The sequence below is a fragment of the Candidatus Vicinibacter affinis genome (assembly GCA_016714365.1).
GTDB lineage: Bacteria > Bacteroidota > Bacteroidia > Chitinophagales > Saprospiraceae > Vicinibacter > Vicinibacter affinis.
This window is the reverse complement of the sequence record JADJNH010000005.1, coordinates 1,935,926-1,993,596: the sequence shown is the minus strand read 5'-3', so window position 1 is coordinate 1,993,596 and position 57,671 is coordinate 1,935,926. Positions and strand designations below refer to the sequence as shown.

The window sequence follows — 57,671 nt, the reverse complement described above, 5'->3', positions numbered from 1 at the left end:
ATTTGTTCAAGTCGATCCTGGCTCAAATCCATTTCCAGTTCTCTGCATAACTGCATTCCGGATGCTGAAAAATTAAGAGGGGCTTCCAATAACAAATCAACGTTTAATAATTTTCCATCGTAAATGAAATCTTGAAAATTAGAAACATTGCCTTTGGGGTTGGTTCGAATCTCCAAACTGTAATCCAATTGATCAGGTAATAAGCTGACGAATTCATTTAGATTCGAATTGGACTTATTGAGATAGAAATTATGAACGCTTGGAACTACAGGAGGAAAACCATTATTATCTTTTGCACGGTCAATACTCAGTGGTCTATTTAAAATATCTCCAGTCAAATCCAGACTTGTTTGATTTCGTGAATTGACAGCTTTAATTTGGGACAAATAAAATTCTGCATCCGCACCAATATTATTTTCCAGACCTACACTCATTTTTACATCCTCAAACTTTATTACACCATTCAAATCATTAAACACATCTGTAGTGATGGTAGATGGCCCAATTTTAAAAGTATCCATGTTCAGATAACCTCTGGCATAGGAAGGTTTTATGCCAACAAAACCCAACTCCAATCTGAAATTGTCCGACTTAGAAAATGTTTTTTTAACTCCTGAATAATCAATCTTCATCAGGTAGGTGTTAAATATTGCATTGAACGAATCTTTTGTTTGACCCGTAAAATCAACATGATATCCACTGAAGTCAAAATCATTCTGATACTCGGAAGCACCTCCGGGCGGGGCAGGAGGCAACACCTGATAAATCTCAAACGGAACACCATTCTTGGTTCCCCCTGGTATTGTATAAGTTAGTTTCACGCTGTCTTGAATGGTACTGAACATCCTCAATCGGATCTTTCCTGATTTTATAATGGCTTCTTTAAGTTGAACATCCAAACCCCTCAAGTAAAAATTCTGTTGTTGATTTACCAGATTTTGTTCAGGCCACACAGCCGTAGCTGTGTTTGGGAACAAATCATAAACTTTAAGTTCAGCGACTATCGCATTGCTGGTATCAATTAATACAGGAACATTATTAGAACCCGGAGAAGAAAAACTGATCAACTGAGCTTTAAGTTTTCCCTCAAGTGTCTTGCCGTCTAGCAGAAAGGTTTGTTTCTCTGAAGTTTTTGATTTAATCAAAGGGAAATTGCCACTGACGATCAGTGCATTGTCCGATTGATTTCTGAGTTCAAACTTTACATCTGTAATATCAATAGGAAGTTCATTCTTAAATCCTACGTCAATTTTTCCCTGATCCAAAGTCATGGATGTAAATAAAGAATCTGCATTAATTTCAAATGCAGGCGTATTGAAAGATGGAATGGCCGGTATGGCAATTGAACTTCCATTTTGGGAAATGATGATGGCGCCTATAAAACCAGCCTGCAGGCAAATCGCACCAAGCGTTATCGGATAAGTGGCAGTTGCATTGTACAAGGAGAGACTGTCAATGGTAAAAGTTCTGGCCCGTACTGTATCATTTATCTGAAATAAGGAATCGACTGCAATATTGTACAACGATTGACGATACACAAATTGTAAAACATTGTTGCTGTCTGTCAAAAGACTACTGTCCTGAACAAGATCTGAAACATTGAGCTCAGATTTTAGTAATGGAGTCAGTATCTCGGCATCCCATTTTGGCTCGACTTTGCGACAAGAAACCCCCAGTAAAATGAGTAGATTGAATAAGAACATTACTGGTAATCCACCGGCCTTTCCTGAATAATGGGAAATGACATTCTGCATAAATACTGATTTCATAATTTAAGGGCTAAAATAGTCATTTTTATTTTGGGGGGCACATTCATATTCACTTGCTTAAGTATTAGCATATCTTTTAATAAGTTTATTTAGTGCCCTTAATGACTGGTTTATTCATAACTTGGCCGCCCATTTTCTATGAAAACCAAGGAAAAAGCAATAGTTGGTGTGGTGGGTGCCGGTAGCTTTGGCACGACCATTGCGACGCTTTTGGCCCATAATGCGGATGTTTTGCTTTTTTCCAGAAGGAAACAAATCGTTGACAACATAAATGAACATAATACCCACATAAATCTTACACTTTCCAAAAGAATCAGAGCTACCGATCAAATTGAAGAAATTACTCAATCTTGTAGTTTAATTTTTCCGGTGGTTCCATCCGCAAGCTTTAGAGATACCATCAAATCAATGAGCCCATTTCTTACACCAGGCCATATTCTGATTCACGGAACCAAAGGTCTTGACCTTTCTGATTTGCCTCTTAACGAAATAAGGCATATAAAAATTTCCCGTAAGCAAATTCATACCATGAGCGAGGTCATCCGCCAGGAAACTCCCGTGCTCAGGATTGGTTGTTTGGCAGGACCAAATTTGTACCGGGAAATTCTGGATGGCCAGCCCACAGCATGTGTGATAGCCAGTGAATATGATGAAGTGATCAAAGCTGGTTCTGAATATTTAGCCAGCAAAATATTTTATGTTTTTGGGTCTTATGATTTAGTCGGTGCAGAAATGGCAGGCGCGCTAAAGAATATCATCGCGCTTGCTTCTGGAATGTTGGCGGGCAAAGGCATGGGAAAAAACATCCAGGCCATGTTGATTACCCGAGGGTTGAGGGAAATGATAGAAATAGGAAGAGCCGTCGGAGCCACACACAGATCATTTCTCGGCACTGCAGGAATAGGTGACCTTATAGCAACGGCTACCAGCGAAAAAAGCCGAAACTTCACCTTCGGATTTAGGTTTAGCCAAGGGGAATCTATGCAGGAAATTATAAGTTCAATGGATGAAATTGTTGAAGGTGTAAGAACTGTTCAAATTGCACATCAATTGGCCAAATATTACCAGATTCGGGTCCCCATTATTCAAATGATCTACAGCGTCTTGTTTGACCAAATGGAACTTGAGAAAGCCATCCAATATCTAATGCGCTACCCCTACCTGCCGGATGTGGACTTTCTATAAAACCCTTTGCATGGTAAAGGTTATAATCTATCAAACATTCATTTTAGGTGGTTATTCTCCATACCATATTCGCCTTTCAACCCTCTTTTATCGTCTAGTTTAGCTTTTTAGTAGAAATTTTAAGATTGGTCTCATTAGCCTTCTTACCTTTCCGTATTATTTAAAAGCTCCTATACAATGCTTGAACAAATGTTTAACTTGGAGACAGAAGGAATCGATCTGCCAAGTGCCAAATTGATCAGTGAAGAAATTAGCCGTAACAACAGTCAAAAATTTGATTACATCAAATACAGACAGGCCGTAAAAAGTCTCAAATCCATGAATATGGATGAAAACACTGCCATACAATCCACACTTACTACCGCATCCACCATGGGGGTAAGTGTAGATGATATTCTTGCCTCTGCCGAAAGTTTTAAAAATATCGTACAAAATGAAGAAGCCAAATTCATTCAGGCGATGCACGCACAATACAAAACAAGGGTAGAAGATAAAAAGCATGAACTACATGAGAAGGAGGAGCTCATTAAAATCAACAACCAAAAAATAAAAGAATTACAGGAAGAAAACGAGTTGTTGAAATCAAAATTGGATGGAATTCAAGAGGAAATCAAATTGAATGACCAAAAAATCCAAAACAAAAAATCTGTTTTCGAAAAAACCATTTTAAAGATACAGGAATGGATTAGCCTTGATCTGTCCCAATTAAAATCACTAAAGAAATAATTTCTTTTAATTTTGTAAAAACTTATAATTATGGCTACAATCAATCCAGGATCCGGAATGGAAAAACCAAAAACTTTCTGGTCTAAACCTGAAGGCATTACCGGAACTATAGTACTTGGAGGACTGCTGATTGGCGCAGGAGCCGTACTCTATAAATTTCTCCCCTATTTGATTTCGCTCACAAGCAACCTCATTTATCTTTCAGGAATGCTCTTGGTCCTGGGCGCAATAATTTACATGGTAATTGATCCCAGAATGAGAAATCTGATTGGCTACATGTATAAAAGCATCATGCGTTGGGTCACAGGAATCTTTGTTACCATAGATCCTATTGGCATTCTCAAAAATTACATTGAAGATCTTCAGAACAATTTGTCTAAAATGAGTGAACAAATTGGTGTGCTCAAAGGTCAAATCAGAAAGCTGCAAACCAATGTTTCTGAAAACTCTAAAGAAATTGAAACAAATCTCAGGATGGCCCAGGTGGCGAAAAATCAGGGATTAGAACCTCAAATGGTTTTGGCAACAAGGAAAGCCGCCAGGTTGCAGGAAACCAATGAAAAATACAATCACCTTTTAAGCAAAATGGATATTCTGAGCAAGGTGCTCTCAAAAATGTATCAGAATTCAGAAATACTGCTGGAGGACACTAAAGATCAGGTAAAACTAAAAGAAGAAGAAAGAAAAGCAATCCGTGCCTCCCACAGTGCCATGAAATCAGCTATGAATGTCATTACCGGAAACGCTGATCAGAGATTAATCTTTGATCAGGCTTTGGAACACATTGCGGATGACGTAGCTAATAAAGTTGGCGAAATGGAAAGATTTATGGAGCTATCTGAGAATTTTATGAATTCAGTCGATCTTCAAAATGGAGTATTTGAGGAAGAGGGCTTGAAAATGCTCCAGTCTTATGAAGAAAAAAGTAAACTTTTATTAATGGGACCTGTCAAGACTGAAAGCAAATTCAAACTTGATGCCGCTCGCCCTGAAAGAGATGAAATCGAAAAAGGGAAATCAGATAACCAATATGATAACTTGTTTAATTCTTAACAAGCGTTTCAAACCCAAACTAAACAACAACGGGCCAATAGCTGGTTAAATAATTTAAAAAAAATCTAAATCACTGTAGATGTTTCGTTAAACATGTGCGATTGTGTTGCGCGGAATTTCAATTACTTCCATATTTTTAATATCCTTACCTTCTATACTAAATCTAATCAGGGTTCTGACCACATGAAATCCATGTACCCCATACGCACCCGGGTTGATGTGTAAGAGTTGGTATTTTTTATCAAAGCCTACTTTGAGAATATGAGAATGACCACACACCAATATATCAGGTTTGTGTTCAGTGATAAGTTTTCTTAATTCAGGGGTATAACTGCCCATTTTACCGGCAATATGTATGATGAGCACCTTTGTTTGTTCACAATTGAAAACAAGCACCTCAGGAACACTGGCGCGAATTAAATGATTGTCAATATTCCCAAAAACAATGCGACTTATTTTTTTGGAGGACAGCTGGTCCACAATTCCAAGGTCTCCTATATCTCCGGCATGCCACACTTCATCACAGGAATCCAAATAATAAAAAAGTTTATCGTCTATATAACCATGAGTGTCCGATATAATTGCAACTCTTGTCATGGAGCTATCCCTAATACAATTTTACCAAATTGTTTGCCACTCGACATTCTATTAAATGCCTCATTGACTTCATCAAAAGGAAATATTTGATCTATTACCGGATGTATTTGGTGTTTTTCTACCATGGTCAACATATTTTTGAAATCAGTTTCTGAGCCCATTGTGGACCCTAAAATAGAAATTTGCTTCCAAAATATCTGTTGGGGAATCAGCTGAGTGATCATGCCATTAGTGCCACCATAAATAACGATCCTGGCTGCGGGATTGCAAATTTTAACCAGTTTGCCAAATCCATCTCCTGCCGCACCATCAATGACTAAATCCACTCCGCCAAAATTTTTGACAAAATCTTTTTCCCATTCCTCATTTTTATAATTAACTCCGGCCTTAGCGCCGAGGGAAACTGCTTTTTGAATTTTATTTTCATCTGAAGAACTCACATATACCTCCAGGCCTAACGCCAATGCAAATTGCATGGCAAAAAGTGCTACACCACCTCCAATTCCGGTTATCAAAACTTTTTCTCCTTTAACAGCCTGCCCCCTGCTAATTAATGCCCTGTAAGCAGTAAGACCGGCCAGTGGCAGAGACGCTCCTTCTTCAGGCTTGAGATGCTCAGGTAAAGGATGAATGGAAGATTCAGGCACTTTCACCTTTTCGGCAAGTGCTCCGTACTTGGGTAATCCAAGAATTTCAAAATGATTGGATTGGTGAGTCTGGATGTTCCCCCAATTAAATGCAGGATTAACAATAACCTTCTTCCCAAGGTAGGTTCCAGCCAAATCAGAACCAACCACCATTGGATACTGAATACCGGCATATTGCCCCTTTAGAATCCAGACATCTCGATGATTCAAACCCGCAAATTGTACATCAACCACCACTTCTTTCAAAGAGGGCTCAGGGTTGGCAATTTGTTCAATTACAATCGGGGTGTTTTTCTCTTTGATAATGGCTGCTTTCATAAATGAGTTATGCTTAAATACCAATTATATTCAAATGCAAAAATGAGATAAAATAATTCCGGCACTCACTGCTACATTTAGTGATTCTGAACCCAGACTTTTAGAGGGTATAGTCACAACTTCCTGACAAAGCTCGAAAATATCTTTAGACAATCCATGAGATTCATTTCCCAAACATATAATAGCAGGTTTTTTCAATTGAAGCTGTGTATATGGCTTTCCATTCATTGCTGTGCCTATCAGTGTCCCAAATCCAACAAATTCTTTCAAAAAATTAATATCTACCTCACTGACCTTCACCCTTGCAATGCTGGACATGGAAGCTTGAATTGTTTTGGAGTTGTAGGTATCCGTAGATCCTGGCGCAAGGAATATTTCTTTGACTCCAAACCAATCTGCCGTCCGAATAATGGTGCCAAGGTTGCCGGGATCACGAACTTCATCCAGGTAAAGACTCACAGGCATATCCTGGAGAATGATTTCATTAAATACAGGGAAACGAAAGACTCCCAGCACTTCGTCAGTTGATTTCAAGCTGGCTATTCTTCCAAGGTCATCAGCTCCTATTTCTTTGAATTGTTCAGAAAATTCTCTTAGCTTTGTAGCGTGCTTCGAAGCCCAAAGACTGGTGCCTGTCACCAATACAACGTCTTCAGGTTTTGTTTGCATCAAATCAAGCACCAACCTGGATCCTTCGGCAAGATACAAGCCCTCCTCATGCCTGTATTTTTTGTCGTGAAGTTGTCTAATCCATTTTATTTCATTTTTTGAAATCATAATGAATTTTATTGCTAATTGTTGCTATCCTCATATCCGGACCAAAATTAATCTTTTCTTCTTACTGTGCGTCAGTGGATTTATTTTCTCGTGCAATACGACCAAAAACTTGAAGTCCGGTGAAACGCTCTTGACTCAGAATAAAATTGAGCTGCTTGATATTAGCACCTTAAATGAAAAAATTTTATTTAAACAGGAATTAGGTACTCTATTCAAACAAAAACCTAACCGGACATATCTTTTTTTTTTTAAGCGTCATGCCATTTACAATTATCTCGAAGCAAGAAAAAATAAAAAGGTTTGGTTTAGAAAATCTCTCAGCAAACAATCTGAACCTCCTGCCATTCTGGATACTTTTTTAGTAAAAGCAACCATGAGCAATATGTACAATTACATGTACAATAAAGGTTATTTCTCAGTTATTGTAGCACCTGAAATTGTTAGAAAAAAAAATAAGACTTCCACAGTAAAATATTTGATCAGCGCCAATAAGAGGACATTTGTCGAGTCGATTGAATTTCAGGCAGAAGACACTTCTATAGATCAATTACTTCATTTAAATCAATCCGGCTCAATGTTAAAGCCAGGATCTCCTTTGGACAATGCCTTGTTCCAAAGTGAGAAAGCACGCATTACTGATCTTATGCTGAACAATGGTTACGCTGAATTCAATCCTGTTTATATTCAAAATTTAGATGCAGACACCACTGGCACAAAAGCTAAGGTCAAAGTAACAGTTGCCAATCCTGATCAAAGGTCCAGCCATACCAGATATACCGTTGGAAGCGTCCGGATCCTGGGTGATTACAACCCTCTCGTTAAGAATATATTCAGCCAAACTAAATTGGATTCAATTTCATTTTTCAACTCAAATAAAATTAGCTTTATTAAGGATGATGTTTTGCTCAGAAATATCGAGCTGAGGCCAGGGCGTCTTTACAATAAATCTAATATTGATCTAACGTATCTAAATCTAGCCAATCTAGAATATTATAAATTCATCAACATTGAAACTAAATTGGACAGCAACCAATCTGACAAACTTAATCACACAATTTTTCTCACCCCTTATAAAAAATGGGTAACCGATTACGGAACCGACCTGAACTATACAACCCTGAGAACTACAGGAAGAAACTTGTTTGGTGTTTCAGGGTATATAAATTTAAAAAATAGAAATCTTTTCCATGGTGCTGAGAATTTTGACACTAAAGTGGAGGTAGGAGCTGAGCTCAATTTTGTGGACACCTTTGGCTTAAATACAATCAATATATCTTACAGCAATACCCTAACGCTGCCTGACTTTTATGACATCACCGGTACATACCAATTAAGCCGTCTAATGCTGAGGCCATTCATTAAACTCAGAAAGGAATTGAAGTCCAAAACTGCCTTTTCTCTTGGGTTTGATTATGTAAATCTGGCTGCATTGTTCAGTTACAATTCCTTTAATGCTAAAATCGCGTATGATTACTATTTAAATCGGCGCAATAGAATCATTCTAACTACATTGGAAGTCAGCTATTATAAGCCTACCGTTTTTCCAGCCTTCCAAAATATTTTGGCAACTAACCAGGCTCTGGAGCAAAGCTTCATTGGTAAACGGCTCTTCACTGCTTTCTTTTTAAGCAGTCTGAAATATTATTACCAAAGTAAAAAATCAAGCTTTATTGACCGGGCATTTATTGTCTCATTAGAAACCAGTGGTTTGGAAGCCAGTCTGGTAAATTCTGTCGGCAAATTGATTAACAGTAATTCAACCGGTATTGGAAACAATACCTTGGAATTGGCAAAATTCATAAAGATTGATGCAGATCACCGTTGGTACTATTATGTAAATTCCCAAAATACCATAGCTTTAAGAGGAGCTGCCGGTTTGGCAGTTCCCTTCGGCGGGAGTAAAACAATACCCTACATCAAACAATTCTTTCTTGGTGGCCCACAAAGTTTAAGAGCTTGGGGAATACGAGAACCCGGACCAGGAGGCGACCCAGTTTCCAGCACGCTTGGCGAGAGAGGAAATTACTACTCTGCTGGAGATATCAAGCTTGAAGCCAATGCAGAGTGGCGATTTGACATTATATGGATTTTTAAAGGAGCAATATTCCTCGATGCAGGCAATGTATGGCGCTTGCCCCAGTCTGGTGCTGAAAATAATCTGGGGAATTTTTCTAAAAAGTTTTACGAACAAATCGCATTCGGAACTGGTTTTGGCCTCCGAATGGATCTATCCTATTTTCTGTTCAGGGTTGACCTTGGATTCAAACTACGAAACCCTTACCTAAATGAGACAAATAGGTATTGGATATACAGCAAAAAGGACCCCGTAAACTGGTCCTCCCTGTTCAAAAATTCAAACATTCATCTCGCACTCAACTACCCTTTTTAGAAAGGAAGAATGCAAGATTAGAAACTATTGATGATAGTTCTGGTTGTGCGTAAGTGTAGTACCGCATTTGGCACAAGCAACCGCTTCCCCTGCACCGCCTTCACATCCTTTAGGACAAGTAAAGTGCCACACACCCTTCGCATTTTGAGGAGTAGATGGAGGAGGCCCCTGTGAAGGAGTAAAATTCGAAGGAACCTGTGAAGAAGGTGCGGCTTGAGCCGGTTGTGAATTGGTAGTAGCCGGTGCAGACTGAGTTTCCTCGGCTTTTTTGCTATCACCTTTACATGATACAAACAAAGCTACCACTAACAAGAAACTCATTCGGAGAATTAATTTTGCCATATTTTGATTTTTATTTATTTAAAATTGATTCAAAAATACGGAACTTATTTAATTCTGGTGCAATAAATACTTTACACTCGTAATAACATTCATTGAAGACAACCAGACAGGATACCCCTTTCAAATATAAATTTATATATTATAATTTTTTATTATATTTGCCTTCGATTACTGCACAACTAACTCCCAAAATCAGCTTTTTATTTATTAATTCTTAAATCATTTTTTAATGAAAACTGCGATTCAAGGTCTCTTGAGCCTTAGCTGTGCTGTATTGTTTTTTGCCTTTAACTCCCCAAATACCACAGCGGCTCCAATCAGTGTATGGCTAGAATGCCCACACGATGTTACCGTCAATTGTACAGACGATCTGTCCAATCTTGACAAATGGGGAAAGGCCTGGCTCTGGGAAAATTATGTTAAAAGAGATGCCCCTCCTCCCAAAGTCACTAAGAATACAAATTCCTGTGGAATAGGTACCATTACAAGAACCTGGGAATATGAAGACAAGAATTGGCATTTTCACAGCTGCAGCCAAACCATTACAATTTTAGGCGGCGGTACTCCTTTTGGATATGCTGACATTATTTGGCCAAAATCATTGGAAATTGAAGGGTGTAATCCAAATGCCGATCCCGGAAGTTTGCCGAAAGGTTTTAATTATCCGACATTCAACAAAAGAAGTTGCAGCCAACCCATGTACACGTATAAGGACATGAAGTTTACTGTAGCAGATGGATGTATGAAAATATTAAGAGACTGGAAAGTCATCGACTGGTGTCAATACATTCCGAACGCGAAGTACCCAACGGGTATATGGACTTACACCCAGGTCATCAAATTAGTTTTGAAAGATTCAACCGCTTATTTAAAATGCCCTAAAGACACTGTGGTCCAGGCTTCATTGGATTGCAAAGGCACTTTTGTAAAACTTGATTCTGCCAAAGGATTTACTAAATGTGGCTACTTGTTAAAAATCAGAAACACCTCCCCCTATGCAAAGAGCGGTGGCCCCGACGCGAGTGGCGATTATCCCTTGGGCACCACAAAATTTTACTTTATTGCTGAATATGGATGCGGCGTAGAATTGAAGTGCGAAGTAAAAGTAACGGTGGTAAACAAAATTCCACCTACTCCGTATTGCCTGACCGGTATAATTGTAGCATTAATGCCGGTTGACAGCAATAGGGATGGAACAGTTGATGCAGGTATGATTGAGGTGTGGGCTAAAGATCTGGACCATGGATCTTATCATAAATGCGGATATAAAAATTTGAGGTTTTCATTTTCTTCTGATGTAAGAGAAATGAATCGAATTTTTACCTGCGACCAATTGGGTAAAAACGAAGTGGAGATGTGGGTGACGGATTCTGCAGGAAACCAATCGTTCTGTAAAACCATCATCGAAATTCAAAATAATAATGCTCGGATTCCTGACTGCAAAAGAAAAGACAGTTTGACAACCCGTCCCCCTACTCTTTCCATCAACGGACAAGTTTTATTGGAAAATAAGTCAGGTCAGAAAGAAGTTAAACTTTCACTATTGGATATGACCTCATTCAAAATCAGCATAACCAAAGATACGATTCCGTTTATCCGTTACGATACCATCAGAGCATCCAGCGGCACCATTTATTATATTCAAAAAAGAGACACAATCTTTAAAGAAAAACGAGATACAGTATTTGGTGTAATGGCTGAAGAAAAGATGAACAGAGAAGATGGCAATTTTGCATTTATTGATGTCAAAAAAGACAAAGATTACATGGTTGTTCCAAAATCTACCAAAGAGGATCTTGAAGGAATAGATGTGTACGATGCGATTGTTTTACTCAGACACGTACTTGGGTCCCAAAAAATAACTTCTCCTTATAAAATTTTGGCTGCTGATGTAAACAACGATGGACAAATCACTCATGCTGATTTTGATTTGCTTTATTCAATTATTAATGGTACCAAATCTCTCAATCAGATTCCTCGAAAATGGCGTTTTGTTCCGACTGCGTATAATTTTCAATCTCCAACTAATCCACTTGCGGAAAATATTCCGGAATACATTATTTACAAATCCTTAAAATCATCCAGGGAACATTCCGATTTTATAGCCATCAAAATTGGAGAACTGGATGACAGCAAAACCACCTTGACAGCCAAGGAGCTTTCAACTCGAGAAAATGATTTTATTGAAACAAATAAAACACTTAGTCTATCTGCACTTTCAATAAATAACTTATTTCCAAATCCATTGTCACAAGGTCCATTTCAAATGGATATTTTTGTTCCAAAACCTTCAAAGCTTAGTTTAACTTTATTTAATGTGGAAGGAAAATCGCTTCAACAGTTTACTCAAACTTTTGAAAGTGGAAATCAACAATGGATTTTAGAACCCGAAAGGAAACTCCCGAATGGTGTGATATTCTATAATTTAACCGATGGGAAAGTCCATTTGTACGGAAAAATTCAAATTTCAAAATAATAAATACAAAATGATGGCAAGCCGGGAACTGTGTTCAGTTTCCGGCTTTTTTTTTTGGATTTAAAACCAACCAAACTTAAAATGAGGGATTTAACACTGGGGCAATTTAAAAATCTAACAAACACGCCCCATCCCTAGGTGCAGAAAGTTTTAATCCCTATTATTCTTCAACTTCTCATCCTTTGACAAAACCTGTTCCGACATTTGTTTTTTAAATTCTTGCAATTTAAACGCCAGAGTGGTGTCGAAAATTGACAATATTTCTACTGCCAGAATCCCCGCGTTCTTTGCAGCATTCAAGGCAACAGTTGCCACCGGAACCCCGTTTGGCATTTGGAGGATGGATAAAATGGAATCCCATCCGTCTATCGAATTGGATGATTTTACAGGAACCCCTATAACAGGCAAAGTGGTCACTGAAGCCACCATTCCGGGCAGATGTGCAGCGCCTCCCGCCCCGGCGATAATGATTTTTATCCCTCTGTCTCTGGCAGTTCGTGCATAATCCATCATGTGTTCCGGAGTACGGTGTGCGGAAACAATGCGGGTTTCAAAATTAACTCCAAAAGAATCTAAAAGGTCAGCAGCCTCCTTCATAACAGGTAGATCACTGTCTGAACCCATAATGATCCCCACTACTTTGTCGTTGTTCAAGCTTTTACTTTTAAGGTTTGTTGCACGAAATTAGCCTTTTCCCGGCAGCTTGCCAAATTCTTGTCGGTAATGGTAACATGACCCATTTTTCGATGTGGTCTGGTTTCTTCTTTTCCGTAAAGATGTATATGGACGCCAGGAATAGCCAAACAATCTTCAAGTCCTTCGTAAGCTGCCGGACCAGAAAAGTTTTCAGCCCCCAATAAGTTAACCATAATCGACCACGGCTCTCCTTCTGTTGGTCCCAATGGTAAATCTAAAATAGCTCTCAGGTGATTTTCAAATTGAGAGGTTGCGCCATTGTCCAGAGTGTGATGTCCGCTATTATGAGGTCTTGGAGCCATTTCATTAATCCAAATGTGCCCATCTTTTAGTACAAACATTTCTATAGCCAACAATCCTACAATGCTCAATTGCTCTGTTAACTCCAATGCAAGTCTATTGGCATGTACCAACACTTGTTCGGGTATTTCTGCAGGACATAAAAGATATTCTACCAGATTTGCAGATGGATGAAACAACATTTCGACGGCCGGGTAATTTCTGATTTCACCATGTTCATTTCTTACAGTTATAATGCTTATTTCCTTCACTATATCTGCCATTTCTTCCACCAGACTTGGCCCTTCCATTAGTTTGGGAAAATCTTCAAACGAACGGATGATTTCAACTCCTTTGCCATCATAGCCTCCTTTTCGGAGTTTTTGGACAAATGGAAATTTGATCATGCCGGTCTGAACCATTGACACAATGGAATCTGTCGAATCAAAAAGTGTAAAGGGTGCAGTGGGAATTCCATGAGTTAACAAAAACTGTTTTTGCAATCCTTTGTCTTGTATTAAACGAATGATCTCCGGCTGAGGAAAAACCTTAACACCCTCCAATTGCAATTGGCCCAAGGCTTCGGTATTCACCTGTTCAATCTCAATGGACAATACATCTACTGATCTTCCAAAATTTAATACATCATGGTATTTGTTAAAATCTCCCTCTGTAAGAAATCGGCTAACCTTACCGGCAGGATAATCTTTACTTTTGTCCAGGAAATGAAGTTCAAGATCTAATTTAGAGGCTTCCTGTGCCAGCATTTTTCCCAATTGACCTGCACCCAGGAAACCGATTTTCTTTTCTGATGGTTTATATGACATTAGAATATTTACCTGCAAAGATTGAAAAAACAATAATAAAGGGGCTATGAAAAATCACAAACTCTTTAAAAATGCCACCCTGGTTAACGAAGGAAGATCTTTTGAATCAGACCTTTTGCTGAAGGACGGCCGCATCCAGCGTATTGACAAGGATATTAGCCATCCTGAAGCTGAAATTATTGACGTAAATGGGAAATTACTCATTCCCGGTTGCATTGATGATCAGGTGCATTTTAGGGATCCTGGGCTCACACACAAGGCTGACATCCACACAGAAAGTTCAGCCGCTCTGGCTGGAGGGGTTACGAGCTTTATGGACATGCCCAATACCATACCCAATGCACTGACCCCTGAAATTCTAGAAGAAAAATACAAGATCGCGAGCCAAAAATCCATGGCAAACTTTTCCTTTTACATGGGGGTATCCAACGACAACCTTGAGCATGTACTCCGTGTAAATTATGAGAAAGTCTGCGGAATTAAAGTCTTTATGGGATCGAGCACCGGAGGAATGTTGGTTGACGAACCAAATACCCTGGAGGCATTGTTTTCAAGGGCGCCTGTTCTGATTGCCACACATTGCGAAGATGAACCCACTATTAGAAGGAACATGGAAGCCGCTAAACTTAAATATGGGTCAAAAATTCCTGCCTGGGAGCACCCCTTGATTCGGAATCATGAGGCTTGCAAACTCTCCTCCAGTTTAGCTATTTCACTTGCCCAAAAACATCAAACCAGATTGCATGTCCTGCATCTTACTACCGCGCAGGAGTTAGATTTGTTTAACAATAACCAGCCATTGGGAAATAAAAGAATTACCAGTGAAGTTTGCGTCCACCATCTGTTTTTTGACGACCGGGATTATGAGCAACTGGGCAATTTAATAAAATGCAATCCTGCTATTAAAACAGAAAATGATAAACTTGCATTGTGTCAGGCATTGATGGATGGAAAAATGGATGTAGTGGCTACAGACCACGCTCCTCATACCATGGAAGAAAAATCAAGGGACTATGCGGATGCTCCCTCAGGACTTCCACTTGTTCAGCACCCACTGAACCTCATGCTTACTTTAGGTAAGCAGCATGGTTGGGGCATAGAGTTTATCGTTGAAAAAATGGCACACAATCCGGCCGTATGCTTTGAGATTGAAAACAGAGGATTTCTAAGAGAAGGTTACTTCGCGGATTTAGTAATTCTGGATCCAGAAGCAACCCTCGAGGTAAAAAAACACGATTTATTATATAAGTGTGGGTGGTCCCCACTTGAAGGGAAGAGCCTGGCGGGAAAAATACTTAGCACCTTTGTCAACGGACATTTGGCCTATGACGGCCACCAAGTTTTACCCGTTCCTCAAGGTGCCCGATTGACCTTCAATCGAAATTAAAACTTAAATAACATAGTTTTTGATATTCATATATAATATTTTTATATATATTTGTATCTAAAATTTAACACCAAAAATGGGTCAGGACTCTTTCATTTACTTATATCCTATGCCGGATGATGTAGCTCAATCTATGTTGATCTCAGAAACTGAGTCCAATATTCACATCAGACCTTTGAACCAAAACGCTCGTAAATTATGGATCTGCAATAAAATTATCCGAAATTTACTTACCAAAAGAAAAACCCTGATTTTAATAGATCAGCCTGAGCATGTCCGTCTTTTAGAGGAAATCATACATGAATTTCAGTTACAACCCTTGAGTTTTCTATTTACACATTCCAGATCTGAAATTGAACAAAAATTATTACAATTTAATCCGGTCACTGTCCCGGGAAAATTAAATCTGGAACAATTTGAAACGCTGAATAAAGCTTTAAAAATTGTACACAACAATCTCAAGGAAACATACGATTCTTTATATCAAACTAAATCCGGACTTCAAGAAAATTTTGTAAGCTCAATATCAAAAGCCATTTCTCTGGAACAAGTCAAAAAAAATGAATTTTTTCGAATAAGCCCATTACATGAGCCCCTCATGCAAAGAGAATACCAGAGCATGATAAATTTGTTGGAATCTTTTAAAACTTGTAAAGGCGGAAAGCTTCATGAATCTCATCCTCTAAATCAATTGAATGACAAGTTATTTGAACTTTTTCTTCGGGATGAAGCATGGACTTACCTATCACACTTTCTAACTCATTGGAAAAAAACCGGCAGTCAAATACTAAACGAACTGAATGAATATCTTGACTATTGGTTCATCTCTGAAAACAAACGCATTTGTCATCAATTTTCAAAATATATTTCCGAATTAAAATGGCTGCAATCCAATCAAACCGATCAGTCGGATTGGATGCTTAAACATCAACTTGCAGTTGAAAAATTTGAAAAATATAGAAATTTCCTTAAGCCGTCAGACACTTCAGAAATTATTACTTTTAATTACCGGAACGAAATACCTTCCATATCCGATTTAAAACCAGAAATAAACAATTGTCTTAACCACACCTTAAAGTCATTAAAATTATCGGAAATAAGGGATAGAGATATTGTTTTGAGTTTAAAAAGCATCCTCGAACGAGCCATTAAATGGCAAAATGATATCAATTCTTCCGGAATTATCCATCAAACCATTCAACTGCAATCTGATACACTTCCTGAACTGATTCATTCCATAGAAAAACATATCAAATTTGCGGATACCATTTTAGATTGCTCGTCCTCATTTGCACCGTTTTTTGATTGGAAAATTCAATACAATTTGCTTACTGACCGTCAAAAAAACATTTTGGATCTTTTGCAATCTGCGCATCCTGACAGTTGGGAAATGGAATTAAAAAGACACTACCAGGACAGCATTTTAAAACAAACTTTTGACTACAATGCAGAATTTATTCCAGACTGGATTAAGGAATTCAAAACCAGTGTTGCTCAGATAAAATCACAATGGACGTCCTACCTGCTTTCAAAATATGAACAAAAACAGCACCAATCACTTCAAAAGTTGAGTGAAAAGGATTCCGGCCTTTATGAAAGCTTAAAAAATAACCAAAAAAATGAACACACACTTTCAGAATACTATCAATTAATTCCACTGCTGACTGATGTATTTCCTATTATTATACTTGAAAATTCTCACCGCGAATATTTTCCGACACTGAGCCAACCAGTTTGGGATGAAGTGTGGAATCTTTGTCCTGCTGATGAAGATCAACAGTTGGCAAAATTTGGAAAATCTGCCCATCATTATATCAGTATACACGAAGAATTATCTTCTCATGCAGAATTCAATATCGCACTCAATCAGGCTCCCCCATCCAGATTGAAAAATATACTGCACGATCTTCATCCAACCGAAGTAACCACCCACATCAATGGACTTGCTAATTTCATTTTATCAAATTTTCCGAAATTAAAAGTTTTAGTTAATTCGAAAAAACTGGCACTGAGTTTTCTGCCAAAGGAATTAGAGCAATTGTTTATTCAACTCAGTGGTGTTGAATGGAATCTGATCCAGTTGGAAGAACAAGATGGAGCTGAAAGATTAAGTGAGTTGCTGATGCATAAATCAACACAGAAAAAAATATGGTTGGCTGATCAACTTTTTTCCACTGCTTCCCTAAACATTCAACAATTGGAATGGCAATGGCATTTTTTAAAATGCATGGAAGTAGCCGGATTTGAGATTGAAAATGTGGAATCAAATCAGTTGTTTCAATTGAAAAGTTTCTGGCCATCCAATGAGCGAAATTTATTTACACCCATTAAAAACATAGACCTGCACGCTGTCTGATGGAAAATGAATTTTCATTGGAAAAATATTTTAACCAGATCAAACGAAATTCAAAAAATCAAATCTATGATCCGGTCAGAAAAAAATGGATAACTTCTACCCCTGAGGAAATTGTAAGGCAGCTATTCATCGTGCATCTTCATTCTGAACTCCATTACAGTCTGTCTAACATGTCCGTTGAAAAACAATTAGTTTTTGGGGGATTTAAGCGAAGATTTGATTTGGTAGTTTACGATCCATCGGGAGCCCCTCTTGTAATTGTTGAGTGTAAGTCCTATGAAACTGCAATTTCACAGCGTGTATTGGATCAAGCTGCCAATTATAATTTTATTTTAAAAGCTCCTTATTTGGCAGTTACAAATGGCAGATCAACCTTGATTGCAAAAATTGACCATGCACTAAAAAGCTATCAATTTATCGAACAACTCCCATTCCATACCTGAATAGAAGCAGTTATTTTACAATTATCCTTCCATTTCAGAAAGCACAATGTCATGCTCATAACTTCTAAAATCAACTGCAGTGACATTCGAAACGCCCATTTCTTCCATGTAAACCCCATACAAGACGTCTACTTCTGCCATGGTCAGTTTGTTGTGCGTGATGATCACAAATTGTGAATCTTTGCTGAACTTCCTGATGATGTGGTTAAATTTATCAATATTAATATCGTCCAGTGGTGCGTCAACTTCATCAAAAATACAGAAAGGTGCCGGTTTCAGTAAATAAAGTGAGAATAACAATGCAATGGCTGTTAAGGTCTTCTCTCCTCCACTTAACTGATGAATAGATTTTGGTCGCTTCCCTTTGGGTTTTGCAATGATATCAATATCACACTCCAATGGATCCATTTCATCCATCAAGACTAAATCACAATCATCATCTCCGGTAAATAGTGAACGGAAAACATCCTGAAAGTGAACACGCACCTGATTAAAGGCATTCATAAAGCTGGCCGTAGCCGTTTCCTCTATTTCCTTTATGGTCTGAAGCAAGCTGTCCTGAGCTTTAAGGATATCCTCTTTTTGCAATTGAATTCGCTCATATCTTCCTTTCATTTCCTCATAGGCTTCTAATGCCATTGGATTAATTTCTCCATAATTATCGAGCCTAACTTTATAATACATCACTCGATCCCTCAATGCATCTTCATCCATTTGCTCTACTTCCTCTTCGGGAACATATTTATCCAAAGGTGTATTGAATTCAAGTTCAGCCCTCTCCACTGTAGACTGTATCTTATAATTACTCTCAGAACGTTGATCTTTCAAGGTATTTATGGAAGATTGGTATTCCAGTATTGACTTCTGATATCCCCGAATTTGGGTTTCCTGCACAGTGATGGTATTCCGTATCTCGTAATAATCCTGCTCCAAATGCGTTAAATCAGATTCAATTGTTTTACGGTATTCGAATCTTTCAATTAGTTGATTTTTATCTTCAGCCAACCCTTTATCTAATTCCTCCAATTCATGTTGGTATTCTTCTAAGCGCTTTGAGTTGTGCTCAAGTTGTATTTTAGTTTCATCATGCTGTCTTTGACGATATTCAAGATCCTTTTTGATATTGTCCAACTTATTCTCCCATTTGAGCACTTCAAGTCTTGACTGGTTGTACAAACCGGCAGCTGTTGTCAATTCTGTTGAGATGTTATTAAATACCAGGTCAGTTTGGGTGATGCTGTTTAAAAGTTGACCCAATTCTGACTTAAGCGCTTCCACTTTAATCTGATTCGTTTCTCTGTCGTGCTGTATTTCCTTATATTTTAGATCATTACCAGCTATGCGCTCTTCAAATTGTTTTTTCAAGTCATTGAAATGTTGAACCTTGGTTGACATTTGTGCCAGAGATTGAAGCAAGGTACTTTCTTCTTTTCTTGAAATATTCAATTCTCCTTCCTTGTTAATCAATTCAATTTGTTTGTAATCTTGTTTAAGTTGTGACAACGTTCTGTCCAACTCTAAAACCTCCAGCTCAATGGTCTTAAGATCAGATTCAAGTTTTTCCAGATGTTTCTTGCGACCAAGTTTTTTGCCTTCAAACAATCCAACCGAACCACCTGAAATCGAATTTCTTTGCCTGATTATAGACCCACTCAAACTAATTACTGAAACATCCTCCGGAAAATCCATGACATCTTCAAGATAAGACTCAGCGTCTTTTACATAAACATTATTCAACAAAGAGTACAACAAAGGCTGGTAGAGTGCATCGGTTTCAATAAGGGATATGGCAGATTTAAATCCAACAATTTCTGCCGGAACAATTTTCTCACTTTTAAATTTACTAAGAATAAAAAAATTAGCCTTGCCTTTGGCGTTGCCATGGAGAAGTCTGATCGCCTGAATGGCCTCCTCTTCATTACTCACTACGTGATAATTAAGATAGGGCTCTAAGAAAGACTCAATTGCAGAACGATATTTCTCTTCAGTATAAATAAGATCCGTTAATACGGGAACGTCTTTTCTCCAATTCTGATGCAGGAATTTGATGGACTCCGGAAAACCTTCAAGTTTTTCAACCATAGATTTTAAGAGATCAAATTCATTCTTCCGGGCATCTTTTTTCCGATTGGCGGCTGCTACATTTTGGGTGTGTGTTTCAATCTCTGTCTTTAGAATAGAAAGCCTTGCTTTTCTTTCCTCCTCTTCCTTAGTCACCAAGGCAATTTTCTCCTGAACAATCCGAAGATTGGTCTCAAGGTCTTCAATATCTTTATTGAAATGTGAATATTCCTCTGTCCTGAACGCAAGTTCATCTGCGTTTCTTTTTGAATCTGCCTGGAGATTTTCCAGTTGGTTTCTTTTGATCGCCAGATCCTTTTCTAATTCGAAGACACTTTTTTCTATGGTATCTTTTTGAGTTTGAAACTGATCCACACCAGATTTTAGCTCATCAAACTTCAATTGCTTAGTTTCATAATCTAACTGTAACTCAGCAGTCTGAACATGTAGTTTACTGAATTCTTCCTGAGTTTTTCCGATTTCAGAATGCAGCAATAAAATATCCTGAGAAATTACTTCCAATTTAGTACCTGCATCCGTATTGCTCTGCCTCAAAGCTTCCTGCTGTGTTACATTAAAAAACTTCTTTTGTTCTTTAACTTGAATCTCTGTCTCAATATTTCTGATCTGATCCAAAAGTTCGTTCACTTTCTTCTGATATTCACTGAGACTTTTCTCCTTATCTAGGTGAGATTTTTTGAATTGCTCAAGCTCTGCTTCAGATTGGTGCAGTTTAACCTCCTGCTCTTGCAATTTTATTATTTCTTCGTCGATAATTTGGGAGGTCTTTTGAATCTTTTCCTTCAGACTTACTACGGACAAAAATGCGAGCCTCAATCCGGAATTTCTATACTTATCCCGCATTTCAAAAAACTTTTTGGCCCGCTTTGCCTGCTTTTCCAATTCAACGAGATTGTTATTGATCTCAAATAATAGATCTTCAATTCGAGCTAAATCCTCGGTGGTCGCTTTTAATTTATTTATGGATTCACGCTTTCTGGACTTGTATTTTGAAATTCCTGCGGCCTGCTCAAACATTTTCCGCCGTGCAGATTCCTTGTTGGACAATATGTCCTCCACCATTCCCAGAGCTATAATGGCGTAGGAGTCAGATCCGATTCCGGTATCCATAAACAGTGAAGTGATGTCTTTTAACCTACAGGTAACATTGTTCAGACGATATTCACTTTCTCCACTTCTGTATAAAAACCTTGAAATATTTACTGTATGATATTCAACAGGCAATAGATTTTTGGTGTTTTCGAAGGTAAGGCTTACGTGCGCCAGAGGTGCCTCCTTTCGCTTTTTGGTACCATTGAAAATAACGTCAGACATTTGTTCCAAACGCAATTCTCTTCCTTTTTGCTCTCCCAGCACCCACCTGATGGCATCCACAATATTTGATTTCCCTGAACCATTGGGACCAACAATACCGGTCACTGCCTCATTAAAGTGGATGACCGTTTCATCAGCAAAGCTTTTAAAACCTTTGACTTCTATTTTTTTAAGTCTCATAAGGCTGCAAAAATATAGAAAAGATTTATATAAGTTTTCTCAATATAAATAACAACACTTTAAATAAAGCGCTCATTATCAATCATATATAAATATTTTAACTATTTTAGAATAGCTGGATCAAGCTATTACAAAAGGAAAAAAAATAACAATAAACTTAAAATTTAATAAAGTACCACTTGCCGGATTTAAGAACCCACCAGGACAAGAGACATTGACTCAGCCAATAGACAATTTCTCCGTACCATGCCCACTTCAAACCCAGTGAATCCGGGTAAAGAATAGCTATCCAGGTAATCCCCAAGTAAAGAAATGATCCCAGTATTTGTATGTTTAACCCCTTGGAAGTCTCTCCCGCACCACTGACCCCATTAAAAAAAATGTTTGAAAAAGATGCAACCACCAAAATGGCGAAGAGAATTTTAAAGTATGGCAGGGATTCCTGAAACAAGGCAGTGTCTCCTCCCCCCAAAAATGGATACAGGAGGGTCTGGGCAAAAATTAAAAATGGAAAGGATACCAGGGTTGTTACGGTAAGAGAAATTAAAGAGGAATGATATACTTGGTTGAGTACTCTTTGCTCTCTTTTTCGTCCTATAGTTTTGCTTACCATGGTATTGATGGCCGCTGCAAAGCCCCAACAAGGAATGGTAAAGATCAGGTAAACCACGCGCAACAAATTGGAAATTGCCAAAGCTCTCTCTCCCAGTTTTTCTATAAAACTGAAAAAGATGAACCAGCTTGCAATCCCAATGACTGATTGCATAAGTATCGGAAGGCTTAGTTTGTAAATATTTCTTAATTCGGATGGCTCAATGTGGGGTATGGTAAACAGATCAAAAGGCCTCAGATCCTTGTCTAGCAATATATAAATCAGAAAGAACACAAAAGCTGCAATTTCAGCAAGCGAACTTGCCAATCCTGCTCCTGCAATTCCCATCTCTGGAAATCCGCCTTTCCCATAGACTAAGAGATAGCACAAAAGAATATTACTCAATCCCAAAAAAACAGTATCAATCAGAATAATTTTAGGTCTGCCTAAACCCATATACAACGACAAAAAGGCAAGTCCGACATAGGCAAAAACTAAACCATAGATACGGTATTCGAGAAATTCAAGAGATTTTTGGAGAATTACTTCAGATTTGACAAACAATGAAAGGATTTCAGCTGAGAAGAATTTAAGTACAATAAAAATCAAAAGTCCTACTACCAATTCAAAAAAGAGAATGGCATAAAAGTACTTTTTGACCGCAAGCGGAGACCTTTCCCCATATTTTCGGGCAATAATGATCTGACCACCTTTTGAAAACCCGTAGGCAATAGAGGAAATTACAAGATAAAAAACGCTTACAAATCCTACAGCTGCGAAGTCATTTTCATCATAACGATAAAGAAACAAGCTGTCGGTTAATGCAATGACATTTTGTCCGGCAGATCCCAACATGATAGGAATGGCCAGGAAAAGCAGTCTTTTAGCGTTGTGTATGAATTCTTTCATCTAATAGATGCCTAAAGATAAATCACATCGTCAATACGAGACAATAGTTTATGATTTCTTATTATATCCCCAAACTTTGTTTCTTTTGCAACAGAATACAAATCATATGAATTTACCCAGGATTCCTGCTCCAAAAGCAAAACTTAACCCTAAAGAACTTAGCCATCATGGAGACCTAAGAGTGGACCCATATTTCTGGATGAATGAAAGAGACCATCCGGATGTCCTGGCGTACCTCGAAGAGGAAAACAATTATGGCCAGCAGATGTGTGCTGTTTTTAAAGAATTGGAGGACAAATTATTTGAAGAAATCACCCAGCGAATAGTTCAAAACGATGAATCTGCACCCTATTACGTAAACGGATATTGGTACAAAACCAAATTTGAAGAGCAAAAAGAATATCCGATCTATGTGAGATATCAAAGTACTTTGGAGAGCAGGGAAGAAGTCATTCTAGATGTAAACAAACTTGCGGATGGTCAAAAATATTACCACATAGGGAGCATGGCCATTAGTCCCAACAATCAATTTTTGGCTTATACAGAAGATTTACAAAGCAGAAGAATCTATTCAATTTGTTTTAAAAATCTGGTTACCGGAGAAACTTTTAAACAAAAAATTCCCAATGCCGGCACATGTCTCGTCTGGACCAATGATTCCAAAAATGTGTATTACGTGACCAAAGATGATACACTCAGAGAATTCAGAGTGATGCTGCATGAATTTGAAACTGATTTTAAAAAAGACAAATTAATCTTTGAAGAATCAGACGAGACGTTTTATGTATCAGTTGGGAAAACAAAGGACAAAAAATATATTTTGATTAATTCTGCCTCCTCTCTGGAATCAGAATATCGATACATCGATGCACAACATTGCAGTGATCAGGTTTTTCTATTTCAAAGCCGTGTGGAGAATCTTGAATATTACATTGACCACAAGGATCAGGAGTGGTTTATACGTACCAATAAAATCGGGCCCAATTTTGGAATGATGCGTTGTCCAGATCAACATACCGAAATGGACTATTGGAAAAACATTATTCCTTACAACGAAAGTATTTTGGTAGAGGATTTTGAGTTATTCAAAGACTATCTGGTTCTATCAGAAAGAAGTGAAGGAATTCTAAAAATTCATGTTCATCCAAAAAATTCAAATCCCTATTACATTACCTTTGACGAAGAAGTATACACAGCGGTCTTTTCAGTTAATCCTGAACTAGATTCTATCAACTTAAGAATTCATTTTTCTTCACTCAAAACTCCGCCTACTATTTATGAGTATCATCTCGAAGATCATAAGCTCAGTATATTGCGAGTACAAAAAATTGAAGGAGGCTTTGACACCAATGAATACCATACAGAGAGAATATATGCCACCGCTTCTGACCAAACTTTGATTCCAATTTCAATTGTCTATCACAAAACTTTTAAGAAGGATGGTGCCCATCCATTATTATTATACGGTTATGGCTCCTATGGAATTTCTATTGATCCGACCTTCAGTATTTCGAGAAAAAGTCTGTTGGATAGAAATTTTGCGTTTGCCATTGCTCACATCCGAGGTGGGCAGGAATTAGGTCGTGCCTGGTATGAAAGCGGGAAGTTTTTAGAAAAGAAAAATACATTTACAGATTTCATTCATTGTGCAGAATTTTTAATAGCTGAAAAATACACCCAATCCGATAGGCTTTTTGCATATGGAGGTTCAGCAGGAGGATTACTGATGGGAGCCATTGCAAACATGCGACCTGATTTATGGAAAGGAATTCTGGCTGTGGTGCCGTTTGTGGATGTTGTAACAACCATGTTGGATGAGGACATTCCACTCACAACCGGTGAATATGACGAATGGGGAAATCCGGCAAACGAAGAGTATTATCATTATTTAAAATCTTACTCCCCTTATGATAACGTGATGCCCCAAAACTATCCTGCTATGTTTGTTCGCACAGGTTATCACGATTCACAAGTCCAATATTGGGAACCTGCAAAATGGGTAGCAAAAATCAGAACTCATAAGACCAATGACACTCCCCTGATTTTTATGTGTGATATGAATACAGGACACAGTGGGGCTTCCGGTAGATTTAAGCAATACCGAGAAACGGCCAGGGAATATGCTTTTATGCTGTCCTTATTGGATTGAGCCTGGGTATTGGCCCACTAATCTTTATTCAAATTATTGAAGAGAACCGGTTTTTTGGCCGTCCAATACTGAAAAACACTGAATGTTTAATTAAGCCCTTCAAATATTCTCTATTTTTAGTAACTTTATGCTGGTATTTTGGTCAGTTCAGGCAACAGTTTTTACCTGATTCAGGTCATATACTCAAATCAGTCTGTCCTAATATGAAAAAGATCAAATTTTTATCCATTGTTTTCTGTTCGTTTTTCTCTCTATCAGCCTTTTCTGCCATCAGCAGCAAATCAATCTTAGGTAGTGAGTTAAATTCGAAAAGTAGTCTAGAGGATTGCATGCTAAGTGACCTTGAGCTTGAAAAATCAGATTGCACTAAGGAAGGGGAATTCTATGTCACCCTAACTTTTAACGTACAGAATGCATCTGAGTGCTTCCGAGTCAAAGGAAATGGTCACAATTATGGTGAATTTCCATACACAAGCCTTCCTCTAAAACTAGGACCATTCAAAGGCGATTGTAAGACGGAGTATGAATTTGTGGTAATTGACTGTGTAAATGAATTATGCAATATCCGTAAATCTCTAGGTACTGTCTGTTGTGAAGTAAAAGGGGACTGCATGCTGTCTGAATTGCAATTAAAAAAATCTGATTGCTCGGTCGACAAGGAGTTTTACATGACGATTGATTTTAAACATAAAAACACCTCTGACAGCTTTAAAGTGCAAGGCAACGGTGTTAAATATGGGACCTTTAATTACAAAAACCTCCCAATTAAACTTGGACCACTAAAGGGAAATTGTGAAACTTCTTATGAATTTGTCATTTTTGATTCTCAAAATGAAAGATGCAGAATAGACAGTGTTTATGGAAAAGTTTGCTGTGAGGCACAGGGAGATTGTGAAATTGGTGAAATCAAATGGGAAAGGTCAGATTGTAAAGAAGGTCAATTTTATCTGGTATTTAATTTTAATCATAAAAACACTTCAGAGTGTTTCAGGGTAAAAGGCAACGGACAAGATTATGGTACATTCCCTTATTCTCCCCTTCCTATTAAACTTGGACCATTCAAAGGTGATTGCACAACCAACTATGGGTTTGCATTTATAGATTGCAAAAACGAACATTGCGCCCGAGAAGTAAATGTTGGAAAAGTGTGCTGTGAGGCTCAGGGAGATTGTGAAATTGGTGAAATCAAATGGGAAAAAACTGCTTGCAAAGAGGGCCAGTTTTATTTGACTTTTAATTTTAATCGCAAAAACACTTCCGATTGTTTCAGGGTAAAAGGAAATGGTCAAGATTACGGAACCTTTACCTATGCTCAATTACCAATTAAATTAGGTCCATTCAAAGGTGACTGCACAACCAATTATGGCTTTGCATTTATAGACTGTAAAAACGAACGTTGTGCCCGTGAAGTAAATGTTGGTAAAGTTTGTTGTGAAGCTCAGGGCAATTGTGAAATTGGTGAAATCAAGTGGGAAAAAACTGCTTGCAAAGAAGGCCAGTTTTATTTGACTTTCAAATTTCCATACGCCAATACTTCTGAATGTTTCAGGGTGAAAGGCAATGGACATGATTACGGAACCTTCCCTTACACTCCACAACCTATTCAAATAGGCCCACTCAAAGGTGATTGTACCACCAATTATGAGTTCGTATTTATTGATTGCAAAAACGAACGTTGTGCTCGTGAATTAAATGTGGGAAAAGTGTGCTGTGAGGCTCAGGGAGATTGTGAAATTGGTGAAATCAAATGGGAAAAAACTGCTTGCAAAGAGGGCCAGTTTTATTTGACTTTCAATTTTAATCGCAAAAACACTTCCGATTGTTTCAGGGTAAAAGGAAATGGCCAGGATTACGGGACCTTCACATATGCTCAATTACCAATTAAATTAGGACCATTCAAAGGTGACTGCACAACCAATTATGGCTTTGCATTTATAGACTGTAAAAACGAACGTTGTGCCCGTGAAGTAAATGTGGGTAAAGTTTGTTGTGAAGCTCAGGGCAACTGTGAGATTGGAGAAATCAAGTGGGAAAAAACTGCTTATAAAGAAGGCCAGTTTTATTTGACTTTCAAATTCCCGTATGCCAACACCTCTGAATGTTTCAGGATAAAAGGCAATGGACATGATTATGGAACTTTCCCTTACACGAAGCAACCTATTCAACTAGGACCATTCAAAGGTGATTGCACCACTAATTATGAGTTCGTTTTTATTGATTGCAAAAACGAACGATGTGCCCGTGAAGTAAATGTTGGTAAAGTGTGCTGTGAGGTTCAGGGAGATTGTGAAATTGGAGAAATCAAATGGGAAAAAACTGCTTGCAAGGAGGGTCAGTTTTATTTGACTTTCAATTTTAACCGCAAAAACACTTCTGATTGTTTCAGGGTAAAAGGAAATGGACAGGATTACGGAACCTTTACATATGCTCAATTACCAATTAAATTAGGCCCATTCAAAGGTGACTGCACAACCAACTATGGCTTTGCATTTATAGACTGTAAAAACGAACGTTGTGCCCGTGAAGTAAATGTGGGTAAAGTTTGTTGTGAAGCTCAGGGTAACTGTGAGATTGGTGAGATCAAGTGGGAAAGAACCGACTGTAAAGAAGGTCAGTTTTATTTGACATTTAAGTTTCCGTATTCCAACACCTCTGAATGTTTCAGAATAAAAGGCAATGGACATGATTATGGCACTTTCCCTTATACTCCTCAACCTATTAAAATCGGACCATTCAAAGGTGATTGCACCACCAATTATGAGTTTGTATTTACTGATTGTAAAAATGAACGTTGTACTCGTGCATTGAATGTTGGAAAGGTTTGCTGTGAAACTCAGGGCAATTGTGAAATTGGTCAGATCAAATATGAAAAAACTCAATGCAAAGAAGGGGAGTTTTACATTACCTTCAACTTTGACAGACACAATACATCAGAGTGTTTTACCCTCAAAGGCAACGGTAAGGATTATGGTAAATTTAATTATGGTAGCCTGCCAATTAAAATCGGCCCTTTAAAAGGAGATTGTTCTACAAAATACGAGTTTATTTTCAGGGATTGTGCCAATGAAAAATGTGCACGGGAATTGAACCTGGGTACCGTGTGCTGTGAACAGAAAGGTGAGTCTTGTGAAATTTATAATCTTGAAGTTACTCCACTTGATTGTACCGGACCGAACCAATACTCCGTGCGAGTTAACTTCCAGCACAAAGGAACAAAAGGAGTAGGTTTTGATGTATTTGACAGAAAAGGCTCTATTGGATTTTATTCCTATAACGATTTACCTATCACCATCAAAGATTTTAAGAAGAGTGGGTTGACCTATGACTTTTTAAAAATTTGTGAAAACGACAATGAAAAATGTTGCAAAGCCGCTGAGTTTAAACCACTCAACTGCTTTGGTAGTGGAAAAGGATTCTTCAATTTAGAAGACCTTCAAGTATATGCATCAACATCAGGATTGGTGGTTGAATCAATATTCCCATTCCCTGCAGGATTTGAATTAGAGGTTTATGATTTGGGTGGACGCAGACTGCAGACCCATCTTTTAGAGAAAACATCAAACAGCATGTTGCTCAGAATCAATCATTATCTTCCTGGTATGTACGTACTGAAAACAAGATATAGCTACGACACGAGACCTTTTAAGTTTTTAAGATAAAATATTACTACTTGAATTAAAACACATTATACATTTGCGAATGTATAATGTGTTTTTGTTTTAGAACTGATGGTCTATAAAACTCATAATCCGTATATTTGACTCATTGTTAAACTAATATTAATCAACAAATGAAAAGAAATTTACTAATTATCTGCTTCTGCTTTTCACTTTTAAGTCTTGGCGCTCAGAATACCTTTTCTGATAACGTTGAGTCATATAAGGTGGGCGACTATGTTGCAAAAAGCTCCACGTACTGGACTGTTTGGTCCGGCGCTGTCGGTGAAGGCACTCAGGAAGACGCCCTTATCACTGATGAGAATGCAAAACCGGGACCAAGTCCATTCGTTTAGAAGCCGCTACAGCAGCCGGAGGTCCAACTGACCTGGTATTGCCTTTTGGTGGTGAGAAGAACATTGGAAAATTGACTTACGAAATGTGGATTTATGTGCTTTCCGATCAGGCGGCCTATTTTAATTTTCAAGCTAAAGCCACCATCGGAACTACCTGGGCACTGGACAATTATTTTGATGGAGATGGTAAGTTCCGTGCTACATTAGGTAGCTCTGCTAATGGCTATTTATGCGAAATTGATTACACTCCTGAAACATGGGTGAAATACACGCTAATAGCAGATCTTACCGACAACAATTGGGAAGTAAAATTGAACGATGTGACGGTAGCAAAATTTGCGAATCCAAACAACACCATTGCATCTATAGATATTTATCCTAATTATGTAACCGGCACTGAAACACGTGGTAATGGTTCTACTTTTTACATTGATGACATCAGTTACGATTATGTACCATTCGTAAAACCAAATCTGGATGCCACGCTCCTATTGATTGGTTACAAACCACAATTTCTAGCAGACTTAAGCGCTGCCGGAACAATGCAAGTAAGAAACCTTGGAAATACTGCCATCACTTCTTTGGAGGTCAGTTATAAATTAGGTAATGGGGCAACTCAGGTGGCTTCATTTAACAACTTGAATATTGCTTCTCTTGGATTTCAGACCATTGATTTGCCAGCAGTCAAATATCTTGCAGGTCAAAACGAACTATCTGTTGAAATCACAAAAGTAAATGGAGTAGCAGATGATAACACGGCTAATAATATAAAAAAGAGCAACCTATCGGGAGTTGTTCCAGCCGAATTTAAAAAGGTAGTTTCCGAAGAGGCTACCGGAACCTGGTGCCAATGGTGCCCAAGAGGTGCTGTTTACATGGATTCCATGGCCAGAACCTATCCCAAACATTTTATTGGTATTGCGGTTCACAACCAAGATACCATGACGGTGCCTGTGTATGACAGAGGCTTGACCAGTTTTCCAGGATTCCCTGGCTTTCCAAGTGTCGTAAATAACCGTAAAACCATTTCAGATCCATTGGAACTTGAATCAGAATTTTATAGCTCCATCGTAGAAAAAACACCTGTAAAACTTACCAATGGTGCAACCTGGAATCCAACTACAGGAGACTTGAATATCTCTGTAAGAGCAGACTTTTTAGACAACCTAAATGGAGATTACAGATTTAATCTGGTCATTACAGAAAATGGTGTGAAAGGAACCGGTGCTAAATTCAATCAGGCCAATACATATTCTGGTGGGGCTCGTGGTCCAATGGGAGGATTTGAAAAATTACCAAATCCTGTTCCGGCCTCCAGAATGACCTACAATCATGTGGCCAGAGCTATCCTGGACGGTTATGATGGAATTGCAGGTTTCTTACCTACCAAGATCAATGCAGGATCTACTTATTTTATTACTTATTCCTTAAATGTTCCAATTACCTGGAAAGAACCCAATCTTGAATTAGTTGGACTACTTTTAGGCCCTGATGGAGAAATCGTAAATGCTACCCAAACTACCATTTCAGAAGCAGTTGCAAACGGCCTCTATACTTCTGTAGAGAATCCGGTTCCAGCTCCTTTCACTGTCAAATTAGCACCTAATCCGGCAGCTGATTATGCAAACATTGATCTGAATCTTACCGATCCTACGCAAGTCAGCATCGAAGTGGTCGACATGTTGGGTCATTTGGTACAAAGTAGAAATTATGGTATTTTAAGTGGGGAGATGATGATTCCTGTAAATACAGAAGCATTTGAAAACGGCTCTTACCTGATTAAACTTAAAATAGGTCAAACGTTGCAAACAAGAAAATTAGTCATCAGTCATTAATCTTTGGCTAAAAAAATATGAGGGAAGTATCCATTCACTTGGGTACTTCCTTTTTTATTTAGACCTTTGAGGTACCAATGAATAAGTTTAAAATTTCATCAAGAGTCGCCGCCATGAATGAGTCTGCGACACTCAGGATGGCACAAAGGGCCAGAGAAATGGCTTCCAAAGGGTTTGACATCATCAATCTAAGTCTTGGTGAACCAGACTTTGACACACCGGTTCACATAAAAGAGAAAGCCAAGGAGTCAATAGATCTGGGATATACTAAATACACTCCAGTTGCGGGGACGTTGGAAATAAGGAACGCCATTTCTGATAAATTCCGTGAGCAAAACAATTTAATTTACAATCCGGATGAAATCCTGGTATCAAATGGTGCAAAGCAAAGTTTTGCCAATCTTTGTTTTGCCTTATTGAATGAAGGGGACGAAGTCATTTTATTTTCTCCTTATTGGGTATCTTATTTTGAAATTATAAAAATGGCAGGTGGCACCCCTATATTATTGGAGTCTACCGTTGAAGCAGATTACAAACCGGATTTGGAATTATTGAGAAAAGCCATAGGCCCCAAATCCCGCATGGTGGTTTTTTCATCTCCCTGTAATCCTACGGGAACAGTATTTGAGGTAGAATACTTGGAAAAAATTGCCGGTATTCTGAGAGCGTTTCCAGACATACTCGTCGTCTCCGATGAAATTTACGAACACATCATTTTTAATGAAAAACATGTTAGCATAGGGTCATTGGAAGGAATGAACTCAAGGACTGCCACAATAAATGGATTTTCAAAAGGATTTTCCATGACTGGATGGAGATTGGGATACATGGGTGCCCCAAAGGAAGTTATCCAGGCTTGCACAAAGGTACAGGGTCAATTCACCAGCGGAGCAGCCTCCTTCACACAAAGAGCCGGAGCATTTGCTTTAAATGCAGACCTTGAAAGCACCTACGCAATGAGACAGGCTTTTCATAAAAGACGGGACCTCTTATTGGATTTGATCAAAGAAATTCCTGAATGGAAAGTCAATCAACCAAAGGGAGCCTTTTACATTCTTCCCCAGGTAAATTATTATTTTGGCAAATCATTTAATGGAGCCCTTATCAAGGATGCGGAAGATTTGGCTTTATTTCTGCTCTCAGAAGCACACGTTGCAGTAGTAGGAGGAGATGCATTTGGAGCCCCAAATTGCCTCAGAATCTCCTATTCACTTTCAGAAGAAAAGATAATTGAAGCAATTAAAAGAATTAAATCTGCATTGTTGAAATTGAAATAAGGAAATATTTTAAGGTCTTGTCTAATTTAATTACCTAAGTAGACATGGTCTGTTAAAAGCAATAAGCTTAAAGATGTTCCTTCCCCTGAAAATTGTTTCTAATTTCTGCTAACTTTACAAATCATCAAATATTACAGCATCGCCATCTGATGATGGTTACTATGCTTCAAATAGTGGCTGCATGAATTTATTGCGCTCATTTTATTGCAAACTTCTCAAATCAATCGAACTGTGGAATTATTGATTATATTCGGTTTAATCGTGCTCAATGGCATATTTTCCATGGCAGAAATGTCCATGGTTGCTTCAAAAAAATTTAAGCTGGACAATGCCAAGGCAAAAGGAAGCAAAGGTGCGGAAACAGCTCTGGAGCTTGCTGAACATCCTACTAAATTATTGTCAACTGTTCAAATTGGCATAACACTTATTGGGATTCTGTTAGGTATATACAGTGGTGAAAATCTGACCCATGACCTTGAATATTTTTTATCAGATTTTGAATTTATAAAAATCTATTCGCATCAATTTGCAGTTGGAATAATCGTGTTGATGATTACCTTTTTGTCCATTCTTTTTGGTGAGTTATTACCAAAAAGGATAGGCCTTAGTTTTCCTGAACCGGTGGCGATAGCATTATCACGACCTATGAAATGGATATCAATAGCCACTTCCCCATTCGTTGCACTTTTAACTGCTTCTAATGATGTAATTTTGAATATTCTCGGAATTAAAAAAAGTCTAGACAGCAGTGTAACAGAAGAGGAAATCAAATCCATCATTAAGGAAAGTGCCGAGGTGGGTGAAATCGAAGAAATAGAGCAGGATATTGTGCAGCGAGTATTTATTCTGGGCGACCGAAAAATTTCATCCTTAATGACCCATCGAAATGAAATGGTATTTCTATCTGTCGACGAAAATGCAAATCACTTACGGGATATCATCAATAAAGACATGCACTCAATTTATCCTGTGTTTGATGATCAGGAAACAGATATCGTAGGAATTGTAAGTTTCAAAAGTATTTTCAAACACATCAATGATGATAATTTCAAATTGGCAGATTTGATCCATTCTCCTCAATATTTACCGGAAAGTCAATCTGCTTATGAAACATTGAAGCAATTTAAAAAAACAAATATTCACTATGGTTTAGTGGTGGATGAATACGGTCAGGTACAGGGCATCTTGACCTTGAATGATTTACTAAAAGCTTTGGTGGGGGATGTCTCAGAGTTTTATGAAGAAGAATTTTCCTATATAGTCCGGGATGACAAAAGTTTATTAATCGATGGTCAATACCCACTTCATGAACTGTTTCGCAAACTTGAACTGCCCCATCTTACCAATACTTATCAGGTAGATACATTAAGCGGATTAATTTTAGAGGAGCTTCGGTCAATGCCTGTTACAGGACAAAAAATTCAATGGCGTGATTTTGAATTTGAAATTGTTGATATGGATCAAGCCAGAATTGATAAGGTAATCATCAGGAAAAATAAATTAGAAACCAAGCCATAGACCATCCCTTTGAGATTTTATGATGGCTCATATCTTTTTAATCAATTACCCTGAACTTATTATTCCTTAGTTCAACGATTTTAACAAAAGCATTTTCAAAATAATCGATATCGTCACTCACCTCTGGAGTTATGCCCGATTTAGATACAGGCTTAATCTGGAAACTTGTCTCCAAACATGGAATGGTTTTGTTGAGGTTTTTGAATTGAAAATCCGGACCCACTGTGTTCAACGACTGGATTGAGTATTTCATAATATCATACCCTTCTAAAACATCTTCCGAAGGAAACTCTCTATAACGATCAAAATATCTACGCTTAAAAGTTTTAATTTCATGTTGATCATTGTCAATATAATTACTTAAACTAATTCTTATTTTTTGAACATTAAGATATTCAATAATGTCGTTCTTCATTTCAAGCCACTTATACATACCATAAACAATCACCTCCTTCTTATCTTTCTCACTGGAGACCCGTCTAAGAAAATGGTAAATAAAATTTTCGTCCTTGTTGCTTGACATGGGCAAAATAAAAACAGTGGGCCCATTTTCTTTTAGCATCGATCCAACAATCATTTCATTGGAAGATGCCAGATCTGATTCCTTAATAATTTTTTCTTCAATTTTTTGAGAATAGAGGGTGCTGTCATTAAATATCCAATCCTTTGAATCTTCCGTTGATTTAGAAATAAGAAAAATATTTTCAACTGGAAAATTCTTCCTCACATGTGTGTTGATCAAATTATAATGAGCATTCAGTCCCGCCTTAGCCTGAATATAATATGGGTTTTTATCTGTAATGCTGGAACTACTGACCCAAGGACTTATAATGCTGGTTTCATGATTTTTGGCCCATTCTGCAGCATATTTTACTGCATCAGATTTTTGTGGTCCAATGATTAAATGTGGAGGTCTCAATTCATATCTATTGAGATTGGACTTTACTTCCTCAATGGAAGGGGCGTCATGGACATCCACCACAATTTTTTGACCAACGTTGTTTTCCATTTCCTGAATGGCCATTTGCATGCCTGCATAAAAATGAACATACCTCAATGAGGCAGCATTCAACTTTGTTGAATTGGTATCATTTTCATTTGTTTTAAAAGGTAACAAAGCAACAATTCGAAGTAAGGATTCTTCTTTAGTGATTTTCTTGCTGGTTTTTTTTTCAATTTCGGAGGTAGAAACTTTTCCGGAACCTGACTTATCTCCCACTTTGTCCGGTTGACTTTTCTTATCCTTGTTCTCTTTCCATACTACGGTATCAATCTTGGGCGGCAAGTCAGTATTCTTTTGTTTAGTGACTTCCTTATCCGCTGGCTTTGGAATCGGTTTGTTTACAATTTTCCTTGTAGCACATGAAGTTACTGTTATTAAAAGGCAAAGCAGAAGAATGCCTAAACTATTCCCACTCAATGGTAGCGGGTGGCTTTGAACTGATGTCATAGACTACACGATTTATACCTTTAACTTTATTAATAATCTCGTTGGAAATTTTAGCCAGGACTTCGTGAGGAATTCTGCTCCACTCTGCTGTCATACCATCGATGGAGTTGACTGCTCGTAAAGCCAATACATTTTCATAGGTTCTTTCATCCCCCATAACGCCCACAGATTTGACTGGTAATAGTACGGAGCCTGCTTGCCAGATCTCATGATACAAATTGCTTTCCTTAAGATTGCGAATGTATATTTCATCTGCCTTTTGGAGGATCGCCACTTTTGCCGGTGTAACATCCCCAATTATTCTGATGGCCAGCCCTGGGCCAGGGAAAGGATGGCGACCCAGAATTTCTTCTTTAAGACCTAGATTTTTGCCCACCTTTCTAACTTCGTCTTTAAAAAGCAAGCGCAAAGGTTCTATAATCTTTAAATGCAATTTCTCCGGTAATCCTCCAACATTATGATGTGATTTAATGGTTGCAGACGGACCGTACACTGAAACCGACTCGATAACGTCCGGATAAATAGTGCCTTGACAAAGCCATTTCACCCCAGGATATGCCTTCGCCTCTTGTTCAAATATTTCTATAAAGGATTTTCCGATGGCTTTTCTTTTCAACTCCGGATCCTCCAATCCTGACAAGGCTTCATAAAAATGAGTTTTGGCATCAATTCCCTTTACATTCAAACCCATTTCATGGTAACTCTCCAGAACCTGATCAAATTCATTTGCCCGCAATAGTCCATTGTCAATAAAAAAACAATGTAATCGAGTCCCTATTGCCTTCTGCATTAAAAGCGCTGCAACAGAGGAATCTACCCCACCGGATAAAGCCAACAAAACTTCCTCATCCCCTACTCTACTCCTGATATCTTCCACTGTGCGGTGGATAAATGAATCCGGTGTCCAGTCCGCTGAAATTTGACAAGCATCAATTAAAAAGTTTTTCAACAGTTGCGAACCAAACAAACTGTGCACCACCTCCGGGTGAAATTGAACGAAGTAAGCAGGATGATTTTTGTCAACAGATTTAAAAGCAGCTATGGGAATGCTTTCTGTGGAAGCGATGACTTCAAACCCTTCGCCAAGTGATACAATGGTATCACTGTGAGACATCCATATCTGCGATGCCTGCGGAATCTCATTCCAAATTGGATCTTGAATTAATTGGTTCAATTGGGCAAAACCATATTCCCGATGATCAGATGCCTGGACTTGACCTCCGGTAAGCTGGGCTGTTAATTGAGCTCCATAACATATTCCTAAGGTAGGATAATTTTGGAGTATTTCTTTAATATCAACTTTGGGACTTTCTTCATGTCGCACAGAAGCGGGACTTCCGGAAAGAATTACAGCAGCAATATCTGGATTCGGAACAGGTGAAAAACTATGGAACGGCACAATTTCACTGTAAATGTTCAGTTCTCTTATCCTTCTGGCAATCAACTGGGTCAATTGCGAACCAAAATCCAATATCACTATCTTTTTTGACATAAATCCAGATTTAGAGCTTATGCAAGATACCAAAAAGGCTTATTCCATCAGGCCCCTGCCCTCTTTCACTATTTGGCCTCGCTCCATTAATTCTTTCAGTATTTTATCAAGCAATCCATTGACAAATTCTTTAGACTTATCGGTGCTGTATTGTTTAGATAATTCTACGTATTCATTCAAAGTCACCTTGGCGGGGATTGTTTTGATATTCAGCATTTCAATAATTCCCATTTTTATCAAAATCATATCTATTAAGGCAACTCTTTCGGAATCCCAATTTTCCAGAACTGGTTTAATCATATCCTCCAGGACTGCATCCTCTTCATATGTTTTGGTCAACAAGAAAAGTCCAAAATCCTTTACCGTCTCTTCATCCGGCTGATGTTCCTCATAAAATGATCCTTCGGCAGGAAGGGCCTTCAATGTCTTTTTAAGTGCCCCAATGACAAGGGATTTATCATCTGACCAACCGAAAAATCGGTCATCCATTATTTCATTAAACAATTCATTGCGTCGGCAGGTCCTGTACAATTCCAGAAGAATTTCAATGGTATCTTCATTAGTTGAATCTGCCAACAAATACTTAATGTAAGGCTCTTCCTTTGCGAACTCTTTATAAATCTTCCTGAAGAGATCCTCATCCAAGCCTTCATCAAATCTTTCCTTTTTAAATCTTGCTTGAAGCACTTTATTATTTACCAAACTGGAAATCAGCGGATTATTATAAAGTTTGGGGGTAAACTTAATGTCATCTTCAGATTTAAGATGCTTTTTAAGCCGGGTTTGTCCATCCTCTTCGGCAAAGGAACAGACCCTGGTGATGCAATATAAATTGAGTAAATAAAGTAGAAAAGTGTCCTGTACAGACTGCAGGTAAGCTCTTTTGGCCCCTGCAAGACTCAGTTCTTTGTCCTGTGCTAAACTATACAATTGTTGCATCACTTTGACGCGAACATTCCTCCTACTAAGCATGAATATCCTTTACTGAATAAGTTGGCAAATGTAAGCACTATTTGGCAAACAATACAGATATATTTTATTTATAATTAATGTATCAAAGGAGCCTGCCAATCAAGAAAATCTCTTCTCATTTCATTAGGAGTCGGTAAATGGCCATGGTGCCATTTATGAATGATCTTGCCATTTCTCCAAAGTATCAGACCCGGATTTGACCTCATGATTGTTTTTAAAAGTATATCATCACTTGTATAAACCGGAATATCCAATTTAAGACTGGCTTTAAGATCAGCCAATGCTTCTTCACTGGCACCCCCGGCGACCAGAAACCCTTGTATGTTATCTGATTTTAAGCTATCGAGCAGTGGAAGAATCTTTTCTTTTAAAGGTATCAGGTAATTTTCATCCCAGGTATATACATTTTTCTTTTCTTCAACCGTCTTGATTTCCAAAACTGTAGAGTTAAGATTAAAACTATCCTTTTTCAAACCAAACCAAATCGTGTCAACTTTATAAACAGTATCTTGTCTGGAGACCATTGCAGATTTAGAGCTAAAATAAAGTTTTGGACAATTGATCATCAAGCGGCTCTTAGGTTCATTTAAGATCTCTTCTGTAATATCAGACCCCTCTAAGTCAAATAAGGCAAAATCTGAAATTTTAGTTTGAGGAATCGCGGGTTCACTTTTAACCTGGTCTAAAACTTCCCATTCAGTCTTTGGAAAATTCTTCAAATTCGCCATATACTCCTCATCCGGTACATTTTTCAACTCATTGGATAGCTTATTCCTGAGCTTCCAGGCAATAATTTTAACGTCGCCCATTGCCTTCTGCTCGGTTTCTTTAGTGGTTTTAACATCAGTCCCATTTTTGAAAGGTCTAAAATCCACAATAGGCTCATTCCAAATATAATTACTAAAACAAAATAAAGTCAATCCTATTACACTCATAAGGGTCAATGCGGTACGAATGGAAGCACTGAAAATCTCATGCATTTTTGACCATCTCAATAAAAACCAAATTGCAGGAATCATCAGGAACAAATCCTTTATAAAGGAAGTTCGTGGATCCAATTTTATGAAATCACCAAAACAACCGCAGTTTTTAACACGCATAAATTCCTTATCAAAACTGGTCCATTTGCCAAACTCAAAGAAATTGATATCCTTTGGCACATAACCGGTCAAAAAGGTATAGCCGGTGAGGATTGTAAAGAAAATCATGATCAGAAAAAATAACCAAGCCCCAAGTTTTCTATATGCTCCAATGATCAGCATTACACCTATTACGATTTCCAAAACAATCATAAAAACAGAAAACCCAACTGAAAATTTAAGTAGAAATGGAAACAAGTCTGCTGAAAAACTCAAAAATGATCCTCTTGCAGTAAGCTCAAATTCTTTAAAATATTCTTCCATCTTAAAAGCAGTTCCCATAGGGTCTACTGCTTTTACCAGACCAGAAAATATAAACAAACCACCGCAAAAATTTTGTAAAAAACTATCCGGTAAGGATTTTACAGTCCCCTTAATTCTTGACATTAAGAAGGTCAGAATTAATGCAGCCACGGCAATGTATAAACAAAGGCTAATAATAGTCATAACTTAAATTCCTTATTGGTTTTCAATAAATAAATATAGATAAAGCGCCCTGAACACCCTACAACCCCGAATCAACACTCAGACGAGCAGGAAGTTCAGCAAAATCAGCTTTTCAACTTTAGACAAACAAAAATCAAAGATAATTTATAAAAAGCGGTTAAATGAAAGCAAAACTTAATCAATAAATTGTTAATACCTTAGCCCTGTCTATGAATTATACAATAGCATGTATTTTGTCAACCGTAGTGTTGGGCTTTCTCTTCAAGCAATTTGCGGGCAAAAACATGAGCATTTCCAAAATTGTGCTGATCAATTATCTGGTTTGTTCTTTGATTGGAATTATCCAGGTAGGTTTTGATGTTTTTAATTTTACGAAATTCGGTTCAGGACTCTCAGCTGCCTTAATTGGAGTTTTGTTTGTAGCCGGATTTAATTCTTTCGGAAATGCTGTGGCTTTAAATGGACTATCGCTTGCCACCATTGTACAGAAAATGTCCGTTGGATTAACGGTAATTTTGGCAATCTTAATTGGAGAGAAATTAAATAATTTCCAATGGGCCGGATTTCTATTAAGTCTTTTAGCAATCCTCGTCATTTTTTATAAAAGAGATGCAAAAGAAAACATTCTGAAACATGAGTATGGCAGAGTTTTTCTGCTTGCGACTTTGATTTTGTCAACAATAATTGAGTTTGGCTTCTTGCTTATCCATAAAAAAGAGGTTTATGACATTGAATTTGAATGGGTCTTTACCGCCAGGGTATTTATTTCTGCAAGCCTAACTTCCATTATTTATATTCTTGTGAGCGCTTCAAATAAAAAAATTAATTCGGAAGAATTAAGTGCCGGAATTTTGCTCGGCATTCCTAATTTTTTTTCCATATTATTTTTGAACAAAGCTTTGGGATCCGGCATTCAAGGAAGCGTATTCTACCCATTGCTAAATTGTTCAGTAATTCTACTTTCCAGCTTGATGGGCGCATGGTTCTACCGAGAACATTTTACGAACCAAAAAATAATAGGACTCTTGTTGGCAATTGCATCCATTTTGCTTATTGGGTTGTTCAGTTAAAGATATGAGTAACCAAATGCACAGTCATCTGACTTTAGAGCTGCCTTCTGAAGGCAACTATTCAGAAAAGGGAAGTCGGTTTATTGCATTTGCCATTCCATTTAAGGAAGTTGATTTGCTGAAAGTTCAGAGTAAATATTTCAAAACACTGCACCCTAAATCCCGCCACGTTTGTGCTGCAGTGCGTACAGGTACAAATGGGGAATTCTTTAGATTGGATGATGATGGAGAACCAAGTGGAACGGCAGCAAAACCAATGTTGGGTCAAATTGACAGCTTTCGTTTGACCGATGTGGGTGTTTTTTGTGTCCGATATTTTGGTGGAATCCAGTTGGGTACTTCAGGACTAATCAAAGCCTATAAAACAGCAGCCTTTGATGCATTGAACAAGGCCAGTATTATTGAAATCAAACACATGATCCGTTACCGGATAAATGCAGAACCTGAAAAAATTCAAATCTTATTAGGCATATGCAAACAATTAGGAGTGGTCAAATGCAATTGGGATCCCATAAATTTCAATCAACTGAACATTGAATTTCCTATTGAACAAAAGCTTGAAATAATTGCCAAAATTAAGACAAGATTTGACCGGACCAATCTTGATAAAATCAATGATAACTTCGAACTCAGGTCGTGTATAATTACGGAAGTTTAATAAAGATATTATGATAACAATAGGACTTACAGGCGGAATTGGCAGCGGCAAAAGTACGGTGGCCGGTATTTTTAATAGTTTGGGAATTCCTGTCTACAACTCAGATATTCAGGCACGACTTCTCATGGAACAAGATCCAACTTTGGTAAATAAAATTAAAGATTTATTAGGGGATGAAGCATACACACCTGAAGGCAAGTTAAACAGAAAATGGGTTGCCTCAAAAGTTTTTGCAGACAAGATGTTACTTAATCAACTCAATCATCTGGTCCATCCGGCAGTTCTGGATGATTATAACAAATGGATGGTCTTGCAAAACGCTCCCTATGTAATTAAAGAATCAGCCCTGCTACCTGAAACGCTCAGTGCTCAACCAGTTGATTTTGTCATTGCCGTGAGTGCTCCAATTAAATTACGCATTGAAAGAGTCATGGAAAGAGACCAACTTTCGTCGTCAGAAGTTGAGGCCAGGATGAAAAATCAAAATACTTCAAAGTCCTTCAATGATTGTGCTGATTTTATAGTGTATAATGACGGCAAAAGACCCTGCATTCCACAAGTTCTGAGGATTCATAAAAGAATTCTTAATTTTGTACAGCGTTAAAATTAAATAAAATGTTGCCAGAAACTTTAATTGATCAAAATACCTCTTTTATTCAGCTGGAAGATCGGTATGGAGCTCATAATTATCACCCTCTTCCGGTGGTGCTCTCCAGAGGAGAAGGGGTGTTTGTTTATGATACATCGGGCAAACGTTATTTTGATTTTCTATCTGCCTATTCTGCAGTAAATCAAGGTCATTGTCATCCAAGAATCGTCAATGCTTTAATCCAACAAGCCTCCAGGCTTACCTTGAGTTCCAGGGCTTTTTTCAATGATCAGCTCGGACCTTACGAAGAATTTATGAACAGCCTATTTGGATATGATAAACTGCTTCCAATGAATACCGGTGCTGAGGGGGTTGAAACAGCAATTAAACTTTGTCGCAAGTGGGGTTATTTGAAAAAAGGCATTCCAGATACGCAAGCGAAAATAATTGTATTTGAAGGAAATTTTCATGGCCGCACCATGAGTGCAGTTTCCATGTCCACAGATCCTTCCAGTTATCTGGGTTTTGGCCCCTATTTACCAGGCTTTGTAAAAATTCCTTACAACGATATTCAGGCACTCAAAGAGGTAATTGTTGATCCTAACATTGCCGGTATGCTGATTGAGCCCATTCAGGGTGAAGCAGGAGTTGTAGTACCTGCAGATCATTTTCTTAAAGAAGCATTCGAACTATGCAAAGAAAACAATGTTCTGTTCATTGCCGATGAAATACAAACCGGTATTGCGCGAACAGGTCGCATGCTGGCCTGTGATCACCTTGACATCAGACCGGATATTCTCATTCTCGGCAAGGCTTTATCAGGTGGTATCCTTCCTGTATCAGCTGTCCTGGCTGATGATGAAATCATGCTCTGTATTAAACCCGGGGAACATGGCTCTACTTTCGGTGGAAACCCACTTGCCTGTGCAGTTGCCATGGAAGCTATGCAGGTGGTACAAGATGAAAACCTTGCTGAAAATGCAAAATTACAGGGAGCATACTTGAGAGAATTGTTGAACCTTCTTGCCAACAAGCACAGTTTAATTACCACCGTAAGAGGAAAGGGATTATTGAATGCCATTGTAATTGACGATCATCAGGAGAGTAGTCTTGCCTGGAACCTATGTCTTAAAATGGCCGAATTTGGGTTATTGGCAAAACCCACCCATGGCAATATCATCAGGTTTGCCCCTCCATTAACCATTACTCGTGATCAAACCGAAGAGGCCGCAGGCATCATAGAAAAGTCCTTAAAATCCCTGTAAATCAATTTAAAATTCTAAAATCAGCGATAGCTATTCTTTTCAGAAATCGCAAATTATTTTGGATATTTTCAAGATTTAAGAGCTTTAATGAATTTTTAATCTAAAAATATTAGGTCATATTAAATTTCTATCTATATTTAACCTTCGGTAATCCACCTTTTTCACATTTTATAATCCATTAAACAATTTGTTTTATATGAAATTCCTTATTTCACTCCCCTTGCTTTTCTGTCTGACCTTGGTTGAGGCACAGACTATCCAACTTCAATTTTGTGGAAAAACCGGAACGGTATCCCCTAGCATTGACCCGGTAACCGGAAATGACCAAAGGGAGAAGGCGTCCATCAGGTTAGATTGGGTAAAGATTGGGTTGATCAATAATTCGAAAACGAATCCTATTTTTAGTTTGGGAGATTCACAAACTGGCGGTATAGCTTTCGCTAACAAAATCATCGCCGATAAATGTGAGAACAACACTGATCCGGTTTATTGCAGCCAATGCATTAACTGCAATGCGGTTGCAGCATCCAATAATGCCCCGTTGGGTTTTTGCTCCGGAAAATTAACCGGTAATGTTGCCGTAATTACTAAAAACAATGATCTCTATATGATGAGTACCAATGTCAATAATGTGGTATGCTATGAAACCCACAAAATTGATGTTTCCTCCCTAAAAGGTAAAAAAATAGATTTGTCTATCAAATACGAAGGCATTTCACAGGGATGGCCGGTTCACAACATCAGCTTAAATTACCGATATAACAATGATGCCTATTTCAGAACCCCATTTTTCTTTAATAAGAACAGCAACAATGTAGGCTTATTTGAAGAGACTTATTCTATTGTGGCCTCAGTGCCAGTGGCTGTTGAAGACCTAAGTAAAAAGCTGGAATTCAGTCTAAGTCCAAATCCTGTAAAAGATGAATTAAATCTGAAGCTGGAAACATTTGAGAGTTTTGATGGACAGATCAGCGTCCTGGATGCAACTTCTAAAGAAGTATATAGTCAATCTTACAGTTTCATCACGGGAAATGGTCAGACTAAAATCAATACTACAAAGCTACCAGAAGGAATATACATTCTTAAAATCTCAGACAAAGAAGGCAGAAGTTCTACATTAAAATTCAATAAGTTTTAAGATCTAAATTTTCTGCTAAAATAAGCTGAATAAAAAGGATTCTAAAAGCATACCCAGACTTGGGGTGTGTGCTCTTTTAGTCCATCAAAGGTAAGATTGAATCATTATCAGTTCACTAGGCTTATCTATTAAAAGATGTAAATTGATCCGTAGCCAACAAATCTCACTTTGTTTCTTTTTGATCATTATTTCATTACAGGTAGGCTTGTATGATTATTTGGACACAATTAAATTTTCAGCGAAAATTTAATTATCTTCATCCAGCGTTTCATGTTCATTAGGGCTCTTATTTAAGTCAATTATAATTTTTATGAAGAAATTTGCTAGTTATTTTATGGTCTTCCTTTGTCAGCTGACCCTCCAAAATGGTCACACTCAGTCATACCCACCGGCTGATGATTGTCTTGGTGGACCATTATTTCCAAGTCTGAATGCTTTAATCGGATCCCTAAGTCCTACCACTTATTCAAACCCTAATGGGCCTAATCCTCTTTGCCCGGGCAGTGGGGTTCCTGTGAATACCGGATGGTATTCCTTCATTGCGCAAGGAGGACAAGTTAACTTCGTATTGACTTTTTCGAATTGTAATGTGAATGGATCCGGAGTTCAGTTTGGTATTTATCGAAATTGTGATTTTACAAATGCCCTGGTATGCCCAACCCAATGTTACAGCAACGGCACTTATAGTTTTGGGCTTGACCTAGATTATTGCGAGGTGTATAACTTGTTTATCAACGGGTGTAACGGCGATGTTTGTAATGTACAATTAAGTGCATCAGGAGCAACCGGCACATGCTATCCAAGTTTTAACGAACCTATTAATTATGATCCGGACCGTAATCTTGAGACATGTGTAGATTCTGAAAAAGAATATTTTGTAGATGGAGGATCTAAAAAAGATAAATTCGAATGGACAATTGATAATGTTGTGGTTGGGGGGGATAAACATAAAATGAAGTATACCTTTACACAAGAGGGAGATTTTGAAATCTGTGTTTTCTCCTATAAAGTAAGTGCAGGTGGAATCCGCTATGGAGCATCAAACACAGAGTGCTCAACCATACATGTTTTAGCTTCTGTTGACCGGTATGGTGCCACTGACCGTTATTTATGTTATGATCAAACCTATCCTAAGCCTTATGTCTGGCACGGAGTCAATATTTCAACAGAAGGTATCTACAGAGCTTCTTTCACAACTACTTGGGGTTGTAAATACGATAGTGTTGTGAAGTTTGTTGTTCTACCTAAGCCAGAGCCGAAAAAGATTTACCACATTGGCACCACACCTAACAATTATTATGTGAATCCTCAAGGAATATCGATAAAGGATTGTACAAAACCCTATGAATATGGGTACATTGTACCCGGTGCCTGCAAGCAATTTCTTGAAGTCCATCAATTCATTCCTAACTTTAAGGGAAGGTTGGAACCGATCTGTTTAAACGACAATAAATTGTATTACCAACCTTTGATTGAAAATATCTCCTGTCATGGAGACGAGGAAGCTTTTCTCGTATACACTTATTATTTGAAAGATCTTTTAAATCCAAAGGCCCCAATTATAAAATCAGATGAATTCCTTGAGGTTAAAGGAAAATCCACTTATAGTTTCTATATGGATGTGGATGTTTATTTTGGACCTGAATTTAAAAGGATACGTTACGAATTGGGCATAGATTCCATTGACGAGTCTCGATACTTACCAGACGGTGGTAAAGACATTCAAACTAAAAACTTATTTGTAAATCTCAATGCGTCGACCGCATCACCTGGTTCGTGGAGGTTTAAATCCGGACCGGGAATGCTTGATTTTGATCAAATAAACGATCCCAAAACGAGGATTACTGTGAATAAAAGGGGAATCTATTATGTGGAATGGATTACCCAATTTCAAAATTGCAGTTATGCGGATGAAGTAAAGGTTAATGTTGGGTCATTTTTTGCAGAACCGGGCCAAAAGAAAGCCAGATCTTCAAATGAAGAGGAAAGTAGCTCTTACATCATCAGTCCAGATACCGAAATCGGATTTCTGAATTTGAAGACCGGGTCAGGGAATATCAGATATACCTGGATAGACTTGTCCGGAAAGCTTTTAGATCAGAACTCGGTTGTCAATCAAAATACAATAGTCAGCCCATCGCATCCGGGTATGTATTTCCTTCGACTGGAGCAAAATGAATCGGTAAAAATTATCCGTATTTTGGTTGCAAAATAATTGGAATCAATCCAGTTTCTCTTTGATTGGTGCTTTGATTCTTGAATGACGAAATACCAAATTAAGAAGCAGGATTTGGAATCTGGTATTTGGCTAAATGTCCTTGAGGCTTTGATTATTTTCAAAGAATCTCAGACTTATCAAAGTTTACCAAATTAATAGTCAGCTTAAGTCAGTAGTTTTTCGCAAGTCTCTATTGCGAACAATTCTGAATCCAGATTCGGGATATTAGGGATGGTAGATAATTTTTATTTTTCAAAAACAAGTTGTTATCCTAAGACCACCTAAAATTACTTGGTATCTTCATCCAGCGTTTCATGTTAATTGAGGCTCTTATTAATGTAAATTGTATTTTTTATGAAGAAACTAGCTGGTTATTTATTGATTTTCCTTTTTCAGTTGACCATCCAAATCGGTCACACTCAATCATACCCACCAGCCGATGACTGTCTTGGTGGGCCAATTTATCCAAGTTTAGCTTCTTTAATCGGATCTCTAAGTCCTACCACTTATTCAAACCCCAATGGCCCTAATCCTTTATGCCCGGGAAGTGGGGTTCCTGTGAATACCGGATGGTACTCTTTCGCTGCGCAAGGAGGACAGGTTAACTTTGTTTTGACTTTTTCGAACTGCAATGTAAATGGTTCCGGAGTTCAAATTGGGATATATCGGAATTGTGATTTTTCAAATCCCTTGATTTGTCCCACCCAATGTTACAGTAATGGAACAATCAGTTTTGGATTATCCCTTGATTTTTGCGAAGTATATAATTTATTCATCAATGGATGCAATGGAGATGTTTGTGACGTGCAATTGAGTGCTACAGGGGCAATAGGAAGTTGTAGTATAATCTATTTTGAACCCATTAATTATGACCTTGATCATAATCTTGAAACCTGTATTAATTCTGACAGTGAATTTTTTGTAGATGGTGGATATAAAAAAGATAAATTTGAATGGACGATTGACAATGTAATTATTCCAGGAGATAAGCACCAGATAAAATACAATTTCTCACAGATCGGTGACTATGAAATCTGCGTATCTAGATATAGGATTAGCGCTGGAGGAATTCGGTATGCACAATCCAATAGGGATTGTTCTAATGTACATGTTTTCTTTATTGAGGACAAAACAGGGCCAGACCGCACATTATGTTATGAGCAAACCTATCCAAAACCATTTATATGGCATGGCAACATTATATCTGAGGATGGAGAATACAGGGCGTCCATTATTACACCAGCTGGATGTAAATATGACAGTATTGTGAGATTCATTGTGCTGCCAAAGCCAGAGCCGAAAAAGATTTACCACATTGGCACTACACCAAACAATTATTATGTGAATCCTCAAGGAATATCGATAAAGGATTGTACAAAACCCTATGAATATGGGTACATTGTACCCGGTGCCTGCAAGCAATTTCTTGAAGTCCATCAATTCATTCCCAACTTTAAGGGAAGGTTGGAACCGATCTGTTTAAATGACAATAAATTGTATTACCAACCTTTGATTGAAAATAATTCCTGTCATGGTGACGAGGAAGCATTTCTCGTTTACACTTATTATCTGAAAGATCTTTTAAATCCAAAGGCCCCAATTATAAAATCAGATGAATTCCTTGAGGTTAAAGGAAAATCCACTTATAGTTTCTATATGGATGTGGATGTTTATTTTGGACCTGAATTTAAAAGGATACGTTACGAATTGGGCATAGATTCCATTGACGAGTCTCGGTATTTACCTGACGGTGGAAAAGACATCCAAACTAAAAACTTATTTGTAAATCTCAATGCATCGACCACATCACCTGGTTCCTGGAAGTTTAAATCCGGGCCGGGAATGCTGGATTTTGATCAGATAAACGATCCCAAAACGAGGATAACTGTGAATAAAAGGGGAATCTATTATGTGGAATGGATTACCCAATTTCAAAATTGCAGTTATGCGGATGAAGTAAAGGTTAATGTTGGGTCATTTTTTGCAGAACCGGGCCAAAAGAAATCCAGATCTTCAAATGAAGAGGAAAGTAGCTCTTACATCATCAGTCCAGATACCGAAATCGGATTTCTGAATTTGAAGACCGGGTCAGGGAATATCAGATATACCTGGATAGACTTGTCCGGAAAGCTTTTAGATCAGAACACGGTTATCAATCAAAATACAATAGTCAGCCCATCGCATCCGGGTATGTATTTCCTTCGACTGGAGCAAAATGAATCGGTAAAAATCATTCGTGTTTTGGTTGCAAATTAATGGATCGATTAAAATGATAATTGGCGACTTCTCCATTTTTATAAATTATTAGACTTTATGAATATGGTAATCTTTGCAGCCAAATTAGAATCTAGATAATTTTAAAGGTTTGATTACTTTTTAATTACCCAAGCATTTTCAAGGGCTAGCAAATAAATAATCAACCATATCTGTAAGCCTTTGCAATTATTTATTCAAGAAATTCTAAATTTATAATTGGGCTATTTTGGATGTCAGATGTTTTTTTATTCCAAGATTGAGTTGATTTCCTTAGGTCCAGAAATAATTACTACCTATCTTGAACCAGCGTTTCGTGTTCAAGAGGGCTCTTATTAAAGCAAATTGTAATTCTTATGAAGAAACTAGACTTTTATTTGCTGTTCATCTTTTGTCATTTGACCATCCAAATCGGCCAAACACAGTCATACCCACCAGCTGATGATTGTCTTGGCGGTCCAATATATCCAAGCTTAGCATCTTTGCTCGGCTCCCTTAGTCCTACCTCTTATTCAAACCCTAATGGGCCTAATCCTCTTTGTCCGGGTAATGGGGTTCCAATCAATACCGGATGGTACTCCTTCGTCGCCTATGGTGGGCAGGTTGACTTTGTCCTAACTTTTTCCAATTGTAATGTAAATGGTTCCGGCGTTCAATTTGGGGTTTACAAAAACTGTGATTTTACCAATGCTTTGGTTTGTAGCAATCAATGTTACAATAGTGGCTCTTACAGTTTTAGCTTATATCTTGAGCAATGTGCAGTATACAATTTATTTATAAACGGATGCAATGGTGATTTTTGTAATGTGCAGTTAAGTGCATACGGAGAAAAGGAGGATTGCAATTTGAATGGGTTTGCTCCTATAAATTTTGATAAAGATCGAAATTTAGAAACGTGTTTAAATTTAGAAACAGAATTCTTTGTTGATGGAGGACATAAACAAGATAAATTTGAATGGACCATTGATGACGTTGTGGTAGGTGATGATAAGCATAAAATCAAATATAAATTTTTACAAGGAGGAACTTTTGAAATCTGCGTTACCAAGTATCTGGTAAGTGCAGGTGGAATTCGTTATGCCCAATCGGCGAGAGAATGTTCAACAGTTCATGTAATTTCATTTGAAGATCGAATTGGAGAAGACCGCACATTGTGTTACGAACAAACCTATCCAAGGCCTTTTATCTGGTATGGCAACGTTATCTCTGAGGATGGTGTCTATAGGGCATCCATTACTACGCAAGCAGGATGTAAATACGACAGCGTAGTGAGATTCATTGTTCATCCAAAACCAGATCCAAAAAGGATTTATCATATAGGTGCCGCACCAAACAATTATTATGTCAATCCACAAGGTATACTGATAAAAGATTGTACAAAACCTTATGAATATGTATACACCATACCAGGTGCATGCAAACAATACCTTGAAGTCCATCAATTTCTCCCATCATTCAAAGGCTTATTGGAACCGGTCTGCAAGAATGACAATAAATTGTATTACCAGCCAAAAATTGAAAATAACTCCTGTCAGAGTGAAGAAGCCTACCTGGTCTACACCTATTACTTAAAGGATCTTTTACACCCTAATGCACCCATCATTAAATCAGATAAATTACTTGAAGTAAGGGAAAAATCCACTTATAGTTTCTTTATGGACGTGGACGTCTATTTTGGGCCTGAAGTTAAAAAGATACGGTATGAATTTGGTGTGGATTCTATTGATGAGTCACTATATATACCTGACGGTGGTAAAGATATTCAAACTAAAAACTTATTCCTCAATCTCAATGCTTCGACCACAACTCCTGGTTCCTGGAGATTTAAATCCGGACCGGGAATGCTTGACTTTGATCAAATAAACGATCCCAAAACGAGGATAACTGTGAATAAAAGAGGAATCTATTATGTGGAATGGATTACCCAATTTCAAAATTGCAGTTATGCGGATGAAGTAAAGGTTAATGTTGGGTCATTTTTTGCTGAACCGGGCCAAAAGAAAGCCAGATCTTCAAATGAAGAGGAAAGTAGCTCTTACATCATCAGTCCAGATACCGAAATCGGATTTCTGAATTTGAAGACCGGGTCAGGGAATATCAGATATACCTGGATAGACTTGTCCGGAAAGCTTTTAGATCAGAACACGGTTATCAATCAAAATACCATAACCAGCCCTTCGCAACCGGGTTTATATTTCCTTCGGCTGGAGCAAAATGAATCGGTAAAAATCATTCGTGTTTTGGTTGCACATTAATGGATCGATTAAAATGATAATTGGCGACTTCTTCATTTTTATAAATTATTAGACTTTATGAATATGGTAATCTTTGCAGCCAAATTAGAATCTAGATAATTTTAAAGGTTAGATTACTTTTTAATTACCCAAGCATTTTCAAGGGTTAGCAAATAAATAATCAACCATATCTGTAAGCCTTTGCAATTATTTATTCAAGAAATTCTAAATTTATAATCGGGCTATTTTGGATGTCAGATGTTTTTTTATTCCAAGATTGAGTTGATTTCCTTAGGTCCAGAAATAATTACTACCTATCTTGAACCAGCGTTTCGTGTTCAAGAGGGCTCTTATTGAAGCAAATTGTAATTCTTATGAAGAAACTAGACTTTTATTTGCTGTTCATCTTTTGTCATTTGACCATCCAAATCGGCCAAACACAGTCATACCCACCAGCAGATGATTGTCTTGGCGGTCCAATATATCCAAGCTTAGCATCTTTGCTCGGCACCCTTGGTCCAACCACATATTCAAATCCAAATGGCCCTAGTCCTTTGTGCCCAGGAAGTGGTGTTCCTTTGAATACCGGATGGTATTCATTCGCGGCGCAAGGTGGAACAGTTAATTTCGTATTGACTTTTTCCAATTGCAATGTAAATAGTTCTGGAGTTCAATTTGGAATTTATCAGGATTGTGATTTTTCAAATCCCTTGATTTGTCCTACCCAATGCTACAGTAGTGGAACCTATAGTTTTGGATTGGGATTAGAAAAATGTAGGGTATATAATTTATTTATTAATGGATGCAACAGCGATGTTTGCAATGTTCAATTGAGTGCAACTGGTCCGATTGGACCTTGCAATTTAGAAATTTACGAATTCATAAATTATGATAATGATCATAATTTAGAAGCTTGTGTTGGTGTCGAGAAAGATTTTTTTGTTGCACCAGGATCAGGTGAAAAATTCGAATGGACTATTGATGGTGTGATTGTGGGTGGAGATCAGCATAAAATGAAACATAAATTTTTACAATCAGGCAATTTTGAAATTTGTGTTTCGGTATATAGATTAAGCGCAGGAGGAATCCGATATGGAACACCAGATAAAGAGTGTTCAATAGTTCATGTGTTTACTCCAGAAGATCAAGCAGGTGCTGATCGCTTTTTGTGCTATGAACAGACTTATCCTAAACCATATAATTGGCATGGCGTCAGCATAACGACAAACGGTGTTTACAGAGCTTCATTTACTGCACCATGGGGGTGCAAATATGACAGTGTTGTTAGATTTATTGTCCTGGATAAACCGGAGCCAAAAAAGATTTACCACATTGGGACTACACCAAACAATTATTATGTGAATCCAAAGGGAATATTGATAAAAGATTGCAATAAAGCCTATGAGTATGAGTATTTGATTCCTGGTGCATGCAAACAATACCTTGAAGTCCATCAATTTCTACCATCATTCAAAGGCATATTGGAACCAGTCTGCAAGAATGACAATAAATTGTATTACCAGCCAAAAATTGAAAACAACTCCTGTCAGAGTGAAGAAGCCTACCTGGTCTACACCTATTACTTAAAGGATCTTTTACACCCTAATGCACCCATCATTAAATCAGATAAATTACTTGAAGTAAGGGAAAAATCCACTTATAGTTTCTTTATGGACGTGGACGTCTATTTTGGGCCTGAAGTTAAAAAGATACGGTATGAATTTGGTGTGGATTCTATTGATGAGTCACTATATATACCTGACGGTGGTAAAGATATTCAAACTAAAAACTTATTCCTCAATCTCAATGCTTCGACCACAACTCCTGGTTCCTGGAGATTTAAATCCGGACCGGGAATGCTTGACTTTGATCAAATAAACGATCCCAAAACGAGGATAACTGTGAATAAAAGAGGAATCTATTATGTGGAATGGATTACCCAATTTCAAAATTGCAGTTATGCGGATGAAGTAAAGGTTAATGTTGGGTCATTTTTTGCTGAACCGGGCCAAAAGAAAGCCAGATCTTCAAATGAAGAGGAAAGTAGCTCTTACATCATCAGTCCAGATACCGAAATCGGATTTCTGAATTTGAAGACCGGGTCAGGGAATATCAGATATACCTGGATAGACTTGTCCGGAAAGCTTTTAGATCAGAACACGGTTATCAATCAAAATACCATAACCAGCCCTTCGCAACCGGGTTTATATTTCCTTCGGCTGGAGCAAAATGAGTCAGTTAAAATTATCCGCGTTTTGGTTGCAAAATAATTGGAATCGATGCCACTTCTTTTTTGATGATGTATTGATTTTAGATTTTGCCAATAACCAAGCAATTTTTCTTAATAAATGGTATCAGCTGAGGACATCTCTGATCTTTTGCAGTTAGACAAGAAGTTTAATTTCATCTCATAAAAAATGAACTCCTTCCAAAAAATTCAAGCACAATCAACAGATGATATTACTGTTTCTTTGAAACAAAGAAATGTATCCAAATAGATCTGGAAATTTTATACAAATAGGCATAAAGCGCTATAAGGACTACAGCGAGCACACCAATAGCAATCTCCCAGTTAACCTTAAAAAATAATATCAGGGTCCCGACTACAAACAAGCTGAAAAATCCGGAAAGTATGTATGAAATGAACATCGCACCAAAATAAAATCCGGGTTCCCTGACCAAATTTTCATTACAATGTGGGCATCGCTGATGCATGTCAAAATTAAATGAAAGTGGATTACCCTCTTTCACAAATAGATTTCCTTGCCAGCAGGCGGGGCATTTTAATTTCAATATTGCAGATAATTTTGTCATGATGCCTGGTGCGCGAATTTTGGATTGACTTCAAGTTCCTGTCCATGACCTTTGTGAAGATAGAATCCAGCTCCGGTTTTTACACCCAACTGACCTGCATTGACCATGTTAACCAACAAAGGGCAAGGAGAATATTTTGGATTGCCAAATCCTTCATGAATCACTTTTAGGATGGAAAGACAAACATCCAAACCAATAAAATCTGCCAGTTGGAGCGGACCCATCGGATGAGCCATACCCCACTTCATGATTCCATCAATTTCAGCAACACTTCCTACCCCTTCATAAAGTGTGAAGATGGCTTCATTGATCATGGTCATCAAGATTCTATTGGAAACAAATCCTGGATAATCATTTACCTCTACCGGAGTTTTATCCAATTTTCTAGACAATTCCATTATCGTATGGCATACTTCATCTGAAGTTGAAAACCCTCTGATTACTTCCACCAACTTCATCATTGGCACCGGATTCATAAAATGCATTCCAATGACTTGCGATGGCCTGCTGGTGACCCCGGCAATTTTTGTAATGGAAATGGAAGAAGTATTGGTGGCCAGCAATGCATGAGAAGGACTGTGCTGATCGATTTTTCTAAATATGTTCAGCTTCAATTCGATATTTTCTGTTGCAGCTTCCACCACGAGATCAGCCTCTCTTACAGCCTCTGCTATTAAAGTATTGGTGGTCAGATTTGCAAGAGCCGCTTCTTTTGCTTCCTGAGTAATTTTTTGCTTCTCAATCATCCGGTTCATGTTCCGTTCGATGGTCGCCAGGGCTTTTTCCAAAGCGACCGGTGAAATATCACACAACACGACACGAAACCCACCCAAAGCAAAGACATGGGCAATTCCATTCCCCATGGTTCCTGCGCCAATCACTGTTACGTTTTTCATTTCCTTATTTCGCGCAAAATTAAGCCAAGACCCAGCATTTTCATGTTTTATAAGATAAACCACAAATATTTTTTTTCTTTGTAACCATGATTAAGATTCTGGTAGATTCAGGTTCGTCAAAATCCGATTGGTTAGTTTTAGAAGAGAACGTGGCTTCTGTACATTTTGAATTGCCCGGATTAAACCCCATGACTCAAAGTAAATCTAGCTTGCTCAGCCAATTGGAAATTGCTAAAAATAAACTCCAATCCATTCATCCTGAATCTATTATGTTTTATGGAGCCGGCTGCAAAGATCTTGCAGCCCAAATCATTGAAACATTGTTAAAAGATTTATTCCCTTCAAGTATAGTTCAGGTACATTCAGATTTATTGGCCGCTGCCCGAGCAAATTGTGCAGGAAAAGAGGGAATCGTCTGCATTATGGGAACGGGAAGTCATTCATGTTTGTCAGATGGACACCAAATCATTCATGAAAAGCCGTCGCTGGGATATTTATTGGGTGATGAGGGAAGCGGAAATCACTTTGGACGTCTGCTTTTACGAGCCTACTTCTACAAGGACTTTAATCCCGAAGTTTGCCAAATTTTTGAACAGTCCTTTCCTCAGATTTCTGATCATTACTTGGGACAATTGTATTCAAGCAACAGGGTTTCGGCAGAACTGGCATCATTTTTTCCATTTATAATAAATCATGTTGAAGTTCCAGCTGTACAAAAAATTATTGAGGAAGGCATTGAATCCTTTTACAATTTCAGGGTGAAACAATATAAAACTCAAGCTGAGCTTCCCATTTATTTTACCGGGTCAGTAGCTTTTGCACTTCAGCATCAACTTGAAACTTATTTTGCACAAAAAGGTTTCCATAATGTATTTTTCAATCAAAAACCGCTATTAAAATTGGCAGAATACCATATAAAATATGACAGAAATTAAGAGAATTGGCGTTTTTACCTCAGGTGGAGATGCTCCGGGAATGAATGCTGCCATCAGAGCAGTTATGAGAACGGCCAGTATTTATGATTTACACGTTTACGGAATTCAGAGAGGTTATGACGGCATGATTGATGGAGAAATCAATCGACTTGAAGCAGACGATGTGCGCAATATTCTGCAGCGCGGTGGAACCATCTTAAAAACTGCCAGAAGTTCCAGATTCTTAACTCCGGAAGGAAGAAAGATCGCCTATGAAAATTTAGTTGCCAACGATATTGATGCACTGGTTGCCATTGGAGGGAACGGGACATTTACAGGGAGCATGGTTTTCAATAGTGAATTCAAAATGCCCACTATAGGATTACCGGGAACGATAGACAATGACTTATATGGAACTGATTATACCATTGGTTTTGACACGGCGGTAAATACTGCCATTCAGGCAGTGGATAAAATCAGAGATACCGCTGATTCGCACAACAGGATTTTCCTGATCGAAGTAATGGGGAGAAATTCAGGTTATATTGCCTTGCATACAGCCATTGGTTCCGGTGCCAGTGCATTTATTATTCCTGAAGTAGAAAGCACCATTGAGACTTTGATAGATGATTTAAAAAAAGCATTGAGACGTAAAAAACTTTTCGGACTGGTTATTTCTGCTGAAGGCAATAAGATTGGAAACGCATTTGAAATCAGCAGCAAATTGAAAGAATTAGTGCCGGAATACGATGTAAAGGTCACCATCATCGGTCATTTGCAAAGAGGTGGATCCCCCACTGCGCAAGACAGAATTTTGGCCAGTCGTTTAGGATATGAAGCAGTTGAAGCTTTGATAAAAGGAAAACACAATGTTATGGCTGGAATCATTAATGACAAAGTTGTATTCACCCCTTTTGTCGATGCCATTTCTAAAAATAAAACTCCTGATATTTCAATGATTAAAATGGCCAACATACTGGGTATGTAAACATTCCTCTCTTTGCCGCTTTATTTTTAAATGAAAAAAAAGTAATTAAATATTTGTCATTAACCAAAATGTTTAGAGGCAATCATTCATACATCAGGTTGCATCCTCTCAAATCCTCTCCGGTAATTCGACCCAACACCTGAAATTTACCATCCGGCATTAATATTCCGGCATCTCCGGTTTGAATAAAACTGCATGTGTCAATATTTGCAAGATCTATGATGTTGATTCTTCCACGGTGACCAGGCGTTAAAAAACAAAAAGGATCCGTCATGTCACTCACCAAAACTTTCATGGTTTCTGCGCATGTATAGTTAACTCCATCCATTGCATAGGCCTGTGACAATAATTCCGTCATGCCGTATTCGGAAACTATTTCAGAGGCGCCAAAACCTTTTCTCAAAAATTGAAGAATCTCTTCCTTTAAATAAGTTCTTCCTGAAGTTTTCATTCCTCCTGTCTCCATTACAACCAACCGGTTGTTAAATATGGGAAACTGAAGACAGAAATCCATTAGCGCAAAACTTACCCCAAGTAAAAAAACCTTTCGTCCTTTTGACAAGGACAACAGAATTTCCTGATGAAGCCCTTCAAAATCTTCCCTATGTAATTGTTGCTTTTCATTAAACATTGAATGCAATTCCAAATACCTAAACATTTGAATCAAGGAAGAGTGCATATTTTCAGCATATCCGGGTAATAATGCAAAAAAATCATATTCTCTAAAATCAGGAAAAAACGATTCAAAATTTCTGACTACATTTAATTGATACCAATCTAAATCCTTTATAAAATGAACCGACCTTTGTTGACCGGCTGTTCCAGATGACAAAAAGGATGTCTGAGGATTCCAGTCATCCGTTTTAATATCATGATGTTTAAAAGCCTCTATGGGCATGAAGGGGATTTCAGAAAGTCTATTAACCTTTCCAATTTCGATGCCCAAATGAGTGATAAAATTGTGATAAACCTGATTATGCATTGCCTGATAATAAAAAC

Annotated in this window: 40 protein-coding genes (2 of these 40 running past the window's edge); 24 read left to right on the top strand and 16 right to left on the bottom strand. The window is 37.9% G+C overall.

From position 1 onward, the window contains the following. Nucleotides 1-1,769, bottom strand: partial view of a hypothetical protein gene (locus tag IPJ53_07855; GenBank protein ID MBK7799011.1) — the 5' portion only. The gene continues 346 nt to the left of window position 1, outside the view; 1,769 of the gene's 2,115 nt are visible here — the first part of the coding sequence; its start codon is at nucleotides 1,767-1,769; the stop codon falls past the left edge of the window. Between the two features lie 138 nt (nucleotides 1,770-1,907). Here IPJ53_07855 and IPJ53_07850 point away from each other — a divergent pair, with 138 nt between their 5' ends. The 3 genes from IPJ53_07850 (at nucleotide 1,908) to IPJ53_07840 (ending at nucleotide 4,733) form a co-directional block, all read left to right on the top strand. Further along, complete coding sequence (locus tag IPJ53_07850; GenBank protein MBK7799010.1) at nucleotides 1,908-2,954, top strand: NAD(P)-dependent glycerol-3-phosphate dehydrogenase; 1,047 nt, start codon at nucleotides 1,908-1,910, stop codon at nucleotides 2,952-2,954. A 177-nt stretch (nucleotides 2,955-3,131) separates the two neighbouring features. Then, nucleotides 3,132-3,680 (top strand): hypothetical protein, encoded by a 549-nt coding sequence (locus IPJ53_07845; GenBank protein MBK7799009.1) that lies wholly within the window; start codon nucleotides 3,132-3,134, stop codon nucleotides 3,678-3,680. Between the two features lie 30 nt (nucleotides 3,681-3,710). Next, entirely contained in the window at nucleotides 3,711-4,733 is a 1,023-nt protein-coding gene (locus tag IPJ53_07840) for a hypothetical protein (GenBank protein MBK7799008.1), read from the top strand. Nucleotides 4,734-4,820: 87 nt separating this feature from the next. Here the strand turns inward: IPJ53_07840 and IPJ53_07835 are convergent, their stop codons facing one another. From IPJ53_07835 to IPJ53_07825, 3 genes are read right to left on the bottom strand one after another with little or no spacing between them, the layout of a single operon-like run. Beyond that, entirely contained in the window at nucleotides 4,821-5,330 is a 510-nt protein-coding gene (locus IPJ53_07835; protein ID MBK7799007.1) for a metallophosphoesterase family protein, read from the bottom strand. Next, on the bottom strand, nucleotides 5,327-6,295 hold the full coding sequence (locus IPJ53_07830) for a zinc-binding dehydrogenase (protein MBK7799006.1): 969 nt from the start codon (nucleotides 6,293-6,295) through the stop codon (nucleotides 5,327-5,329). Before IPJ53_07830 ends, IPJ53_07835 begins: the two co-directional genes overlap by 4 nt. Before the next feature lie 30 nt (nucleotides 6,296-6,325). Next, nucleotides 6,326-7,072, bottom strand: a complete 747-nt coding sequence (locus IPJ53_07825; GenBank protein MBK7799005.1) for an RNA methyltransferase — start codon at nucleotides 7,070-7,072, stop codon at nucleotides 6,326-6,328. Nucleotides 7,073-7,181: 109 nt separating this feature from the next. Between IPJ53_07825 and IPJ53_07820 the strand changes: the two genes are divergently transcribed. Next, the gene (locus tag IPJ53_07820) at nucleotides 7,182-9,461 is read left to right on the top strand and encodes a BamA/TamA family outer membrane protein (GenBank protein MBK7799004.1); all 2,280 of its coding nucleotides are present in this window, start codon (nucleotides 7,182-7,184) and stop codon (nucleotides 9,459-9,461) included. A 24-nt stretch (nucleotides 9,462-9,485) separates the two neighbouring features. On the opposite strand, the gene IPJ53_07815 is transcribed toward IPJ53_07820, so the two are convergent. Continuing rightward, nucleotides 9,486-9,803, bottom strand: a complete 318-nt coding sequence (locus tag IPJ53_07815) for a hypothetical protein (protein MBK7799003.1) — start codon at nucleotides 9,801-9,803, stop codon at nucleotides 9,486-9,488. Nucleotides 9,804-10,032: 229 nt separating this feature from the next. Here IPJ53_07815 and IPJ53_07810 point away from each other — a divergent pair, with 229 nt between their 5' ends. Further along, nucleotides 10,033-12,279, top strand: coding sequence for a hypothetical protein (locus tag IPJ53_07810; GenBank protein MBK7799002.1), 2,247 nt, complete (start codon nucleotides 10,033-10,035; stop codon nucleotides 12,277-12,279). A 150-nt stretch (nucleotides 12,280-12,429) separates the two neighbouring features. Here IPJ53_07810 and purE read toward each other — a convergent pair whose 3' ends face one another. Both purE and IPJ53_07800 read right to left on the bottom strand, forming a co-directional pair. Continuing rightward, nucleotides 12,430-12,903 (bottom strand): 5-(carboxyamino)imidazole ribonucleotide mutase, encoded by a 474-nt coding sequence (gene purE / locus IPJ53_07805; GenBank protein ID MBK7799001.1) that lies wholly within the window; start codon nucleotides 12,901-12,903, stop codon nucleotides 12,430-12,432. Nucleotides 12,904-12,929: 26 nt separating this feature from the next. After that, nucleotides 12,930-14,081: a 5-(carboxyamino)imidazole ribonucleotide synthase gene (locus IPJ53_07800; GenBank protein MBK7799000.1), complete on the bottom strand. Its 1,152-nt coding sequence runs from the start codon at nucleotides 14,079-14,081 to the stop codon at nucleotides 12,930-12,932. Between the two features lie 46 nt (nucleotides 14,082-14,127). Between IPJ53_07800 and IPJ53_07795 the strand changes: the two genes are divergently transcribed. The 3 genes from IPJ53_07795 to IPJ53_07785 all read left to right on the top strand — a co-directional run bounded on the left by IPJ53_07795 (nucleotide 14,128) and on the right by IPJ53_07785 (nucleotide 18,267). Then, nucleotides 14,128-15,468 (top strand): dihydroorotase, encoded by a 1,341-nt coding sequence (locus IPJ53_07795; protein ID MBK7798999.1) that lies wholly within the window; start codon nucleotides 14,128-14,130, stop codon nucleotides 15,466-15,468. A gap of 76 nt (nucleotides 15,469-15,544) precedes the next feature. Beyond that, nucleotides 15,545-17,824 carry a hypothetical protein gene (locus tag IPJ53_07790; GenBank protein MBK7798998.1) on the top strand — a complete coding sequence of 760 codons (2,280 nt, stop codon included), beginning with the start codon at nucleotides 15,545-15,547 and terminating at the stop codon, nucleotides 17,822-17,824. A gap of 17 nt (nucleotides 17,825-17,841) precedes the next feature. Further along, entirely contained in the window at nucleotides 17,842-18,267 is a 426-nt protein-coding gene (locus IPJ53_07785; GenBank protein ID MBK7798997.1) for a type I restriction enzyme HsdR N-terminal domain-containing protein, read from the top strand. Between the two features lie 21 nt (nucleotides 18,268-18,288). Here the strand turns inward: IPJ53_07785 and smc are convergent, their stop codons facing one another. Next, nucleotides 18,289-21,843: a chromosome segregation protein SMC gene (gene smc, locus IPJ53_07780; protein ID MBK7798996.1), complete on the bottom strand. Its 3,555-nt coding sequence runs from the start codon at nucleotides 21,841-21,843 to the stop codon at nucleotides 18,289-18,291. 157 nt (nucleotides 21,844-22,000) lie between these two features. Continuing rightward, nucleotides 22,001-23,344: an MATE family efflux transporter gene (locus tag IPJ53_07775; protein ID MBK7798995.1), complete on the bottom strand. Its 1,344-nt coding sequence runs from the start codon at nucleotides 23,342-23,344 to the stop codon at nucleotides 22,001-22,003. Between the two features lie 106 nt (nucleotides 23,345-23,450). Between IPJ53_07775 and IPJ53_07770 the strand changes: the two genes are divergently transcribed. From IPJ53_07770 to IPJ53_07750, 5 genes are all read left to right on the top strand, one after another. Further along, nucleotides 23,451-25,493 (top strand): S9 family peptidase, encoded by a 2,043-nt coding sequence (locus tag IPJ53_07770; protein ID MBK7798994.1) that lies wholly within the window; start codon nucleotides 23,451-23,453, stop codon nucleotides 25,491-25,493. A 203-nt stretch (nucleotides 25,494-25,696) separates the two neighbouring features. After that, on the top strand, nucleotides 25,697-29,152 hold the full coding sequence (locus tag IPJ53_07765; protein MBK7798993.1) for a hypothetical protein: 3,456 nt from the start codon (nucleotides 25,697-25,699) through the stop codon (nucleotides 29,150-29,152). Between the two features lie 391 nt (nucleotides 29,153-29,543). Next, entirely contained in the window at nucleotides 29,544-31,340 is a 1,797-nt protein-coding gene (locus tag IPJ53_07760; GenBank protein MBK7798992.1) for an Omp28-related outer membrane protein, read from the top strand. Nucleotides 31,341-31,417: 77 nt separating this feature from the next. Beyond that, nucleotides 31,418-32,617, top strand: coding sequence for a pyridoxal phosphate-dependent aminotransferase (locus tag IPJ53_07755; protein MBK7798991.1), 1,200 nt, complete (start codon nucleotides 31,418-31,420; stop codon nucleotides 32,615-32,617). 231 nt (nucleotides 32,618-32,848) lie between these two features. After that, nucleotides 32,849-34,135: an HlyC/CorC family transporter gene (locus tag IPJ53_07750; GenBank protein ID MBK7798990.1), complete on the top strand. Its 1,287-nt coding sequence runs from the start codon at nucleotides 32,849-32,851 to the stop codon at nucleotides 34,133-34,135. A gap of 37 nt (nucleotides 34,136-34,172) precedes the next feature. On the opposite strand, the gene IPJ53_07745 is transcribed toward IPJ53_07750, so the two are convergent. The 4 genes from IPJ53_07745 to IPJ53_07730 all read right to left on the bottom strand — a co-directional run bounded on the left by IPJ53_07745 (nucleotide 34,173) and on the right by IPJ53_07730 (nucleotide 39,575). Beyond that, a complete protein-coding gene (locus tag IPJ53_07745) occupies nucleotides 34,173-35,585 on the bottom strand; it encodes a hypothetical protein (protein ID MBK7798989.1) in 1,413 nt (470 codons plus the stop codon). Then, nucleotides 35,542-37,077 carry a glutamine-hydrolyzing GMP synthase gene (gene guaA / locus IPJ53_07740; GenBank protein ID MBK7798988.1) on the bottom strand — a complete coding sequence of 512 codons (1,536 nt, stop codon included), beginning with the start codon at nucleotides 37,075-37,077 and terminating at the stop codon, nucleotides 35,542-35,544. The genes IPJ53_07745 and guaA overlap by 44 nt, the downstream gene beginning before the upstream one ends. Before the next feature lie 39 nt (nucleotides 37,078-37,116). Beyond that, the gene (gene nusB, locus IPJ53_07735) at nucleotides 37,117-38,049 is read right to left on the bottom strand and encodes a transcription antitermination factor NusB (GenBank protein MBK7798987.1); all 933 of its coding nucleotides are present in this window, start codon (nucleotides 38,047-38,049) and stop codon (nucleotides 37,117-37,119) included. Between the two features lie 74 nt (nucleotides 38,050-38,123). Next, nucleotides 38,124-39,575 (bottom strand): DoxX family protein, encoded by a 1,452-nt coding sequence (locus tag IPJ53_07730; GenBank protein MBK7798986.1) that lies wholly within the window; start codon nucleotides 39,573-39,575, stop codon nucleotides 38,124-38,126. Between the two features lie 269 nt (nucleotides 39,576-39,844). Here IPJ53_07730 and IPJ53_07725 point away from each other — a divergent pair, with 269 nt between their 5' ends. The 9 genes from IPJ53_07725 to IPJ53_07685 all read left to right on the top strand — a co-directional run bounded on the left by IPJ53_07725 (nucleotide 39,845) and on the right by IPJ53_07685 (nucleotide 53,330). Further along, nucleotides 39,845-40,705 (top strand): hypothetical protein, encoded by an 861-nt coding sequence (locus IPJ53_07725; protein MBK7798985.1) that lies wholly within the window; start codon nucleotides 39,845-39,847, stop codon nucleotides 40,703-40,705. Between the two features lie 4 nt (nucleotides 40,706-40,709). Beyond that, entirely contained in the window at nucleotides 40,710-41,363 is a 654-nt protein-coding gene (locus tag IPJ53_07720) for a YigZ family protein (GenBank protein ID MBK7798984.1), read from the top strand. Between the two features lie 10 nt (nucleotides 41,364-41,373). Continuing rightward, nucleotides 41,374-41,967, top strand: a complete 594-nt coding sequence (locus IPJ53_07715) for a dephospho-CoA kinase (protein MBK7798983.1) — start codon at nucleotides 41,374-41,376, stop codon at nucleotides 41,965-41,967. A gap of 11 nt (nucleotides 41,968-41,978) precedes the next feature. Further along, entirely contained in the window at nucleotides 41,979-43,217 is a 1,239-nt protein-coding gene (gene rocD, locus IPJ53_07710) for an ornithine--oxo-acid transaminase (protein ID MBK7798982.1), read from the top strand. Between the two features lie 196 nt (nucleotides 43,218-43,413). Continuing rightward, nucleotides 43,414-44,355: a T9SS type A sorting domain-containing protein gene (locus IPJ53_07705; protein MBK7798981.1), complete on the top strand. Its 942-nt coding sequence runs from the start codon at nucleotides 43,414-43,416 to the stop codon at nucleotides 44,353-44,355. Nucleotides 44,356-44,665: 310 nt separating this feature from the next. Then, nucleotides 44,666-46,570, top strand: a complete 1,905-nt coding sequence (locus tag IPJ53_07700) for a T9SS type A sorting domain-containing protein (GenBank protein ID MBK7798980.1) — start codon at nucleotides 44,666-44,668, stop codon at nucleotides 46,568-46,570. Between the two features lie 357 nt (nucleotides 46,571-46,927). Beyond that, nucleotides 46,928-48,829: a T9SS type A sorting domain-containing protein gene (locus IPJ53_07695; protein MBK7798979.1), complete on the top strand. Its 1,902-nt coding sequence runs from the start codon at nucleotides 46,928-46,930 to the stop codon at nucleotides 48,827-48,829. Nucleotides 48,830-49,182: 353 nt separating this feature from the next. Further along, nucleotides 49,183-51,081 carry a T9SS type A sorting domain-containing protein gene (locus IPJ53_07690; GenBank protein MBK7798978.1) on the top strand — a complete coding sequence of 633 codons (1,899 nt, stop codon included), beginning with the start codon at nucleotides 49,183-49,185 and terminating at the stop codon, nucleotides 51,079-51,081. Nucleotides 51,082-51,434: 353 nt separating this feature from the next. After that, the gene (locus IPJ53_07685; GenBank protein ID MBK7798977.1) at nucleotides 51,435-53,330 is read left to right on the top strand and encodes a T9SS type A sorting domain-containing protein; all 1,896 of its coding nucleotides are present in this window, start codon (nucleotides 51,435-51,437) and stop codon (nucleotides 53,328-53,330) included. Nucleotides 53,331-53,520: 190 nt separating this feature from the next. On the opposite strand, the gene IPJ53_07680 is transcribed toward IPJ53_07685, so the two are convergent. Both IPJ53_07680 and IPJ53_07675 read right to left on the bottom strand, forming a co-directional pair. After that, entirely contained in the window at nucleotides 53,521-53,874 is a 354-nt protein-coding gene (locus tag IPJ53_07680; protein ID MBK7798976.1) for a DUF983 domain-containing protein, read from the bottom strand. Next, entirely contained in the window at nucleotides 53,871-54,770 is a 900-nt protein-coding gene (locus IPJ53_07675) for a 3-hydroxybutyryl-CoA dehydrogenase (GenBank protein ID MBK7798975.1), read from the bottom strand. The genes IPJ53_07680 and IPJ53_07675 overlap by 4 nt, the downstream gene beginning before the upstream one ends. Before the next feature lie 86 nt (nucleotides 54,771-54,856). Here IPJ53_07675 and IPJ53_07670 point away from each other — a divergent pair, with 86 nt between their 5' ends. Continuing rightward, nucleotides 54,857-55,705 carry a hypothetical protein gene (locus IPJ53_07670; protein MBK7798974.1) on the top strand — a complete coding sequence of 283 codons (849 nt, stop codon included), beginning with the start codon at nucleotides 54,857-54,859 and terminating at the stop codon, nucleotides 55,703-55,705. Beyond that, entirely contained in the window at nucleotides 55,692-56,672 is a 981-nt protein-coding gene (gene pfkA / locus IPJ53_07665) for a 6-phosphofructokinase (protein MBK7798973.1), read from the top strand. The genes IPJ53_07670 and pfkA overlap by 14 nt, the downstream gene beginning before the upstream one ends. Nucleotides 56,673-56,754: 82 nt before the next feature. Here the strand turns inward: pfkA and IPJ53_07660 are convergent, their stop codons facing one another. Continuing rightward, nucleotides 56,755-57,671: the 3' portion of an acyl transferase gene (locus IPJ53_07660; GenBank protein MBK7798972.1), read on the bottom strand. 76 nt of this gene lie beyond the right edge of the window; 917 of the gene's 993 nt are visible here — the last part of the coding sequence; its start codon lies beyond the right edge, outside the window — the gene reads right to left on this strand; the stop codon is at nucleotides 56,755-56,757.

Bases quoted from the DNA above. Each gene is read 5' to 3' on its own strand.
- IPJ53_07850 (MBK7799010.1), top strand. From the start codon at position 1,908: ATGAAAACCAAGGAAAAAGCAATAGTTGGTGTGGTGGGTGCCGGTAGC.
- IPJ53_07845 (MBK7799009.1), top strand. From the start codon at position 3,132: ATGCTTGAACAAATGTTTAACTTGGAGACAGAAGGAATCGATCTGCCA.
- IPJ53_07840 (MBK7799008.1), top strand. From the start codon at position 3,711: ATGGCTACAATCAATCCAGGATCCGGAATGGAAAAACCAAAAACTTTC.
- IPJ53_07835 (MBK7799007.1), bottom strand. From the start codon at position 5,330: ATGACAAGAGTTGCAATTATATCGGACACTCATGGTTATATAGACGAT.
- IPJ53_07830 (MBK7799006.1), bottom strand. From the start codon at position 6,295: ATGAAAGCAGCCATTATCAAAGAGAAAAACACCCCGATTGTAATTGAA.
- IPJ53_07825 (MBK7799005.1), bottom strand. From the start codon at position 7,072: ATGATTTCAAAAAATGAAATAAAATGGATTAGACAACTTCACGACAAA.
- IPJ53_07815 (MBK7799003.1), bottom strand. From the start codon at position 9,803: ATGGCAAAATTAATTCTCCGAATGAGTTTCTTGTTAGTGGTAGCTTTG.
- IPJ53_07810 (MBK7799002.1), top strand. From the start codon at position 10,033: ATGAAAACTGCGATTCAAGGTCTCTTGAGCCTTAGCTGTGCTGTATTG.
- purE (MBK7799001.1), bottom strand. From the start codon at position 12,903: ATGGGTTCAGACAGTGATCTACCTGTTATGAAGGAGGCTGCTGACCTT.
- IPJ53_07800 (MBK7799000.1), bottom strand. From the start codon at position 14,081: ATGTCATATAAACCATCAGAAAAGAAAATCGGTTTCCTGGGTGCAGGT.
- IPJ53_07795 (MBK7798999.1), top strand. From the start codon at position 14,128: ATGAAAAATCACAAACTCTTTAAAAATGCCACCCTGGTTAACGAAGGA.
- IPJ53_07790 (MBK7798998.1), top strand. From the start codon at position 15,545: ATGGGTCAGGACTCTTTCATTTACTTATATCCTATGCCGGATGATGTA.
- smc (MBK7798996.1), bottom strand. From the start codon at position 21,843: ATGAGACTTAAAAAAATAGAAGTCAAAGGTTTTAAAAGCTTTGCTGAT.
- IPJ53_07775 (MBK7798995.1), bottom strand. From the start codon at position 23,344: ATGAAAGAATTCATACACAACGCTAAAAGACTGCTTTTCCTGGCCATT.
- IPJ53_07770 (MBK7798994.1), top strand. From the start codon at position 23,451: ATGAATTTACCCAGGATTCCTGCTCCAAAAGCAAAACTTAACCCTAAA.
- IPJ53_07765 (MBK7798993.1), top strand. From the start codon at position 25,697: ATGAAAAAGATCAAATTTTTATCCATTGTTTTCTGTTCGTTTTTCTCT.
- IPJ53_07755 (MBK7798991.1), top strand. From the start codon at position 31,418: ATGAATAAGTTTAAAATTTCATCAAGAGTCGCCGCCATGAATGAGTCT.
- IPJ53_07745 (MBK7798989.1), bottom strand. From the start codon at position 35,585: ATGACATCAGTTCAAAGCCACCCGCTACCATTGAGTGGGAATAGTTTA.
- guaA (MBK7798988.1), bottom strand. From the start codon at position 37,077: ATGTCAAAAAAGATAGTGATATTGGATTTTGGTTCGCAATTGACCCAG.
- nusB (MBK7798987.1), bottom strand. From the start codon at position 38,049: ATGCTTAGTAGGAGGAATGTTCGCGTCAAAGTGATGCAACAATTGTAT.
- IPJ53_07730 (MBK7798986.1), bottom strand. From the start codon at position 39,575: ATGTCAAGAATTAAGGGGACTGTAAAATCCTTACCGGATAGTTTTTTA.
- IPJ53_07725 (MBK7798985.1), top strand. From the start codon at position 39,845: ATGAATTATACAATAGCATGTATTTTGTCAACCGTAGTGTTGGGCTTT.
- IPJ53_07720 (MBK7798984.1), top strand. From the start codon at position 40,710: ATGAGTAACCAAATGCACAGTCATCTGACTTTAGAGCTGCCTTCTGAA.
- IPJ53_07715 (MBK7798983.1), top strand. From the start codon at position 41,374: ATGATAACAATAGGACTTACAGGCGGAATTGGCAGCGGCAAAAGTACG.
- rocD (MBK7798982.1), top strand. From the start codon at position 41,979: ATGTTGCCAGAAACTTTAATTGATCAAAATACCTCTTTTATTCAGCTG.
- IPJ53_07705 (MBK7798981.1), top strand. From the start codon at position 43,414: ATGAAATTCCTTATTTCACTCCCCTTGCTTTTCTGTCTGACCTTGGTT.
- IPJ53_07700 (MBK7798980.1), top strand. From the start codon at position 44,666: ATGAAGAAATTTGCTAGTTATTTTATGGTCTTCCTTTGTCAGCTGACC.
- IPJ53_07695 (MBK7798979.1), top strand. From the start codon at position 46,928: ATGAAGAAACTAGCTGGTTATTTATTGATTTTCCTTTTTCAGTTGACC.
- IPJ53_07690 (MBK7798978.1), top strand. From the start codon at position 49,183: ATGAAGAAACTAGACTTTTATTTGCTGTTCATCTTTTGTCATTTGACC.
- IPJ53_07685 (MBK7798977.1), top strand. From the start codon at position 51,435: ATGAAGAAACTAGACTTTTATTTGCTGTTCATCTTTTGTCATTTGACC.
- IPJ53_07680 (MBK7798976.1), bottom strand. From the start codon at position 53,874: ATGACAAAATTATCTGCAATATTGAAATTAAAATGCCCCGCCTGCTGG.
- IPJ53_07675 (MBK7798975.1), bottom strand. From the start codon at position 54,770: ATGAAAAACGTAACAGTGATTGGCGCAGGAACCATGGGGAATGGAATT.
- IPJ53_07670 (MBK7798974.1), top strand. From the start codon at position 54,857: ATGATTAAGATTCTGGTAGATTCAGGTTCGTCAAAATCCGATTGGTTA.
- pfkA (MBK7798973.1), top strand. From the start codon at position 55,692: ATGACAGAAATTAAGAGAATTGGCGTTTTTACCTCAGGTGGAGATGCT.